The following is a 53,391-nucleotide window of genomic DNA, read 5'->3' as shown; positions in this document are numbered from 1 at the left end:
CAGCGTTCGCACATGCGGCGCGGCCTGGAATCCGGTGCGTACGAGGACCACAGACGGGCCGCGGCCGACCTGCGGCAACGCATGTTGGGCGGCCACACCCCGCCCGAGGGGCCCGTGGAGCGGGTGATCGCGGAGATCTACGCCGAGCTGTTCGGCGTCGACCCGGCCGCGATCAGCGCCACGGCGAGCTTCTTCGACCTGGGCGGCACCTCGCTGGACATCCTGCGGCTGCGCGCCAAGGTGGCGCAGCGGCTGGGCGTCACCGGGCTGGCGGTGGTCACCGTCCTGACCGCGTCCACGGTCCGCGCCCTGGCCGCCCTTGTCACCGGCCGCATCCGGACCGGCACCGGTTCGGACACCGGCCGGCACCCGTACGACCCGGTCGTGCCGTTGCAGACCTCCGGCGCCAAGACCCCCCTGTTCTGCGTCCACCCGGGTGTCGGCGAGGTGCTGGTCTTCGTCGGGCTGGCCACCTACTTCGCGGGCGACCGCCCCTTCTACGCCCTGCGCGCCCGTGGCTTCAACGACGGCGAGAAGCCCTTCGCGTCCTACCCGCAGATGGTCGACGCCTACGTGGACGCCATCCGGGCGCGGCAGCCGCACGGACCGTACGCCCTCGCCGGCTACTCGTACGGCGCCTCGGTGGCCTTCGAGATCGCCAAGGTCCTGGAGTCCGAGGGGGAACGGGTGGACTTCGTCGGCAGCTTCAACCTTCCGCCGCACATCAAGTACCGGATGGAGGAACTGGACTTCACCGAGACCGCCACCCATCTGGCGTCCTTCCTGGACCTCATCGACAAGGAACAGGCCGCCCTGCTCCCGGCCACCTTGCGCGGACTGCCCAAGGAGACCCAGGTGGCCCGCCTGATCGCGCTCGCCCCCGCCGCGCGCCTCGCCGAACTCGACCTGGACGAGGGCAGGTTCGCAGCCTGGGCGGAGGTCGCCGACGCCCTGACCGATCTGGGGCGCGGCTACGAGCCGGCCGGGACCGTGCGCGCGATGAGCGTCTTCCACGCGGAACCGCTGCGGGGCACCCGGGAGGACTGGCTGGAGCACCAGTTGCGCCGCTGGGACGAGCACACCACCGGGCCCAACCGGTACCTGGAGGTGCCGGGCGAGCACCACACCCTGATGGGCGCGCGCCATGTGGCGGCCTTCCAGGCGATCCTGCGCCGGGAACTGGACCGCTGCATGGCCGGAGCCGACGCCGCGCGGGCCGCCGGCGGGCGCGTACGTACGAGCCTTGCCGGGGGGAACGAGAAGTGATGAGGGGCAAGAAGATCCTGATCACCGGCGGCACCGGGCAGGTGGCGCGGCCGGTCGCCCGGGCTCTGGCAGCGGACAACGAGGTCTGGTGCGTCGGCAGGTTCGGCGACCCGGGGGCCGAGCGCGAGCTGGCCGACGCCGGGGTCACCACCTGGCGCTGGGACATGGCCGACACCTCGGACAGCGCGTTCAAGGGTCTGCCCGAGGACTTCACCCATGTGCTGCACTCGGCCGTGGACCGCGGCGAGGACGGCGATTTCAACCGCTCCACCGAGGTCAACACGGTGGCGACCGGCCGCCTGATGACCCACTGCCGGACCGCTGAATCGTTCCTGTACGTCTCCACGGGCGCCCTGTACGCCCGCCGGACGCTGGACCACGCCTACGCCGAGGACGACCCGGTGAGCGCGTCCGCCGACTGGCTGCCCGCCTACCCGGTGGGCAAGCTCGCCACCGAGGGCGTGGTCCGCGCGTTCGCCCGAGTGCTGGGCGTGCCCACGACCATCGCCCGCCTCAACATCGCGTACGGGCCCGGCGGCAGCTACGGCGGCGTCCCGATGCTGTACTTCCGCCAGATGCTGGCCGGGACCGCGATCCCGGTCCCCCTGGCGGGCCAGAACTGGTGCTCGCTCCTGTACACGGACGACCTCGTCGCCCAGGTCCCTCACCTGTGGCGAGCCGCCTCGGTCCCCTCGACGCTGGTCAACTGGGGCGGCGACGAGGCGGTCGGCGTCACCGATCTGCTCCGGCACATCGAGGCGCTGACGGGCGTCGAGGCGCGGCTCGCGCCCAGCGAGGTCACCCGGGAGACGTACCGGTTCGACCCCACGCTGCGCCGGCGGCTCACCGGCCCCTGCCTGGTCGACTGGCAGGACGGCATCGAGCGCACCCTGCGCGCCCTGCACCCGCGGCAGTTCCAGCGCTGACTCTCTCGCTCCAACCAACGGGGACACGAAGACATGACGACGATGACCTGCGCGCCCGACCCAACCGACGTGGCCGAGCCGACCGACGCGCCCGACCCAACCGATGCGGCCCACCCGGCCGACGCCCCCGACCCGACCGAGGCGAACCTCGCCCTCGTCCGGCGCGCCTACCGCGCCTTCCACGAGCGCGACGTGGCGGCCCTGCTGGAGACGCTGGACCCGCAGGTGGAGTGGGTGCACCCGCACGGGATGGCCGAGTACGGCCTCGGCGGCACCAAGCACGGCCACGCGGGCGTCCGCGAGTTCCTCTCGCGCGTGCCGGCCGTCCTGGGCGGGATGCGCCTGGAACCGGAGGAGTTCCTGGCCTCCGGAAACCGGATCGTGGTCTTCGGCGTCCGCCAGGTCACCTCGGTCCGCGGCACGACGCGGACCCTGCCCTTCATCCACTCCTGGACCCTGCGGGGCGGGACCGCGGTACGGATGGAGGACGTCTTCGACACCGTCGTCTTCCAGTGCCTGATCGAGAGCTGAGCCGGACCACCGGGACGTGCCGACCCGGACCGCCGGTAACCAGGGGTACGCCCCGCCGCCGCCCGTCCGGGGACGGCGCGCCGGTGCGGACCTTCCGGCCCGCCGGGCGTGCGGTGGGCCGGAAGGGCGTCCTGGTGCGGGTGATCAGGCGTTGACGCAGGTGTTGCCGAAGGCCGGGTTCAGCAGGCCGATGACGCTGACCGAGTTGCCGCAGGCGTTGATCGGGATGTGGATCGGGACCTGGATCAGGTTCCCGGAGAGCACGCCGGGCGAGCCGATGGCCGCGCCCTGCGCGCCGGCGTCCGCGGAGGCCATGGAGGCACCGCCGAACACGACGGCTCCGGCGGCGAGGACGAGACCGGCGCTCTTCAGAACACGCGACATGAGGGTTCTCCTTCAGGAATGCGGACCGACCCGCCCCGAGGAGCGCGCCGCGCCGACCCGTCCGGGCCGGCAGCTGCGATTCGGCGTCCTCACGGGTCCGGCTTGGTGCCTTCCGCGTTCTTCCCCCGCCTGGGTGAAGCGTGCGTTCCGCCGCGCCGCCGTCCTGCCGGAGAGTCGGCCCGCCCTTCTCCGCGGCGGAAGCGGAATACCAGGACGGGGATCAGTACCGCCCCGCCCGGATCTGCCGGATCGCCGCCGCTCCCGAAGCCGGGTGGACATCTGCGTTCGACCGCCGCGGCCGGTGGGATCCGTACGTTCTGGCGAACCCGTCACTCGATCGCGAGTTCCTCCGCGTCCGGGCCGCCGTGACGCGATGCTCGCAAGGGCGACGCGTGACCGGGGTCGCCGGGGCGCGGGTCGAACAGGGGGACGCGATGACGCAGGACGCGGGGCCGGAGGGCAGGGCGGTGCTGCTGGCGGCCGGCCTGGCCGATCTGGCGGTGACGACGGTGGGTTCGGCGTTGGGCACCGTCCTCGACACGGTCGGGGGGCTGCTGCGCCGCTCGGACGCCACGGAGTTGGCGGCGGAGGCCGAGCACGACCTGTTGGCGCGCGGACGCCTGGTCGTGGACCGGTACGCGGCCGTACCCCCGGCCCACCTGGAGCTCCTCGCCCGGCACGTGATGGCCCGCGGGAACCATGACGGGTGAGGGGTGGGCGCAGGCCGCCTTCAAGGTCCGGGTCGACGAGGTGCTGCACCGGGTCGTCGGCGAGGAGGCCGACCGGTTCGCGGCGATCGACGCGAGCCTGGCGGGGGTGGCCGAGCAGCTGGAGGCTTCCGTCGCGCGCGGCAAGCGGCTGCGGGCGGCGTTCTGCTACTGGGGCTGGCGGGCGGTGGGGCAGCCGGACAGTGACGCCCTGGTGCGGGCGGCGGCCTCCATGGAGCTGGTGCACGCCGCCGCCGTCGTTCACGACGACCTCATCGACGACAGCCCGCTGCGGCACGGGCGACCCACCGCGCACGTCGCCCTGCGCCGCGCCGTGAGCGCCTCGGATGCCGATGCCGCCGCGCGGTCGCTGGCGATGCTCGTCGGGGACCTGCTCATGGCTCTGGCCGGTCAGCTGTTCGCCGGCTGCGGTCTGCCCTCCGCGTACCTGGCCCGGGCCCGTCCGCTGTGGTCCGTGATGGCGCGGGAACTGATCGCGGGCGAGTGCCTGGAGATCCTGCGCACCGGAGCCGGTCCGGACACCGCCGCGGCGCTGAAGGTGATCCGGTACAAGACCGCCAAGTACACCGTCGAGCACCCCCTGCTCATCGGCGGGGCGCTGGCCGGCGCCGGGGCGCGGCTGCGCGAGGGCTACTCCGCGTACGGGCTGCCGCTGGGGGAGGCGTTCCAGCTGCGGGACGACCTGCTCGGCCTGTTCGGTGATCCGGAGGACACCGGCAAGGCCAACGCCGACGACCTGCGCGGCCACCGGCCGACGGCCCTGTTGGCCGAGACCTGGCGGCTGGCCGGTGACGAGGACCGGGAGCTGCTGCGCGGTCTGCTGGGCCGGCCCGACCTGGACGCGGAGGGCCTGGACGTGGTCCGCGCGACGATGCGCCGGCTCGGGGCTCCCGACCGCGTCGAGGACATGATCACCGCCCGGGTAGCGGAAGCCCTCGCCGCCCTCCACGACCTGGCCGTACCCGAGCGGGCCGGCACCGCCCTGACCGTCCTGGCGCATTCGGCGTCGGCCCGGCTGTCCTGACCCCGCGCGACAAGGAGCCCTGCCATGACCTACACCGAGGCGTCGATGGACGCACTGCGGCGGACCGGTGACGAACTCGCCGACGCGACCGTGGCCACGCTCTTCGCGCGCGGGGAGGTGGGCAAGTTCAACAGCTTGATGCGCCACGTCTCCACCGCGGGGGCTCCCCTGCCGGACGGTCTGCCCGACGTCGCCCGGGAGTACCTAGACGTCACGAGCTTCCCGCCGGCCTGGGTGGACTGGGGGGAGATGGAGAAGGCGCGGCTGTTCTTCATCGACAACAACGTGCACATCTCCACGGCCCTCTCCTTCGCCTCCATGCCCGCCTGCTACCTCGTTCCGCACGTGGCGAAGTTGCTGTCCGCCACCCACGGGTTGAAGTACCCGTCGAAGCGGATGGCGGAGACGGGCCAGTTCACCGTCCTGTTGATGCAGCCCGACGCCTTCGAGGCCGGCAGCCGTTTCCTGCCCGCCGTGCAGAAGGTCCGGCTCCTGCACGCGGCGATCCGTCACCACCTCGCGCGCGAGGACAAGTGGGACGTCGCGGCGCTCGGGACGCCGATCTGTCAGGAGGACATGATCGGCGGGCAGATGTTCTTCTCGCTGCTCGTGCTGGACAGCCTGCACCGGCTGAACATCCACATGTCCACGGAGGGCGCGGAGGCCTACTTCTACGCCTGGCGGGTGGTCGGGGCCATGCTCGGCGTCGACCAGGAGGCCGTCCCGAAGTCCCTGGACGAGGCACGTCGCTTCCTCGACCTGTACATGATCCGGCACATGGGGCCGTCCGAGGAGGGCGCGCGGCTGACCCGGCAGCTGATCGACCTGTACGAGGAGATCGTGCCCGGGACCTTCTTCGACCCGATCGTCTCCGCGCTCATCCGTCACCTCGTCGGCGACACGAGCGCGGACTGGCTCCGGGTGCCGCGCACCCCGTGGGACACCGTGGTCAAGGCCGCGCCCCACCTGCTCGGCATCCTGGAGACCATCGAGGACCGCTCCCCGCTCGGCGCCTGGGCCCTGGACCGGCTCGGCCACCTCACGACGGTCTTCGAGCTGTCCTCGCTGACCCGGGGGCGCGTCATGCACTACGCCATCCCCGAGCAGCTCAAGAAGGAGTACGGGGTCCCGAGCGGCGTGCCCCGGTCCCACCGGTGGAGTCCCCCGGCCGCCTCGGTCTCGTGACGAGGCCGCGTCGGGGGACCCGGGTCCGGGCGGGCCGACGTCCGCGCGGCGCGTGCTCGCACCGCCCGGACGGGATCCGGTCAGGCGCGGCAGCGCAGCATGGTCAGCGGCATGTTGCCGTCGAGGTCCTGCCAGAACTCCTCGCCGTGCTCGCGCACGCCGGCGGCGGAGATCTCCAGGGGAACCCAGGTGATGTCGCTGAAGCCGGCCGCTTCCAGGCTCTTCTCGTAGACCTCGCGGCTGGGCGGGTTCGCGACGAACGAGATCGGCGGGTCGAGGAGCGCGGTGATCCGTACGCGCGGCCCGATCTCGGTGTCCTCGCCTAGGGATTCGCACAGGAAGCCGTACTTGGCCAGGGACGGGCCGTCGAACCGGTAGTCCGGGTTCTGCCCGAACGCGAAGAACTCTGCTCCCTCCGCGAGACTGCGGTGGATGGTGCGACACATCCGCTCGATGGTGGCGACGTCCTCGGCGTAGTTGAACAGTTGGACCGCCACCGCGATGTCGAAGGGCTGCTCGAAGGCGCGCAGTTCGGCGACGTCGCCCACCTCGTAGCGCACGCCCAGCGGGTCGCGGTCCTCCAGCGCCCGGGCCGCGTCGACCATCGCGGAGGAGATGTCCACGCCGAGTACGTGGGACGCGCCGCGCCGCTTGAACTCCCGGCTGTAGAAGCCGGTTCCCGAGGCCAGGTCGAGGACGGACCTGCCGTTCACGTCGCCGACGAGGGCGAGGAAGCCGGGCACCTCTCCGTACCGTGCGAGAGGGAGGGTCTTGAAGCCCTCGAACGCTTCGCCGATCTCGTCGTACAGCTGACCGCTCATGACGCATTTCCCCCGTTGTATCCAGTACGTCCGATGCATCCGATGCATCCGGCTTCGCCCCTCATGTCGAGTCGAAGCCCCTGGCCGGAAGTCTGCTCCTCATCGGCCGGAGCGTCGTACTGGCGGATCCCACGAATATGGCGGGGGTGTTTGGTGCGCAGATCGCATGAGAGGTACGGGAGTTGACCTTCCAGCCCTACCCAGGTTCGTGGGCGACCGGGGTTCGTGGGTCACCGGGGTTCCTGGGTCACCGGGGTTCCTGGGTCACCGGGGTTCATGGGCCGCCGCGCGGCAGGCGCCGTTCGCGGCGCCGCCCGGCACCCCGGCTTCGGTGAGCCCGCTGACGCATCCCTGGAGGTCGTTGCCGACACCCCGTTGGCACGCGGCCGTGACGGCGTCGGTGACGGCGACGCCCGTCCGGCTCGCCATGAGGGTGCAGGCGGGAATGTCCGCCGGGGCGGTGGGGACGGCGAGGGCCGTGCCGCCGAACAGGAGGGTGAGGCCGGTCAGGACACCGGCGGCGATGCGGGTCGACGTGCGCATGGGACGCACCTGCTTTCCGAGCCGACTACCGTCTCTCCCCTCCACCGTACGACCGGCCGCACCCCACCACGAGCGCGGACCTCAGGCGGGCAGCGAGGCGAGCCAGTCGGTCAGGAGCTGGTTGGTCTCGGCGGGGCGCTCCTGCTGGATCCAGTGGCCGCAGCCGTCGAGGATCCGGGAGGTGACCAGGCCGGGCAGGGTGAAGGGGAACGCCTTGATCGCGTCGGCCAGCCAGGTGGTCGGGGCGTCCAGGCCGCCGCCGATGAACAGGGACGGCTGGGTGATGGGGGCGCCGTCGTACTCGGCGAGGTCCTCCCAGTCCCTGTCCACGTTCCGGTAGCGGTTGAGGCCGCCGGTCAGGCCGCTCCGCTCGAACTCCGCGCTGTAGGCGTCCAGGTCGTCCTCGTCGAGCCAGCCGGGCAGCCGACCCGCGGGGAAGCGGTCGCGCAGCTTCCCGCCCGGGCTGACGAAGTACGGGACGGGCGCGTCGGGCCCGGGCATGGTGTCGGCGGACAGGGCGCCGTAGAACCCGGCGAGCCAGCCGCGCACGTCCGGCTCGATCTCGGCTTCGGCCCGGCCGGGCTCCTGGAAGTAGGAGATGTAGAACTCCTCGTCCCCGCCGAACGCCGCGAAGGCCTCGCTGGGCCGCGGCCCGCCGCGCGGGGCGTAGGGGACGCTGAGCATTCCCACCGCGCTGAAGACGTCCGGCCGGACCAGCGCGGAGTTGGCGGCGATGGTCGACCCCCAGTCGTGGCCGATGATCACGGCGGACTGTTCGCCGAGGGCCTCGACGACGGCGACGTTGTCCTCGATCAGGTCCAGCACCCGGTACGCGGCGACGTCGTCGGGCTTGGAGGAACGGCCGTAGCCGCGTACGTCGATCGCGGCCACCCGGTATCCGGCGGCGGCCAGCACCGGCAGCTGGTGGCGCCAGGAGTACCAGGATTCCGGGAAACCGTGCACGAGCAGCACCAGCGGCCCTTCGCCCTGCTCCACCAGGTGGATCCGCCCCGCCGGGGAGGGAACCAACCGGTGTGTGACGTCCAGGGCCTGCTTCGACATGAATCCTCCAGGTTGCTCGGCCTGCCGTACGCCAGGACCGTTACCCGATCATGCACGCAACGGCACAGGAGTTCGAGCGTAGTTGCCGGTTCGGCAACCCGGTCGCACGGGTCGGATTCCATGATCACGAACCCGCCGCACCCCGCCGGGCGTCGCCGACCCGCACTCGTTCGAGGTCCCGCGCGCCGGCCCTTGAGCCGCGTGCGGAGGCGATGGCCGCGGGGTCGCGCAGGGCGGGCTCAGTGCGGGAGGGCCCAGTTCGGGGTCCAGGTTTCCGGGGCGGGACCGGCGGGGGTCGGGATGGTGGCGAGGTGGGTCCGGAGGGTGGTCAGGGCCGGGTGGGGGTTGTCGCGGTGCCACAGGAGGGAGTGCGGGTAGACGGGTGTCGGGTCGGTCACCGGGATGCGGCGCAGGCCGTGGCCGGCGGGCCAGACCAGGCGGGTCCGCTCGCCCATGAAGGTGGCCAGGGCCGGGGTGTCGGCGACGGTGTCGAGGAGGGCGTCGGAGCCGAAGTTGGGGCCGGTCGCCTCGATGGTGAGGTCGAACGCGGCGACGAGGTCCTCGTAGTAGGCGGCCCATTCGGTACCGGGGACGATGCCGGGCATCCAGATCCGGTGCCCCACGAGCCGCGCCATCGTCACCGAGCGGGCCGCCGCCAGCGCGTGGCCCGGGCCGGTCAGGAGCTGGAGCGGCTCGTCGAGCACGCGGACGGACTCGATGTCCTCGGGGAGCGGCCGGCCGGGCGCGGCGACCGCGCGGAACGACGCGTCGATCGCGCCGGAGCGCAGGGCCGCGACGGCCGTGTCGATGTCGAAGAGCATCACCACGTCCAGGTCGATCCCGGGGTGCGCGCGGTGGAACTCGCGCATCAGCCCCGACGCCGCGACGCGCGAGGCGATGACGTCGACGCGCAGCGGCCGGCGGCCGGTGCGCACGGACGCGACGGCGCGGTCGGCCACGCGCAGCAGCTCGCGCGCGTGGGGCAGGAACGCCTGGCCGTCGATGGTGAGTTCGGCACCGCGCGGGGTGCGGGTGAACAGCCGTACGCCGAGTTTGCGCTCCAGGACGGCGATGCGTTTGGAGACGGCCTGCTGGGTGACCGCCAGCTCGGCGGCGGCCTCCTGGAACCGGCCCGCGTCGGCGGCGGCGACGAACGTCCGGACGGTGTCGAGGTCCATGCCGACACCCTACTGTCACAACCCCTGGTTGTGGCGGAAGGTCCGGCGGTTGTTTGATCCCTGGTCGTGCCGCTCGCTTTGATGGTTCCGATCGCGGATCGGTTGTGGGTACGGAGCGGGAGGGGAGGTCGTACGTGAGGGGCGGGCGGCGGTTGGGGCGGCGGTTCGGATGGCTCTGGGCGGCGTACGGGACCGGTGCGCTGGGGACGTGGCTCGCCTTCGGCGCGTTTCCGCTGATCGCCATCCAGGTGCTGCACGCCGGGCCGGCGGAGGTCGCGCTGCTCGCCTCCGCGGGGGCGGCGGTGGGCGCGGCGGTGGCGGTTCCGCTCGGCCCGTGGGTCGAGTTCCGCCGGAAGCGTCCGGTGCTGATCGCGATGGACCTGGCGCGGTGCGCGGCCCTGCTGACGGTTCCCGTCGCGTTCGCGCTCGGCGTGCTCGGGTTCCTCCACCTCCTGCTGGTCTCGGTGGTCGTCGCGGCGGCCGACATCACGTTCCGCGCCGCCTCGGGCGCGTACCTGAAGACGCTGCTGCCGGCCGGGGACCTGCTCGTCGCCAACGCCCGGTTGGAGTCCACGGCTTGGGCGACCACGATCGTCGGACCGCCGCTGGGCGGCGCGGCGATCGGCCTGCTCGGTCCGGTGGCGACGGTGGTGGCCGACGCGGTCAGCTACCTGCTCTCGGCACTGGGCCTGCGCGCGATGGGCGGGGACGAGCCGCGCCCCGAACGCGCGCAGGCCGGCCACCGGGTGGACGGCAAGGGCATGCGGGGAGGGGACCTGCTCGACGGCTGGCGGTACGTCCTCGCCGATCCGACGCTGCGACCGCTGTTCTTCAACACGGTCCTGTTCAACGGCCTGGTGATGGCCGCTTCCCCGCTGCTGGCCCTCCTGATGCTCGGCCCGCTCGGGTTCGCGCCGTGGCAGTACGGCCTCGCGTTCGCCCTGCCCTCGATCGGCGGTCTGCTGGGCTCACGGCTGGCCCGGCCGCTCGTCGGCCGGTTCGGGCAGCACCGGGTCCTGGTCGGATCCGGGGCGCTGCGCGCGATCTGGCCCGTCGGCCTGGCCTTCGTGGGTCCGGGCGGCGGGGGGTTGCTGCTGGTGATGGGCGTCGAGTTCGGGCTCATCCTGTGCTGCGGGGTCTTCAACCCCGTCCAGGCCACCCAGCGTCTGGAGCGCACCCCGCCCGACCGGGTCGCCCGTACGCTGTCCGCCTGGGCGGTGACGTCCAAGGCGTCGACCGCCCTGCTGACGGCCCTCTGGGGGGTACTGGGCGTCCTGCTCGGCCCGCGCACGGCCCTCGGCCTGGCCGGCGTACTCGTCCTCGCGACCCCGTTCCTGCTCCCCCGCCGCGCGCCGACTCCTCCTCCCGGGCCCGGGACGACCCCGGCCGTCGGCTGACGGGCGGGGCGGGGCGCCGGCGGGTGCCGCGGCAACAGGAGCGGGGTCGGCTCGGGGTCGGGTCGGGGTCGGGTCGGATGGACCGGCCGCGGCTGGGCAGCAGCGTGGCATGGCCGTCCTTCGAAAGCTCGCCCGTCCGTTGCTCGCCGCCCCCTTCATCGCCGGGGGACTGCGCAATTTGCGCCGTCCCGAGACCATCGCGGAAGCCGCCCAACCCGTCGCCCGGGAGATCGGCAAGCGCGTCCCGGCGCTCGGTGGGGACGCGGTCCAGTTCGTACGCGTCACCAGCGCGGTCCAGACGGCAGCGGGTCTGCTGTTCGCGACGGGGCGCGCCCCGCGCCTGGCCGCGCTCACGCTCGCCGCCTCGGTGGTGCCGACCTCCCTCGCCACGCACGCCTTCTGGAAGGAGGAGGACCCGCAGGAGCGGGCCCGTCGGCGCGCCCACTTCCTGACGGACCTCGCCACGCTGGGTGGGCTGCTGATAGCCGCCGCGGACACCCACGGCAAGCCCTCCCTCGCCTACCGGTCCCTGCACGCGCTCGATCACCGGCACCCGGTGAAGGCCGTGCGCCGGCCCGCCGAGGCGGCCGCGGCGAGTACGGTCAACCGTGCCAAGGCGGTCGTGGCCTCCCTGCCCGGCTCCCGCTGAGCCGGGCCGGGCCCGCGCCCGCCGGCCGTACGCACCGCACGACATCCGGGTCCCGGCCCCCCGCGGGTCAGGACCCGGCCGGACCGACGAGGAGCACTCCATGGCCGACGCCCGTCGCACCGCCCGCCACATATCCGTGGCCTCGCTGCTCCGGCCCGCCCCGCTCGGACCGGGTCGACTGGCGGAGACCCTGACCGCCGCCGCCCGCAACGCCCGGCGCCGGCGCGCCGCGGGGACGGCGGCCGTCTGCGCGACGGCGGCCGAACACCGCTCGGGCCCGGGCCGGGGCGGCGCGTCCGTACCGGACGTCGCCGGCGGGTCGCGCTGCCTGGAGTCCACCGGTTCGGGGGACCGCCGCGAGCGGGCCCACGAGGCGGTCGAGTCCCGCACCACGGGCCCCGACGACCTGGCCTCGCTCCTGGCCATGCTGGACCTGCGGCGCCGGGCGGATGGTGAGTAGGGGGTCCGCTCCCCCTTGATCCCGGCCCGCCGGACGGCTCGGCGTTCCCCCGATCGCCGGGTCGCCACCCGAGTCGACGGTCCCGGAGTGCCGGATCGGTCGCCGACGCGCACAGTGGGGCCTTGAGGACGTACGGCCGCCGCGCCGGAGCGGTGCGCGGGCACGGCGTCGGCCCGTGCCGTCGGACGAGTGAGGATGCCCCGTGGTCCAGCCCGCCCAGCCCGCCCCCTCCACCACGACCGCGACTTCGACCCCGACCGAGCCACTTCCGGCGGACCACGTCATCGTCCTGTTCGGCGCGACGGGTGACCTGGCCCGGCGCAAGCTGCTGCCGGGGCTGTTCCACCTGGCCCGGGCGGGGCTGATGCCGGGCCGCTACCGCATCGTCGGTACCGCGCCGGCGGCCGAGGCGCTGACCGACGAGGAGTTCCGGGCCCACGCCCGGCAGGCCGTGGCGGAATTCGGCCGTTCGCAGCCGCAGGGCCCGGCCTGGGAGGCGTTCGTGGCTGGCCTGTCCTTCGGCGCGGCCGACACCGGCGCGGCGGAACCGCTGGTCGCGGCGGTACGGGCGGCGGAGGAGGCCGTCGGGGGCAGCCCGCACCGGCTCTTCCACCTCGCGGTGCCGCCCGTCGCGTTCGCCTCGGTCATCGACCTGCTCGGTGCCACGGGGCTCGCCGAGGGCGGCCGTGTCATCGTCGAGAAGCCCTTCGGGACGGACCTGGAGTCCGCCCGCGCGCTCAACGCCACCATCCACGCCGTCTTCGACGAGTCCCGCGTCTTTCGCATCGACCACTTCCTCGGGAAGGAGGCCGTCGACAACATCCTGGCGCTGCGGTTCGCCAACGGTCTCTTCGAGCCGTTGTGGAACCGCGAGCACATCAGCCACGTGCAGATCGACGTGCCCGAGCACATCGACATCCAGGGCCGCGCGCACTTCTTCGAGGGCACCGGGACCTTCCGGGACATGGTCGTCACGCACCTGTTCCAGCTGCTGGGCTTCGTCGCCATGGAGCCGCCGGTCACCCTGGCGGCGGACGCGCTGAGGGACGAGCAGGTCAAGGTCTTCCACAGCATGCGGGCGGTGGACCCGGCCCACGTCGTCCGCGGCCAGTACGCCGGCTACCGCGCCGGGCCCGGTGTCGATCCGGAGTCGGACACGGAGACGTTCGTGGCGCTGCGGGTCGAGATCGACAACTGGCGGTGGGCGGGGGTGCCGTTCCACCTGCGTACGGGCAAGGCCCTCGCGGAGGGGCGGCACGTGGTGACGATCGGGCTGCGCGAGCCGGTGCTGCGGATGTTCCCGCTGGACGCGCGGGAGTCGGCGGACGGCCGGGGCAACGAGCTCGTCATCGACTTCGCCGATCCCGGTTCCCTCACCGCCCGGTTCCTGGTCAAGGAGCCGGGGCCGTCGATGCGGCTGGCGGAGGCCGACATGGTGTTCGCGTACCGCACCTCCTTCGCCACCGACAACTCCCTGGAGGGGTACGAGCACCTCCTGCTGGAGGCGATGCGCGGCAACCAGGCCCTGTTCACCCGCTCCGACGGCGTCGAACGGCTGTGGGAGGTGGCGACGCCGCTGCTGGACGCCCCGCCGCCGGTGGAGCCGTACGCGCCGGGGAGTTGGGGACCCGAGAGCATCGCCGCCCTCGTCGAGCCGTACCGCTGGTACCTGCCGGACCGGCGGGACCGGCAGGCATAGGCCCGGCGCGCGGAGCGGCGCGCGCCGGTCCGCGGCGGCGGGGATCGCGGGGGGACGGAGAAGCGGACAGCAGGCGGGGGCGGAGAAATGGTGGAATGCCGGTGGGGCGGCCGGTTTCTTCGGCGCGGTGTGGGTAGTCGGTGGCCATGGACTCGCTGACGCACGCCACCCCCGCCCCGCGCGCCGTCCGACAGTTGCGTCGCATCCGCGCCGCGTACGCCTCCGGATTCGCCCTGTGGGCGGCTGCTGCCGTCTGGGAAGGGTGGCATCGTCCCGGGAGCCGCGAGATGTGGGTGCTCGTGCTGCTGGTCGCGCTGTTCACCGGCCTGCTGTGCGTGGCCGCCGCCTCGCTGTACCGGCTGCGCAGGTCCGTTCGTGGCGCGCCGGCGGCCGCCTCGGCCCTGGCCGTGGGACGGTCGGGTCGCCGGGGACCTGCCGGCGCCTGACGGCGCGTCCAGGGCGCCGGAACGTGTGGGATGCCCGAGGCTGGGCAGTCGACAGTCACATCCACACGTACCGGACATGAAGGACATCTGTTGGCTGCGAGCGGAACACCTCCCCCGGAGAACGACGGCCTGCGGTCCCGCGTCACGCTGCGGGTCAACGGCGCGGAACGCGTGCTCGACCTGGACCACCGGGTCACCCTCCTCGACGCCCTGCGCGAGTCGCTGGGGCTGACCGGCAGCAAGAAGGGCTGCGACCACGGCCAGTGCGGCGCCTGCACCGTCCTCGTGGACGGCCGGCGCGCCAACAGCTGCCTGCTGCTGGCGGTGGCCCAGGACGGGGCCGAGGTCACCACCGTCGAGGGGCTCGCCGACGCCGACGGATCGTTGCACCCCCTCCAGGAGGCGTTCCTCGAACACGACGCCTTCCAGTGCGGCTACTGCACCCCGGGTCAGCTGTGCTCCGCCGTCGGCGCCCTCGCGGAAGCCGCCGCCGGCCAGCCCTCGCACGTCACGGACGCGGCGCGGCCGTCGGGCCCCGTCGCGCTGACCGGCGAGGAGATCCGCGAACGGCTCAGCGGGAACCTCTGCCGCTGCGGTGCCTACAACGGGATCGTGGAAGCGGTAGCCGCCGTCGCCGGAACCGGCGCCGAAGCCGGCGCCCCGGCCGTCACCCGGTCGGGCGTGATCGCGTGAAGCCCTTCGCCTACGTACGGGCCACCAGTCTCCAGGAGGCGGTGGACGCGCACGCCGGTCGTCCGGACGCCCGCTACCTCGGCGGCGGCACCAACCTCGTCGACCTGATGAAGCACGGGGTCGAGACGCCGACCACCCTCATCGACATCACCCGCCTGCCCCTGCGCGGGATCGAGGAACTGCCCGAGGGGGGCCTGCGCGTCGGGGCCGGCGTGCCCAACAGCGACCTGGCCGCGCACCCCCTCGTACGGACCCGGTACCCGGCGCTGTCCGAGGCCCTGCTCGCGGGCGCGTCCGGGCAGCTGCGCAACGTGGCCACCACCGGCGGGAACCTGCTCCAGCGCACCCGCTGCCCGTACTTCCAGGACGTGTCCAAGCCGTGCAACAAGCGCGAGCCCGGTACCGGCTGCGGCGCCCGCGACGGCGTGCACCGCGATCTCGCCGTGCTCGGCCACTCCGAGCACTGCGTCGCCACGCACCCGTCCGACATGGCCGTGGCCCTCGCCGCGCTGGACGCGAACATCGAGCTGTACGGGGGCGAGGACGGGCCCCGCAGCGTTGCCGCGACCGCGTTCCACCGGCTGCCCGGCGACCGCCCCGAGCGGGACACCGTGATCCGCCCCGGGGAACTCGTCACCGGCGTGGTGCTGCCGCCGCCCGGCGCCGGCGCCGTCTCCCTGTACCGCAAGGCCCGCGACCGGGCCTCGTACGCCTTCGCCCTCGCCTCGGTCGCCGCCGTGCTGGAACTAGCCGACGACGGCCGCGTACGGCGTCTCGGGCTCGCCTTCGGCGGGCTCGCCCACCGGCCCTGGCGCGCCGGCCGCGCCGAGGAGCTGCTGGTGGGCGCCCGGCCGACCGGGGAGGCCGTACGCCGGGCCGTGGACGCCGAGCTGGCGGGGGCCCGGCCGCTGCGCGACAACGCGTTCAAGGTCGACCTGGCGCGCAACCTCGCCCGGGACGCGCTCACGCGGCTGGTGCGCGCCGCCGGCGGGCCGCCGGTGGCGCCCACGGAACGGCCCGCCGTGTAGCACTCCCGCGCCCCCACCCGGCCGACGCAGCCGTCCGCACCGATCAGAGAGGGAGCCGTCATGCGCTCCACCAACGCCCTCGGCAGCCCCGCGCCCCGGCGGGAGGGCCGCGAGAAGGTCACCGGAGCCGCCCGTTATGCCGCCGAGCACACCCCGCCCGGCTGCGCCTACGCCTGGCCGGTCCCGGCGACGGTCGCGCGCGGGCACGTCACCGCCGTCGACGACACGGCCGCCGCCGCGCTGCCCGGCGTCATCGGCGTACTGACGCCGTTCAACGCACCGCGCCTGAGCCCCTCCGACGACCCCACGCTGCAACTGCTCCAGGACTCCCGGGTCCCCCATCGCGGCTGGTACGTGGCCCTCGCCGTCGCGGACACCCTGGAGGGCGCGCGGGCCGCCGCCTCGCGGGTGCGGGTCGACTACGCGAGCGAGCCGCACGACACCGTCCTCAGCGTCGACCACCCGGGGGCCTACACCCCGCAGGAGGCCAACGGCGGCCATCCCGCCCACCGGGAGCAGGGCGACCCCGACGCGGCGCTGTCCGCCGCCGACGTACGGGTCGACTGCGCCTACGCGGTGGCGCCGCTGCACAACCACCCCATGGAGCCGCACGCGGCGACCGCCGTCTGGGACGCCGCCGGGCACCACCTGACCGTGCACGACTCCAGCCAGGGTGCGGGCCCGGTCCGCGCGGCGCTGGCCTCGCTGTTGAAGCTCGCCGAGGACGAGGTCACCGTCGTCTCCGAGCACGTGGGCGGCGGTTTCGGCTCCAAGGGGACACCGCGCCCGCACGTGGTGCTGGCCGCGATGGCCGCCCGCCACTACGACCGGCCCGTGAAGCTGTCCCTCCCCCGCGCCCACCTGCCAGCGACGGTGGGGCACCGAGCGCCCACCCTGCACCGGATCGGGTTGGGCGCCCGCGCGGACGGGACCCTCACCGCCCTCACCCACGAGATCACCACGCACACCTCCCGCGTCCGGGAGTTCGTCGAGCAGGCGGCCGTGCCGGCCCGGGTCATGTACGCCGTACCGGACGTGCGGACCACGCACCGGGCCGTCGCCCTGGACGTGCCCACGCCGTCGTGGATGCGCGCGCCCGGGGAGGCTCCCGGCATGTACGCGTTGGAATCGGCGATGGACGAACTGGCCGACGCGCTCGGCATGGACCCGATCGAGTTGCGCGTGCGCAACGAGCCGTCGACCGAGCCCGACAGCGGCCGTCCCTTCAGCAGCCGGCACTTGGTGGAGTGCCTGCGCGAGGGCGCCGAGCTGTTCGGTTGGGCGGACCGGCGCACCCCGCTGCGGGAGGGCCCGTACCTCGTGGGCACCGGGGTGGCCGCCGCCACCTACCCGGTGCTGATCGCCCCGTCCACCGCCCGCGCGCACGCCCGCCCGGACGGGAGCCACCTCGTCGAGATCAACGCGACGGACATCGGGACCGGGGCCCGTACCGTCCTGGCACAGGTGGCCGCCGACGCGCTGCGGGTCCCGCTGGACAGCGTCTCCGTCGCCATCGGGCACACCGGCCTGCCCGCCGCGTCACTGGCCGGCGGGTCCTCCGGTACGGGGTCCTGGGGCTGGGCCGTGCACGACGCCTGCGCCGCCCTGACCGCGCGCCTGGAGCGCCATGCCGGGCCGTTGCCGGCCGAGGGGCTGTCGGCGTCGGCCGACACCACGCAGTCGGCCAAGCAGAAGTCCCCGTACGCCCGGCACGCGTTCGGCGCGCACTTCGCCGAGGTCCGGGTCGACACGGTGACCGGGGAGGTACGCGTCCGGCGCCTGCTCGGCGTCTTCGCCGCCGGCCACATCCTCAACCCGCGGACGGCGCGCTCGCAGTTCAAGGGGGCGATGATCATGGGCATCGGCATGGCGCTCACCGAACACAGCACCATGGACGCGGAGTTCGGCGACTTCACGGAGAGCGACCTGGCCGCGTACCACGTGCCCGCGCACGCCGACGTGCCGGACCTCGAAGCGCACTGGATCGACGAACACGACAAGCACCTCAACCCGATGGGCAGCAAGGGGATCGGTGAGATCGGCATCGTCGGAACGGCCGCCGCCCTGGGCAACGCCGTCGCCCACGCGACGGGCCGCCGGCTGCGCGAACTGCCCCTGACACCGGACCGCGTCCTGACGGTGCTGCACGCAAGCAGCTGACGGACGACGGGGCGGGCGCGGCGCACCGGGCCCGGCGCGGTGGACCGGCGCGGTGGACCGGCGCGCTCGGCGGCCCACCGCACGGTCACGTCAGCCCTGGTCCAGCGGCAGGGCCAGGTCGGTGACCTGCTGCTGCTTCGGGAACGCGCCCATGTCGCGGGCGGCGCCGGTCAGTACGTCGATGCCGTAGAGGCGGAAGGCTCCGCCGGTGTTGAGGGCCGCGAAGCCGTGGTTGGTGCCGTGCTTGGGCGAGAAGTAGATGTCGAAGCCGGCGTCGGGTCCGGCGGCGACGCCGAGGTTCCCGGTCGGGGCGAGGGTGCCGGCGTTGGCGGGCGACTGGAGGGAGACCCGGTCGGCCGTGGTGTCGATGTCGAAGAGGGTGGTCGCGGTCGCCGTGTTGAGGTCGTTGTTGGTGTACGCGGCGCCGGTCACGCCCATCGCCGTGGACGGCGGGGTGGTCGGGTTGGTGAGCGTCCCGTCGACGGTGGTGCCGAGAGGGGCCGCGGCGTCGTCGAGGTTGTGGCGCAGGTTCTGCCCGGTGTCGCTGATGACGCGGAGCCGGTTGGCCGCCGGGTTGAAGTCCACGCCGAACTGCCGGCCGGAGAGCGCGACGGTCAGCTGGGACACCTTCGTGGCCTTGGCGTTGCCGGTGTCGAGGGTGTAGACGCCGCCCCGGTCCCCGACGCCGTAGAGCTTCTCGTTCTGCACCCGGAAGTCGATCCCGACGAGCTTGGTGTCCCCGGCCAGGCCGGTCACCCTGCCGATGGACATGCTCCGGCCGGGCCGGTCGACGGTGAACTCGACCAGGCGCTGGTTCGCGGTCAGGCCCACGGCGGTCAGTGCCTCGCGGCCCGTCCGGTCCCTGTGGTCCATGGCTTTGCCGCCGCCGTCCGCGGACGCCAGTACGGGCGCGGACAGGGCCGCGGCCACGGCGATGGACAGGGCGGTGATGGTCTTGCGCGTACGCATGGTGCTCCCCGAGAAGTATGGGTTCGTGCCTGCGGCCCGCGGGAATCGCGGACTCGCCCGGGGTTTCGATGTCGGCCCCGCCCCGGATGGGTGGAACCCACGAACACCATCCCAATGGCCGCACGCCCGGGCACCCGCCCCGTCTCCTGGCCGTCGCGCGGCGGGCCCACGGTTCCAGTGCGTCACGGAACGGTCACAGGCCCCACGAACCGGCGCATCCCCGGCGATCATGGCGCGATGCGCACACATCACGTCACCCTGCTCGCCGGCGTCGGCCTTCTCGCACTCACCGCCTGCAACCCCCAGGCAGCGGACGGCAAGCCCGACACCTCCGCTCCGACCGCCTCCTCCTCGCCCGCCGGAACCTCACCGTCGAAGACCGCCGGCGGCGGCCCGAAGACCGCCACGCTCCCCGATTTCGTCGGCAAGGGCCTGCAAAGCGCTCAGGACGAGGCCCAAGCCGCCGGTTTCCTCCTCCTGAAGTCCCATGACAGCCTCGGCCAGGAGCGACTCCAGGCCCTCGACCGCAACTGGAAGGTCTGTAGTCAGACCCCGGCCCCCGGCGCGAACGTCGACACGTCGACCACCATCGACTTCGGCACGGTCAAGCTCGAAGAGAACTGTCCGACCGGCGACGCCCCCGCGCCGAAGCCGGCCGGCGGCACCATGCCCGACTTCGTCGGCAAGGGCATGAAGGCCGCCCGTACCGCGCTCCCGACGAACACGTCGATCACCGTCAAGGACGCCTCGTCGCAGAACCGCATGGTGCTCCAGGAGTCGAACTGGAAGGTGTGCACCCAGAACCCGGCCCCGGGCTCCGCGCTGAACGGGCAGCCGGTCGCGTTCACCGCCGTCAAGACCGCCGAGTCCTGCCCCTGAGGTGACCGCTCCCCGTTCGGCGACCCGTTCTCGACGCCGTCGGGATCCGAGGCGTGCGCCGAGCGCCGCCTGCCGGCGGGCCCACACCGAGTCGGCGGGGGCGCCGTCGTCGGCATCGCGACGGGACAACGGCCGGGCCCCAGTCGTCCGCTTCTGCGTCGACCCCCGGCGCCGATGCCCGGGCGGCCGTACGCCGCGGGCTGCTACGCGGCGCCGGTGAGGCGGTTGGCCAGGGTCGAGACGGTGTACGTACCGATGCCGAGGACGACCTCCAGGGCGTTGCGGCGGTCGTAGCCGTGGGCCCGGAAGGCCGCCAGCTCCTCCTCGCTCACCGCGCCCGAGGAGGCGAGCACCTGGAGGGTGAACCGGCGTACGGCAGCGAGCCGTTCGGGGTCCGGGGCGGGGCCGAGGGCGGCGAGTTTCGCCTCGTGCATGTCGACGCACAGGTGGCACTGGTTGCGCGCGGCGACGGTGAGGATCACGGTCTCGCGGGAATGCGCGTCCAGGGTGGTGGACTCGAAGATCTCGTTGAGCTTGAGGAAACCGTCCAGGGTCTGCGGGGACTCGCGGAGCAGCGCGACGGCGTTGGCGGTTCGGGTGGACAGCTCGGCGGGAGCGGGGGAATCGGTGGGTGCGGACAGCGCGGCGGTCATGACGGCTCCTGCGGGGTCGGTGCGGCGGATGATGAGGGACACGCGTAGTATCGACAACATGGTTGACGATGTCGATGAAGGAAACGTAAACCAGGTTGTCGATTCGGGCAAGGGGGTGACCCGCCCCGAGGCGTCCGACGGCACACCCGGCTTCGAGCTGCCCCTGCTCCTCCTCGGCGGCTTCCGCACCCTCATCGACCGGCTGCACGCCCGCCTGGCCGAGGAGGGCCACCCGGGCCTGCGCCCCGCGTACGGCTTCGCCCTCCAGGCCATCGGCGCCCACGGCGCGACCGCGAGCGACATCGGACGGCGCCTCGGGGTCTCCAAACAGGCCGCCGGCAAGACGGTCGACCGGCTGCTGGCCCTGGGCTACGCGGAGCGCACCGACGACCCCGGGGACGCGCGCCGCAAACTCGTCCGGCTCACCCCCCACGGCCGCGCCGCCCTCGGCCGCTCGGCCGCCGTGTTCGACGAACTCCGCGCCGAGTGGGCCCGGGCGCTGGGCGCGGACCGCGTACGGGACATCGAGACCGCCCTGCGGACCGTCGTCCCGGCCGAAACCGCGTTCCGCCTGGACGCCACCAGTTGGCTCGGCGGCACCTGAGGCCGGCCGGACGGGGAGGGGCCACCGCCGGCCCGGTCAGTCGGAGCGGGGGCGGCGGCGGATGCGGATCGGGCCGCGGGTCTTCGTCGGGTCGACGGGGTGGCCGCCCTGGGTGATCTCGACCTCGCCGGCCGTGACCAGGCGGCGGGCCGCGCGGCGGGCCGGTTCCATCAGTGCGCGCCAGCCGTCGCCGTCGCCCTCGTACACCGCCCGCGCGGCGTCGGAGGGACAGATGGTGGAGGTCGGGCTTCGACGCTCCAGCAACTCCAGGATGGCTCGCTCCAGGCGCCGGTCCGGGTGCCGTTCGCCGTCCGGGTGCCGTTCGGCGTCCCTCTGTCCTTCGCCGTCCGTCTGTCCTTCGCTGTCCGTCACCCCTCCAGTGTGCGGCCGGGGCCCGTGTCACGGGGACGTCGGCGGCGTCCAGCCCGGGTCGCGCCCGCTCAGCCCGACGGCCCGGTCCAGCAGCGGGGCCCCGTCCGGTACGGGCACGACGGGGCCGAAGATGCCGCCGCCGCGGTCCCCTTCCTGGGCGGCCGCCAGCAGGAACGCGTGCGCGGCGCGCAGCGCGGCCTGATCGGGGGCGTACTCCTGGCCGGTGGCCCGGGCCAGGTCCCAGCCGTGCACGACGAGTTCGTCCGCGGCCACCGCGGCCGCGACCTCGCCGGGCAGGTCGACGCCGCCCGCCCGGGTCATGCCGGTCCAGGCCGCCGGGTCCTGCCAGGCCGCGGCCAGCTCGTCGAGCACCCGGGGCAGCTCCTCGCGCCAGTCGGCGGGCAGAGCGGGGACGCCCGACTCGGGGTCGGTGTCCGTCGTCGGGCCCAGGTCCTTGCGGGCGGCGTCGCGAAAGGCGACGCAGAGTCCGGCCAGGTGACCCAGCAGGTCACCGACCGCGTACGCGGGGCAGGGCGTCGGCTCGCCGAGCCGCGCGTCGGGCACGCCCGCCGCGAGCCGCGCCACGATCCGGGCCTGCGGTCCGAGGTCGAGAGTCGTCGTACCGGTCATCTGCCGCTCCTCCCACACGATGGGTCCGAAGGGTAGACCGGCGGCAAAGCCCGTACTCATCGCAACCCGCCCCGAAAGTTCCCCGGCGATGGGCGATGGGGCGACGAGGCGGGCCATGGGGCGGCGAGGCGGGCCGGCCGGCCCCCAGCCCCCGCCCCGAGCCCCCGCCCCCGCCCCCGCCCCCGCCCTCAGGACAGGAAGCGTTCCGCGGCCTCGCGGGCCCGGGCGTTCGCGGTCGCGGCTTCGGACAGGGAACGGGCCAGGGCGTCGATCCACTCGTCCAGGCCCACCGGGCGCCGGGAGAGCACGATGCCCCGTACCTCGTGGCGGACCTCGCCGCTCGCGCGGCCCTCCCGGTCCATCCGCAGCAGGAGGCGCCGCTCCCCCAGCGCGACGTCCAGTGTGGTGACGCGGCCCTCGCGCCCCGCCATCCGTTCCACCACGGAACGCCGGCGCTCGACCCGTACCGTGCCGGACGGCAGCGCGTCCGCCAGGTGCGCCGCCAGCACGGCGACGTAGAGGTTCAGGTCCGCGCTGTCCCGGCGCAGCGCCGCGGCCAACGCGTCGACGTCCGGCGGCTCAGCCATCGAGGCTCAGCACCATGTTCGGTCGGTCGATGGTGTGGTCGTCGCGCAGCGGGCGGACCGCCGTCCCGATCGCGAAGAACTCGGTGGTGTGCGGTCCCCAGGAGTGCGAGTGCTGCCGCAGTTGGACCGCCACGATGCCCTCGGCGTCCAGGGACTCCGCCTCCGCCCGCATGCGGCCCATCGCCAGTTCTCGTGCTCCGTAGAGCGCCTGGGTGAACGGTTCGATCTCGACGTTGCGGCCCGCGGTGCTCAGTACCTGCGCGAAGCGCTGGTGCGCGACGTGGTGGACGCAGGAGCCCATGACCATGTCGAGGGGTGCGTAACCGGCCCTGATCAGCGTCCAGAAGTCCTGGCCCGACAGGTCCGAGGTGAACGGCTTGCCCTTGTTGTTGAGCCAGGTCCCCGCCGGTCCCGGGTCCGCGCCGGCCGCCTTGACCGCCGTGCCGACGGCGATGAACTCGGCCACGTCCGAACCGAACTCCTTGAACTCGATGTCCAGCCGCACCGCCACGATCCCGTCCGCGCCCAGAGCGCTCGCCTCCGCCTCCATGCGGCTCATGGCGAGTTCACGGGCGTGGTACATCGCCTGCGACAGTTTGGTCAGCTCCTGGTTCTTCGACCACCGGCCGAACTGGATGCCGACGTGGTAGACGGAGGAGCCGAGGACCAGACCGAGCGGGCGGAAGCCGACCTCGCGCACCAACAGGAACTCGTTCACCGACAGGTTCGAGGTGAACGGCGCCGCCCCCTCCCCCGGCCGGAGTTGCGCGAGCCGCCGCATCGCGTCCTCGGGCATGCCGTCCGCGGCCGGTCGGGCGGCTGCGCCGGCCGGTTCCTGTCCCGTTCGCTCGGTCATATCAGCGCTCGCGCTCCAGTCTCATGATGGCCAGTGGTGTGGGCCCGGCGGACCGCTCGGAGCGGGCGAAGCGGACGAGGGAGGTGCCGACGAGGACCGCCTCCGCGACGTGGTCGCGCGTGTATCCGTACGCGGGGCATTCGCTCTCGCTCACCGTCAGCTCCACGTCGTCCACCACCATCCCGTCGCCGCCGTGCTTCGCCGCGTCGAGGGTCAGTCGCACACGGGCTTCCCGGCGGACGTGGCTCAGCAGTTCCGTGTAGCCGTCGACTTCCTGGGCGTCGGCGGTCCACGCGGTGCGGCGCGAGGTGCGCCAGTCGTCGTGCCGGGTTTCGAGGGCCACGCCGAAGGCGAGTCCGGTGGGAACCCATCCCGCGTACAGCAGCTTCGCGAAGTCCTGGCCCGTCAGGTGCGACGTGAAGGGCCGCTGCGGCCGGATCCGCGAGCGGGCCCTGACCGCCGTTCCCCGGACGGTGCACTCCACGAGCCCCTCCGCGAACCGGTCGACGCACAGCTCGACCCCGACGATGCCGTCGCCGCCGAGCGCGCCGCATTCGGCGACCGCCCGCGCGAGCGCGAGCCTGCGCGCCCCCTGCATCGCCTTCGCCGTTGCCGACAGCGACGGCACCCATCGGGAGGACGGCACCCGCTTGCCGTTCACGGCCTTCCACGCTCCCGGGCAGCCGCCGAGACCCTCGTACCCGACGGCGGAGACGGTCGTACCGAGCACCTGGCCGACCGGCTCGAACCCGGCGCCCTTGACGGCGGCGTACTCCTCGGAGGTCAGGGCCGAGTCCCAGACGCCGCCGGCCCGGGAGCGCGTCGCCCCACCGGGAACGGCGTGCGGCGGACCGGTGTTCCGTCGGTCTGTCATCGCCCTTGCCATCGGCCCTTCGGCTCGCCTCGCGGATCGCGTCGCCCGTCGACAGCCTAGGCCATCGAACAGAACAGCGAACGACTGATCGACGGGTCCAACGGAGCCTCCCGTCACAGGCCTTGAGCACGAGCCTTGAGCACCGACCTTGAGCACGAGTGGCCGGGCGCCGGTCGGAGGGCGGATGGTGATCCCGTCATGGGGTAGGCGCGGCGGAGAGCGGTGGCGCGTCCGGGACGGTGAAGTTCCGGTGGGTCGCCGTGCTGGTGCGGTGACCCGGTGTCGCTCCGCTGGTTGGATGCAGGCGTCCGCACTCACTCCCCCGAGGGAAGGAACTGGCCATGAACAACGACAGTCAGCCGAGCAAGCGGACGCGGGAGATGCGCGAGAAGGCCGAGGAACTCGAACAGGCGGCCCAGCACGCCGGCGACCCGGCGGAGAAGCAGCGGCTGACGGAGAAGGCCCTGCACATCCGCCAGTTGAGCGAAGAGGTCAACGGCAAGGGCAGCGGGACCATGGACCCGATGTAGGCCCCCTGCTGTGGGAGGAATCGCCGCAGGACGGGGCGCGCGCAGCGTCGGGGTGGGGGCGCACCCCCTCGCGGTACGCCCCCCGCCGCCCGTCCCGTCACCCCTCGGCGGCCGTCAGCAGCGTTCGGACGGCCTCGCACAGGGCGTCGTCCTCGACCATGCTGCCCCACTGGTCCGACGACACCGGCCGAGCGTCGGCGGCGAGGATCGGGTGCAGGACGGGTGCCGGTGGCCCGGTGAGCGGCCCCGGCGCAGCCAGGTGCTCCAGAGCCCGGATGCCGTGGGCGCCGATGGCGCGTGCGTTCTTCTCGAATCGGGCCGTACGAGCGGCCGATGATGTGATGGGTGTGGAGGGTACGGGCCCCGGAGCCGATCGCCCGAACGGGACTGCGGGGATCGGCTCGTGGCGTACGGCCCCCGGCCGGCGCGGCGTCGTCGCGTGCGCCGGGCGATCAGGCGGGCTGGACGGTGACGGTGACGGTGCAGAGGCGTTTGGTGGCCCGGGTGAGGGCCACGTACAGGTCCCTTTCCCCACTGGGGCGGGCCGTGATGATTTCCTCGGGGTGCAGGACGACGACCCCGTCGAATTCCAGGCCGCGGGCTTCGGACGCCGGCACGATGCGTGCGTGGTGCGCGATGCCCCGGGCAGTCAGCTCGTTCACCCTGCTGTCCGCGCAGATCACTCCCAGCAGCTCGCCCGGGTGCGCGGCGCTCTGGGCGCGCAGTTCCTGAGCGACGACGGTGACCAGCCCGTCCGCGGTCGTGGTGACGGTGCGGGGGCGCGCCCCGGTTCGAAGTGACCGTGTGGGCTTCTGGTCCGGAGCGATCCGTGCGAGCAGGTCCCGGACGCTCTCCAGGATCTCCTGCGTGGTGCGGTAGCTGACGGTCAGGTCGTGCTGTGCGAACCGCCGTCCGACGTGGGGGCCCAGTGCTTCCTTCCAGTCGCGTGCTGTCGCGTGGGGGCCCGCCTGGGCGAAGTCACCCACCAGCGTCATCGCTCTTGCCGGGCAGCGGCGGACGATCATCCGCCACTGCATGGCGGTCAGTTCCTGCGCCTCGTCGACGACGACGTGCCCGTACGTCCGCTCGGGCGGGCCGTCGACCAGGCTCGCCGCCTCGTCCAGCAACGACACGTCGGCGTCGGTCCACGGGTCGTCCGGACCGCGCAACAGGAGGGACCGCTCCTGCGCGGTCAGGCGGGGCAGGTGCTCGGCGAGAGCGCCGGCGTTCGTCAGGAGCGCCTTCACGAGGTCACCGGCCGTCAAACGCGGCCACAACACCTCGATGGCCCGGTCGACGCCGGTTGCGGCGGCGTTGTTGTCGCCATCGCCGTCGCCATCGTCACCGCCGGCACCGTCGTCACCATCGAGGAGGTCGGCTCGGAGGGCGTCCAGGTCCAGCTCGTGGACAGGCCCGGTGTCGGCCGCGCCTTCGGCACGCCGCCGGTCGGCTCCCGTGAACCGGTCCAGGTTGAGGCCCGTCATCGCTTCGGCGTCGGCGTCGATCCGCTCCAGGAGATCGCCCATGTCCCGTCGTACCGCGTCGGTGACGGCGTCGACCAAGAGCTCCTTGAACACCTGGCGCGCGGGGTTGTGCCCCGGTACGGCCGCCACGGCGGCGTCGCGTGCCGTGGCGACCTCTTCGCCGGACAGCTGGACCAGTTCCCGTCCTACCCGCACGGTGAAGTCACCGGCGGGGGCTTGGTGGGCCCGCAACAGGCCGGCCAGGGCGTCGGCGAGGTCGGCGCCGCCCTTGAGGCGCGCCGTATCGTACGGGTCCACCGTGGCCGGGGACACGCCGGCCAGCTCCCGGCAGGTCGCCAGGACGACGTCGTTCTCCCCGAGCGAGGGCAGGACCCGGGAGATGTAGTCGAGGAACCGGGCGTTCGGGCCCACCACCAGGACCCCCTCCTGCGCGGCGCGCGGGAACGCGTACAGGACGTAGGCGGCCCGGTGCAGGGCGACCACCGTCTTGCCGGTGCCGGGGCCGCCCTGCACCACGGTCACCCCGCGGTGGGCGGAGCGGACGACCGCGTCCTGCTCGGCCTGCAGCGTCGCGACGGCGGTGTGCATCCTGCCCGTACGCCGTGCCGACAGGGCCTCGGTCAGCGGGCCGTCCCCCACGACGTCCTCGTCGGTCGGGGCGCTCCCGTCCAGGAGTTCGTCGCTCACCGAGATGACCGTGCGCTCCTGGAGGCGCAGGTGCCGGCGCCGTCGCAGTTCCATGGGGTGGACCGGCGTCGCCTCGTAGAAGGGCCGCGCCGCGTTGGCGCGCCAGTCCACGAGCAGCGGCAGGTCGTCCTCCTCCGCGTGCAGGCCGATCCGTCCGATGTGCAGGGTGGTGCCGTCCGTCCGGTCGATGCGCCCGAAGACCAGCCCCTTTTCGGCGCCCTCCAGCCGGCCGATTTCCTTGGTGAGGCGCTCGGCGGCGATTTCCCTCTCGAATGCCTCACCGGAATTTTCCGGCGGGGCCTTCAGTACATTCGCCCGCTGCGCTCGCGCTTCGCAAAGCCGCTCGGTGAGCACTTCGTACAGGGAGGACACATGATCCTGCTCCGCCGCAACCGCGTGCACAGCGGGTTCCATCACCTTCGACAACGGGGGCTCCTTCGATTCGAGCCACACCATACGGTCGAAGTTCCCCGAGGATAAGTCTTGAATTGCTCAGGCCGTCATGTCCTTGTGACCCACGCACGACGTGCCGCACCGCGTATCGCGCATTCCGCTGTTCCGTACATCTCCCATTGCGCTTTCAATATCCGTATGCCTTATGGGCGGCGCGCCCCGGAAATGTCGACGTCCCTTCCGGGGTGGCCCGGCGCTCATTCCGGCGTCGGGTGGTGGCCCGGGCCGGTGGGCAGGCCGGTGAGCGGGGTGGGGGACAGCGTGGTGGGTTCCTCGCCCTCTTCGAGGAGGGTGTCGGCGGCGCCGACGATCAGGGGGTCGGGCTTGCCTATCGCTTCCGGGTCCTTGTTGTCGTAGTCGACGCGCCACAGCAGGCTGCGCATCGCCTCCAGCCGTGCGCGCCGCTTGTCGTTGCTCTTGACGACCGCCCACGGCGCCGCCTCGGTGTCGGTGGCACGGAACATCGCAACCTTGGCCCGCGTGTAGGCGTCCCACAGTTCGAGGGAGGCGAGGTCGGTGGGCGACAGTTTCCACTGGCGGACGGGGTCCACCTGCCGGATCGCGAACCGGGTGCGCTGCTCGGCCTGGGAGACCGAGAACCAGAACTTGACCAGCAGGATCCCGTCGTCCACCAGCATCGTCTCGAAGGTCGGGCACTGCCGCAGGAAGAGCTCGTACTCGCGCTCCGTGCAGAACCCCATCACCTTCTCGACGCCGGCGCGGTTGTACCAGGACCGGTCGAAGAAGACGATCTCACCGGGGCCCGGCAGGTGGGCGACGTAGCGTTGGAAGTACCACTGCCCCGCTTCCCGTTCCGTCGGCTTGTCCAGGGCGACGATGCGGGCCCCTCGGGGGTTGAGCCGTTCGGTGAAGCGTTGGATGGTGCCGCCCTTGCCCGCCGCGTCCCGGCCCTCGCAGAGCACCAGCACCCGGGCGCCCGTCTCGCGCACCCAGCGCTGCAACTTCAGCAGTTCGATCTGCAGGATCCGCTTGTTCCGCTCGTACTCGGCGCGCCGCACCTTCTGTTGGTACGGGTAGTTCTCCTGCCACGTCCGGATGGGAGCCCCTACGGCGTCCAACAGGACGGGTTGCTCCGGCCTGCTCGCGTCGATGCTCAACCCGGACAGCAGGTCCTCGCCGGTTTCCACCGCTTCGTCTTCCATTTCGTGCGCCTACCCGGCGACCGCGGGACCAAGCGCGGAGGGCGGGGCGGCAACCGCATGGTCGCCGCCCCGCCCTCCGGGTGCTGCCGGTCATCCGCCCCGCGTCCCCGCCTCACGAAGACGTGCGCGTCGGATCCGGCGGACTCGCTCAGACGCCGCGCGGGCCGTCGTAGTAGCCGCCGACCTGCTGGTGGTATTCCGCGTTGCCGAGGTGCTTGTCCTTGTCGAACTCGGGAGCGTTCTTGATCTGCTCCTTCGTGCGGTCCACGTAGATCTTCTCCTCGCCCGGGTCGATACGGGTGACCGTACCGGCCGGCAGGAGTACTTCCTTGCCGAAGATCCACGGGCCGGTGTCGACCACGATGTAGGCGGAGCCGACCTCGTCCGAGTGCTTGTCGACCTTGCCGATGGAGCCGTCGGCGGCCTCGACCTTGTAGCCCGTCAGGTCCGTCAGGTCCGCGCCGGTCAGTCGGCCGGACGTCTCGCGGTAGCCCCACACGTTCTCGGTCATAAGAAACCTCCCATTGGCTTGGAACTCGACGCCCGCCCCCGGGAATTCCCGAGCGACGGGCGGCCTCACGATCACAAAAACTCGCCTGCCCCGGCGCATTCGCCTCACACCCGGGAAAGCGATGAATCTTTCCGATGCTCCCGGACGCTCCCCGACGGGCCGGGACCTGGGCGGCCGACGGGTTCGGAGGCGTCGGTTCCCGACTGCTCCCGTCGACCGCCCGGGCCACCCGCGCGCCTACCCGGGAACAGCCGTCCGTAACGAGCACGCACACATGGGTGTGGGGCCCGCCCCCTCGACCGGGGCGGGCCCCACACCACAACGCCGCAGATCAGCGGCGGGTCTACCAGCGGTACCACCGACCGCTACCGCCCTTGGGACGGGCGACGAAGCCGACCAGCCACAGCACCAGAACGGCGATGGCGACCCACCAAAGGATCTTCACCGCGAAACCGGCGCCGAAGAGGATCAGAGCGAGCAGAAGAACAAGAAGCAGGGGAACCATAGTTATTACCTCCGAGACTCCGAGTGCCCCCACCGCCCCCGATCATGCACGTGGTATTTTCCTGTTTTTCATCGCCAGGAACGGGAATGCGCGCGGGTTTTGTTCGTTCACACTCCTACCCGACGGGTGGATCGCGCAGCCGAGTGGCCGGGCGGCCGCTGGCGCCTTCTTCGCCGGTTGGACGGTCGGAATCCTCGTGGTGGCGACCGCGAGCACCGCCCTCGCCTCTGTCATCGAGCACACGGGGGAGACACCCACCTGGGCGTCGTGGACCAAGGCCGTGCTCGGCCTGGTGCTCGTCCTGCTGGCGGTCCGGCAGTGGCGTTCCGGCGCCGCGAAGGACACCCCGGCGTGGATGCGGGCCCTCACCACCGCCACCCCGACCAAGGGGCTGCGGTTGGGCCTGCTGCTCTCGCTCGCCAACCCCAAGGCCCTCTTGCTGACCGCGGCGGCCGGGCTGACCGTCGGCGCGACCGAACTGGGTACCGCGCGCGCCGGCATCGCCGTGGCGGTGTTCACCGCGATCGCCGTGTCCACCGTCGCGCTGCCCCTGCTGTCGCACGTCGTCCTGGGCGAGCGCGTCCTCACCCCGCTGGGGCGGGCGAGGACGTGGCTGGAGACGCACAGCGCCGCGGTGACGGCGGTGGTCCTGGCCGTGATCGGTGTACTCCTGACCGTGGCGGGCGTCACCGGCCTCTGACCGGGCGGTGGCGGCGCGACGGGTGCCGGATGCCGGATGCCGGGCGACGGGTGCCGGGGGGTTGCTTCCTGGGCGCAACTCGGTGGCGTTCGGCGCGGAGATCGGGAAGGGTCGCACGCATGGTGTCAGTAGTGCAGAACGTGGCGATCGATTGTGCGGATGCTTACGAGTTGGCCCGGTTCTGGAGCAGTGCGACGGGCTGTCCCCTGCATCCGGAGGACAAACCGGGGGACCGCGAGACGCAGGTGGTGCCGGCCGAGGGCCCGGTGCTGTACTTCAACCAGGTGCCCGAGGCCAAGGCGGGCAAGAACCGCATCCATCTGTGCCTGCGCCCCGAGACCTCACGCGATGAGGAGGTGGAACGGTTGACGGGCCTCGGTGCCCGCTTCGTCCGCGACCACCGGAATCCCGACGGCTCGGGCTGGGCCGTCCTGGCGGATCCCGAGGGCAACGAGTTCTGCGTTCTGCGCGGCGACTCCGACCGGGCCGCGACGGAGGAGTGACGTTTCCGCCCCGGCCCGGCCCGGAAGGTGGGTCGGGGGCTCGGGACGGGGGCTCCAGTCGGGGGCTCGGTCGGGGGTGCCTGCCTGCCGCCCGCCGAAGTTACCCGGGGGTAGCCAGGTGGGGCGTCCGAGGGTAGCGTCGGCAGCCGAGAAGGGGAGTCCCATGCCTCGTACGTTCACGGTGTCCGACAGCATCGTCGTCCTTGCCCAGCCCGCCGATGTCTACCGGAAGGTCTCCGATCCCGCCCGGATGGGCGACTGGAGCCCGGAGAACCTCGGTGCCACCGTGCACGGCGGCGCCGGGGAGGCGCGCGTGGGCATGGTGTTCGACGGGCGCAACAAGCGCGGCGCCTTCCGGTGGACCACCCGGTGCACCGTGACGGCGGTCGAGGAGGGGCGCCTGTTCCGGTTCCGGGTGCACGCGATCGGCGTCCGGCAGCCGCGCGTGCGCGGCCCCATCGCCACCTGGGAGTACCGGTTCGAGTCCGTCCCGGAAGGTACCCGGGTGACCGAGACGTGGACCGACGACCGTCGCGCGTGGCCCGACTTCGTGGCCCACGCCTTCGACCGGATCGCCACGCGGGGCCACACCTTCGCCGACTTCCAGCAGCGCAACATCCGCACCACCCTGCGCAACCTCAAGCGCGTCCTGGAGGAACCGGCCGCCGCCGACCGGTGATCCGTACCGGCGCCGGGGCCCGGTAGGTCGCGGGCGCGGCGCCGGGGCGCGGCGGCGGGCGGGACGTGCGGGAGCCCGGGCGCCCCGGGCCCGGTTCAGCGTCCGGGCTGGACCGGTCGCAGCCGGGAGACGGCGTGCTCCTGGCCGGCCGTGCCCTCGCGCATGACCTGCGCCCGGTCCATCACCGCCCACCCGGCGTCGCCCTCCGCGTTGACCTCGTCGCGTGCGGAACGCACCCCGTAGTGCCCGTACAACTGCTCCTCCTCCGACACGGAGAGCACGCTCCCGCAGTCCAGCGCGGCGCAGGGGGCCTGCTCGATCAGCGTCACCGGATACGGCACCACCAGGCGCCCGTCCTTCCACTCCGCCGTCCGGAGCGGGACGAACACCCCACCCAGCCCCGAGGCCCGGTCGGTGATCCGCACCCACTCGGGCCTGCCGGTGGTGTCGTCGACCAGGACGTACTCCACCTGTCCCAGGCGCTGCCCCTGGTCCGTGTGCGCCGTGCATCCTGCCATGGCCGTGAGCTGGTCCTGAGTGATCACTACTGCTCCTTACCCGACTGCCGTGTGCTGTCGTCCGTGGTTCGTCGTCCGTGGTCCGTCGCCTGTCGGCTACCCGCGCAGGCCGATGGGAAGCACGACGCCGACGTCGCACGCGTACTGACCGGTACGGGGGCACCCGGGGTGCCCCGGTCCGGGCGGCCCGACCCCGGCTGCTCAGCCGGTTCCGTCCGGGGGCGTTGCGGGCCAAGTGTGTCGGGCGGCGCGGGCCTGGTCCGCGGCGCGGGCGAGGCTCTCGGCGACGAAGTCGACGAACCGGGCGACGGTTTCGAGGCGGGCCCCGGCCGGGGTCCCGGGGCCGAGGACGCGGACGCCCTGTCGTGCGGTGACACCGAGGTGCTCGGTGCCGCGGGCGGCGGCGATCGTCGCTCGGTACAGGGCGTCGTCGTCGATGAGGTAGCGCTCGCGGCGGCGTCCGTCGCGTTCCCTGCGGACGAGCCCCCGGCCTTCGAGGAACGCGATCGCCTTGGAGACCGAGGCGGGGCTGACCCGTAGGCGCCCGACGAGTTCGGACGCGGTGAGGGCGCCCTCGTCGGTGGTGCAGAGGCCGGCCAGCGCGCGGGCCGCCATCCTGGGCAGGCCCGATCGCATGAGCACGGCCGCGCACTGGTCCTCGTACGCGCGCACCGCCCCGTACGCGCGCACCGCCCCGGTGTCGCGCCCGTACGCCCGCGCGGGGGCGCGGTGTTCGGCGGCGCGGGGGGCGCGGTCGGATCGGGGGGCGCGGTCGGCGCGAGAGGCGAGGTCGGGTCGGGAGGCGCGGTCGGTTCGGGAGGCGCGGTCGGTTCGGTAGGCCGTGGGGCCGCCGTTGCGCCGTACCTCGCGGCTGACGGTCGAGGTCGGCCGGCCGAGGCCGCGTGCGATCTCCGCGTAGGCGAGGCCGTCGGCCACTCCCCGCGCGATCCGTCGGCGTTCCCGTGGGGTGAGTCGGCCTGCCGGCATCGCGGGCTCCTTCGGAGTCGGTGGTGTCGCCAGTAAAGCGTTCACCCTCAGCCCATTGCAACAGACGCTCAACTGACCGTTGCGTTAAACACATCCACGATGCAACGAAATTGGCCCTTTGACCTGCAATATCAGCGACTTGATGCAACGAATCTGTTGCCCAATACGTGAACGCAACTTACTGTTTCCCTCATCGGAAACAACCGGGCCGACCGAGTGCCCGCCGCAGACGAAGGAGCCCACCATGCTGAAGTTCGCCACCCCCGCCCCGGTCGCCGCCGTCCTCGACGTCCCCGCGGGACGCATCCAGGTCATCGCCGCCGACCGCTCCGACACCACCGTCGAGATCCTGCCCGCCGACCCCGCCAAGGCCCGCGACGTCAAGGCGGCCGAGCAGACCACCGCCGACTTCCACGACGGCACCCTGCGGATCGCCGCCGCTCCCGTCAGGAACCGCGTCCTCGGCCACCCCGGATCCGTCGAGATCACCGTCCAACTCCCCGCCGGCTCCCGTGTCGAGGCCACGACCGCCGCAGTCGCGTTCCGCGGCGTCGGACGCCTCGGCGACGTCACCCTCGAAGCCGCGCAGGCCACCGTCAAGATCGACGAGGCCGACCACGCCCGCCTCACCGTCCACACCGGCGACATCACCATCGGCCGACTCGGCGGTCCCGCCGACATCCACACCCAGAAGGGTGACCTCCACATCACCGAGGCCACCCGCGGCACCGTCAACCTGCGCACCGAGCACGGCGACATCACCATCGGCGCCGCCCGTCACACCTCCGCCACCCTGGACGCCGGCACCCACTACGGCCGCGTCCACAACACCCTCAACAACGCCGACGGCCCCGCCGCCGCCCTCACCATCCGCGCCACCACCGCGTACGGCGACATCACCGCGCGCAGCCACTGAACGCGCCCCGCCCCCCGACACCCCGTAGCCGGTACCGACCCCTCAGGACGTCGACGAGGATGAGCACCACCCAGGATTACCAGGCCGCCGAGCAACTCCTGCGCCGGCCCGCCCGCCCGCCCCGGCGAACTCGTCGTCGGTGACAAGGTCCGGCGGCAGTGGATCGACGGCGGCACCCGCTTCCGGTACGCGGTGAGCAACGGCCTCGGCAGCCGGTTCACGCTGGTGGACCCCGCGGCGGGTACCCGTGAGCCGGCGTTCGACCACGCCCTGCTCGCCACCGCGCCGGCCGCCGCGTCCGGTGAGGACGTCGACCCGGAGGCCCTGCCGTTCACCGGCGTCGAAGTGACCGGGGACGCCGTGGAGTTCGTCGCGTTCGGCGCGTACTGGCGCTACCGGCCGGACGACCGGGTCTGCGAGCGGGCCGAGTTCCCGCCGGCGGGCAACCCGTTGGAGGTGCCGTCACCCGACGGGGAGCTCGCGGTGTCCCTGCGGGGGCACGACCTGTGGGCGCGCTCCCTGTCCGACGGCCGGAAGTGGGAACTGACCACCGACGGCGAGCCCGACCACGGGTACGGCCGCGGACCGCGGTCCACCGGCGACAGCACCCTGTTGCGCAAGACGGGTCTGCCGCACCTGCCGCCCGCGGTCCTCTGGTAACCCGACTCGACCAAGGTCCTGGCCCACCGCTCCGACGAGCGCGACGTCCGCCGCACCCACCTCGTGGAGGCCGCGCCCAGCGACGGCTCCGCGCCGCTCCTGCACACCCAGCGGTACGCCTACGCCGGGGACGAGAACCTGCCGCGGGCCGAGCTCGTCGTCCTGGACGTCGCCACGGGCACGGTGGTCCGCGCACGGGCCGAGCCGCCGCTCATGCCGAACGTGTCGCCGATCCTGACCCAGTGGGCGTGGTGGGCTCCGGACGGCTCGGCGGTCCACTTCCTCGACCGCCCCCGCGACCTGCGCACGCTCACCCTCCACCGGCTGGACCCGGTCACCGGCGAGGTCTCCGCGGTGCTCGGCGAGAGCGGGGACACCCGGGTGGACCCCAACCAGTGGCTGTACGAGCCGCCGATCGTACGGGCGTTGGCCGACGAGGTGCTCTGGTACTCGTAGCGGGACGGCTGGGGCCACCTGTACCGGTACGACGTGCGCACCGGCGCGCTGCTCGGGCGGGTCACCGCCGGGGCGTGGGGGGTGCGGGAGATCCTGCGCGTCGACGAGGTGGAGCGGGTGGTGTACTTCACCGCCGCCGCGCTCGTCGAGGAGGACCCGTACCGGCGCACGGTGTGCCGGGTCGGTCTGGACGGTTCCGGGTTCGCGCGGGTCACCGACGACGCCCACCTGGTCCGCACCCTGATGGGTACGCAGCCCCCCGCGTAACGCCCGTCCCGCATCCCGATCGGCCCCGAACTCCTCGCCGAACTGTTCGCCTGAGCGGATGGGCCGGGACGGGGCGGGGGCGGGGCGCCGGCGGCGTCGGTGGTCGGTGTTACGCGGCCGCCGCGCCGCGGAAGTCCTGGGCGGCGCGGCACACCGCCTCCGACACCGGGGCGGCGTTCTCGGCCAGGGTCATCAGGCGGTCCGTCAGGACGCGGCGCCGGTCGGACGACAGGGCCGAGGACAGTTGGCCTCCCGCGTGCGCGAGGCCGGCCAGCAGCGCGGCGCGGCCACCGGGTCCGGCGTCACCGTCGGGGTCGGCCGTACCGGTGGCGGGCCGGGCGGCGTCCGCGGCGGCCACCGCCGCCCGCACCTCCGCCCGTACCTCGCCGGCCGCGCTGAGGCCGTGCGGGGTGAGGTCGGCGCGGTTCAGGGCGAAGACGCCGAAGACGCGGCTGATGCTCTGTTCCAGCAGGCCGTCCTGCTCCATGCTCCTCAGCACGTAGTGGATCGATTCTCGACCGTCCTTCCGGACCCAGTAGAGCCATTTCCTACCGGGCTCGTCGACTATCCCCTGCCACACCTGCCGGAGCGCGGCATCCTGCGGAGCGTCACCCACCGCTTTTGCCGTACCCGCCTCGTCCGTCAGGGCGCCGCGGTCGAGCAGTTCGGCCAGCATCGCGCCGCGCACGGCCGGTGCCAGGTACTGCCGGACCGGAAGTTCCCCGCGCTTCGCGTCGAAGGCGAGCAGGATCATGTCGCCTGCCAGGCTCATCTCAGGTGTTCCTCTCGTACGGGCACCGCGCCGGCAACGACCGCCGGGTTCCAGGCAGTCTGCCCTGCTCGGGCGGGGTCCACCGCACTTCCGCCCCGGCTTCGAACCGCTCACCCGACCCGGTCGGGCCGCGGACACCTCGGCCGGGACGCCGGGGGAACCCGCTCGCCCTCGCGCGTCGGTCCTGGCAGGCTGACCGGCATGAACGCGCCCCACGTGGCACAGGCCCGCCGTCTCGTCCGTGACCGCTTTCCCGACGCGCTCTCGGTGGTCCTCGCCGGGTCGACGGCCTCCGGACGGGCCACCGCTAGCAGCGACCTGGACATCCCGGTGCTGGTCGGGGACGACGGGGTGACCCACCGGGAGACCGTCCGGTTCGAGGGGCGGGTCGTGGAGCTCTTCGTCCACACCCGGGCCGGTCTCGCCGAACTCTTCGCCGCGGACGTCGCCAACCGGCGGGCGGCCATGCAGTACATGTACGCCGGTGGCCTCGTCCTGGTCGACGTGGACGGTGCGGCCGGCCGGGCCCGCGCCCTGGCCGCGGCGGATCTGCGCGGCGGGCCGCCGGCGTTGGGTGCGCGGGCCGTCGGGTCGAGGCGGTACGGGTTGACGGACGCGCTCGACGACCTCGCCGACGCGGGCGATCCCGTCGAGACCCTGGCCGTGGCCGGGTACGTCCTCACCGCGGCGGCCGACCTCCTCTGCGATCACCGTCGGGCGTGGATCGGCGGTGGGAAGTGGCTGCCGCGACGTCTGCTGGAGGCGGACCCGGCCCTGGGAGCGGCCCTGTTGGAAGGACACCTGCGGCTGTGCCGGGCGGCTGACCCGACGGCCCTGATCGATGCGGCGTCAGCGGTCCTCGACCTCGTCGGAGGTCCGCTGCGCGAGGGCTACCGCAGGACGTGGCAGGGCACGGAGCCGTCGGCTCCGTAGCCGGCCGTCGGTTCCTTCGCCGGTCGGCGGTTCCTTCGCCGGTCGGCGGCTCCGTGAGCAACCGTCGACCGGCCGCGATGTCGCCCTCGCCCACGACCGGGTGGACCTCTACCTCGCCTGCGCCATGAGCGAGGGCTGAACCGGCCGGAACCCCTGGCGGGTGCACGGGGTGTGGTGGGCGGGTGACGCTGGGACCCCGGGCGGTGGCGTCGGCGGGCGCCGGGCGGGTCCGCCCCGCAGGATGGGCGGGTATCCCCGCCTCCCCCCGTCTGGAGCCCGTCGTGCTGGAACGCACCCTGCGCAAGGACCGCACCAAGATCACCTTCGTTCTCCCCGCGGACACCCCGCCCGGCCCGGTCAGCGTGGTGGGCGACTTCAACGACTGGCAGCCCGGCGTCCACACCCTGCAGCCCCGCAAGGACGGCAACCGCGCCGTCTCCGTCGAGCTGCCCAGCAAGAGCAGCCACTCGTTCCGCTACCTGGCCGCCGGGGACTACTGGTTCAACGACGAGGCCGCGGGCGACCAGGACGGCCCCAACAGCCGCCTCCACACCTGAGACCCGCTCCGGACCGCGGGGCGGAAGGCCTCCGGTCCCGGGTAGGCCGGTCCGCCGCCGCCCCCACCTCCGGTGGCGGTGGCGGCGGACCGCTGCCGGCGGGCCGGCGCGCGGCTGGTGGGCCTTGAACATGTAGCTCTTGACCGCCTCGGGGTCGAGGTTCCAGAACGTGACCATGGGGTTGGAGTCGACGTTCACGAACCCCCTGGGCAACGTGACGGAAATCGGCCCGCCCACCTCGTCGTTCGCGGTGCGGTCGTGGAAGAACACCTTCACCGAGGCCCGGGCCTCGGTCGGTGACCCGCCTTCCCGGAAGAGGCGCACGGCCGAGTACGCCTTCTCCCCCGGCCGGATCGTGGCGGCCGCCCGCGCCGGGGACTCCATCGGGGGCGGCTGGACCTCGGCGTCCGCGGCGAAGCGGACGATCGGGTAGTAGTACAGAGCTCCCCGACCCCCCGGGCTTCGCGGGCGCGCTCGGCTTGGCCGGGGCGGTGGACTTGGCCGGGGCGGTGGGCTTGACGGACCCGCTCGGCTTGGCGGACCCACTCGGCTTCGCGGACGTACCGGACTCGGCGGAACCGCCGGAGCCCGCGGAAGGACCCGGCGTGCCGGACGCGGAAGCGGAACCGGACGGTGCCCCGGACGGGGTACCGGACGCGCCCGCGCTGCGGGAGGCGGTACCCCCGGCGCGGTTCCCCCCGTCCGCCTCGCAGGCCATGGTCGACAGGAGCGCGACGACCGTCGCGGTCCCGAACACGTAGTACTTCAACCCTCCGGTGAAGTGTGGGGCGTCCTGCCAGGAGGACACGGCCGGGATGCGCACTTCGGACTCCTCGGCCTTGCGGAGGAAGCCGGTGTTCAGGACGGTCAGGTAGGTGTTCCCGACGATCTGGCCGGCCCGCAGGTGGACCAGGCTCATCGTGGCGCGCGGGACCGACCGGTTGCCCGTGGCCCGGAACAGGGCAGCGCTGATGTCGTTCAGCTCCGGTACGAACTCGGCCGGGTTCGCCATCCGCGAGAGGGGGCGCGGGGGGGGGCGTCGGTGTTCGTCATGGCGGTCTCCGAGGGTTGGTGCCGCTGCTCGCTGCGTCGGCTGCACCGCACTGACGGACGGGACGCCGGGAGTGTGACGACTCCGGAGAAGAATTACTCACGTACCCCACCACCGGCCGCCGTCCCCCGCCCCGGGACACCCGTACGGCCCGGCGAGTGAGCAGCGTCGCGGGGCAGTGGCCGGGGTGGGTCGGCGGGTCGGTGGGTTGGGGTCAGGGGCGGGGGAGGAGGCCTCGTTCCAGGGCCACGACCACCGCGTGGGTGCGGTCGCTGACGTCGAGTTTGGCGAAGACGCGGAGCAGGTGGGTCTTCACCGTGGCCTCGGCGATGACCAGGCGGCGTCCGATCTCCACGTTGGAGAGGCCGTCGGCGACCGCGTTCAGTACGTCGACCTCGCGTGCGGTCAGCGGTACGACGGCCGGCCTGCGCATCCGGGCGACCAGGCGGGCCGCGACGCGGGGGGCCAGGACGGTTTCGCCGCGGGCCGCGGAGTGGATGGCGTCGACGAGTTGCTCGCGGGTGGTGTCCTTCAGCAGGTAGCCGATGGCTCCGGCCTCGACGGCGCGCTCGATCTCCTCGTCGGTTTCGTAGGTGGTGAGGATCAGCACCCGGGTGCGGGCCGGGCCGGCGACGATCTGGGCCGTGGCGCTCGCCCCGTCGAGCACGGGCATCCGCAGGTCCACCAGGGCCACGTCGGGCTCCAGCCGCTCGACGAGTTCGACGCCGGCGCGACCGTCACCGGCCTCGCCGACGATCTCGACGGTGGGCTCCTGCGCCAGCAGGGCCACGACGCCCGCCCGCATCACCGTGTGGTCGTCGACGACGATCACGCGCAGGGGCTGCGGGCCGTCTCCGCCCCGCGCCGCGTGTGCGGACCGGTCGGGCCGGTCGGGCTGGTCGCGCTCATCACGCTGTACGGGCATGTCAGTCCTCGGTGATCGGGTCGGAGCTCGGCTCTGGGTTCGGCTCCGGGCTCGTGGGGATGAGGGCGAGGACGCGGGTGCCGTCGCCGAGCGAGCTCGTGAGCGTCAGGTCGCCGCCCAGCTCGGCGAGGCGCTTGCGCATCCCGTTGAGGCCGAAGCCGCGGGAGTCCGCCACGACGAAGCCGCGCCCGTCGTCGGTGATCTCCAGTTCCACCCCGTACGGGCGTTGCGCGAGGACCACGTCGACGGTGGAGGCGGCCGCGTGCTTGCGGACGTTGGCGAGGGACTCCTGGGTGCAGCGGAGCAGGGCGATCCGGGTGGGTTGGTCGCAGTCCACCTCCTCCAGTTCCGCGGTGACGGGGAGCCCGGTGTCCTCGGTGAAGCGGTCCAGGGTGCGGCGCAGGGTCGCGGCGACGGATCCGGGGGCGAGGCCGCTCTGCGGGGCGGAGCCGACGAGGATCCGGGCCTCGGCGAAGTTCTCGCGCGCCGTCTGCTCGATCGAGAGCAGTTGCTGCGCGCTGCGGTCCGGATCGGCCGCCAGGCCGGAGCGGGCCGCCTCGGCCAGCACGATGATGGAGGCGAAGCCCTGCGCGAGGGTGTCGTGGATCTCCCGGGCGAGCCGTTCGCGTTCCTCGGCCGCGCCCTGGAGCCGGTGGGCCTCGGCGAGGCTCAGTTGGGTGCTGGTCAACTGGGCCCGCAGCCGCTCCCGTTCGTCGCGCTGTTCCAGCGCCCGGGGGGTCAGGACGGCAAGCAGGACGCTCACGGCGTACACCGCGACGGAGGAGAGGGTGTTGGTGCTGAGGTTCTCCGCGTTCCAGCCCGCGCGCAGGGTGCCGCCGACGGTGATGGCGACCGCGCCGAGGCCGCTGAGGACGATCGCGGCGCGCAGACCGTCGACGAAGATCACGAACTGCGGCAGCGCGAGGGTGTAGAGCACTCCGTAGCCGTCGCGCAGGTAGGAGAGGCCGGCCAGTGCGACGAGGAGCACGCCGAGGTGGACGTACCCTCCCCGGACGGGGTTGCCGGGCAGTCGCCGGACGGTCCCGTAGCTTGCGCCGAGGGCGGCCAGCAGCGCGAGCGACCCGTACTTCGTGGTGCTCGGGAGGTCCGTGAAGACCGTGGTCAGGATCAGGATTCCGATGACCGCCCAGGACAGGACGTCCCACCAGTGGAGCATCCATATCCAGAACGGGTCGCCGCGCCGGGGCCGTTGAAGCATGATCGTCAGCCTACGTTCTCCACCGCGCGGCCCGCCGGGCCGGCGGCCGGGTCCACGGCCGGGCCGGCCGCCGGAGCCGTCCGGGGGCGGCGCAGCGGGTTCCATGCCCGCTCGCCCAGGAGGAGCAGCACCGCGGGCAGGACCATGAGGCGGACGACGACGGCGTCCAGCAGGACGGCGAGGGCCAGGCAGAAGCCCATCTGCTTCATCTCGGTGAGGTGGAGGGCGACGAAGGCGCCGAACACCGTCACCATCACCACGGCGGCGCTGGTGACCACCTTCGCGGAGCGTTCGATGCCGTCGAGCACGGCCCGGCGGGCGCTCATGCCCCCGTCCATGGCCTCCTTGATGCGGCTGACGACGAACACCTGGTAGTCCATGGACAGTCCGAACAGGATGACGAAGAGGAACAGCGGGACCCGGGAGGCGATCGCGCCGAGGGAGTCGAAGCCGAGGAGTTCTTCCGCCCAGGTGCCCTGGAAGACCGCGACGAGGGCGCCGAGCGCCGCGCCGGCGGACAGCAGGTTGAGGACGACGCCGAGCAGGGCGATGACCACCGAGCGGAAGGCCCACAGGGTCATCAGGAACGTCACCAGCAGCAGGAAACCGAGCACCAGCGGCAGCTTCGCGTTCTCGTGGTCGACGTAGTCGCGACCGCGCGCCACGTCGCCGGAGACGGCGCTCTCGACGCCGGTCAGCTGCCCGAGCGCGGCTGGCAGGTGGACCTGCCGGAGGCGGGTCAGGGACTCCCCCGCCCGCTGCGAGGTGGCGGTGTACGGGACCGCCACCTCCAGTACGCTGATCCGCCCGTCGGCGGAGGTGAGGACCCGCGGCTCGGCGTGCGCGGCGAACAGGGGGTCGCCCTGGGTCCGCCGGCCGAGGTCCGTCAGGGCCCGGTGGACGTCGGCCGTGCGGTCGGGGCCGGTGGCCCGGACGGTGACGCGGTGCTGGGACGACAGCTCGGGGAACGCCGCGTTGAGCCGGTCGTAGACCTGGACGGCGGGGATGTCGCGGGAGAAGGTGTCGCGGCCCGGGTCTACCAGCTTGAGGCCGAAGGCGGGTGCGGTGAGGCCCAGCAGGAGCAGGACGGACAGGCACAGGGTGAGTACGGGGCGGATACGGGCGGGCTTCAGCAGGGCGCCGGTCAACCGTCCGGGGCGGTCCTCGGCGTGAGCGCCGTCCGCACCGTGCGCACCGTCCGCGCCACCGTCGCGGCGGCGGGCGGCGCGGGCCGGCTTGCCGCTGCGGGCGCGGCGCTCCGCGCGGGCTTCGACGCGGCGGGTGCGGCGTTCGGCGGTGCGGGCCGCGCGGCGCTCCGACCGCTGTCCGATCTTCACCAGCAGGGCGGGCAGCACGGTCAGGGAGCTGACCACGGCGACCGCCACGACCAGGATGGTGCCCGTCGCGAGGGAGGAGAAGATGACGTCGGTGGCGAGGTACAGGGTGGCGGTGGAGACGATCACGGCGAGGCCGGAGACGACGATGGCGCGGCCCGCGGTCGCGGCGGCCAGTTCCACGAGGGCCTCGGAGCTGAGGGTGCCCCGGGCGCGGGCCCGTTCCTCGCGTTCGCGCTTGAGGTAGAAGAGCGTGTAGTCGACGCCGACCGCGAGACCGACGAGCAGGATCATGTTGGTGCCGACGCCCGCGTCCGGGAGGAGGTGGGAGGCCGCCATGGACAGGCCGAGGGCCGCCGCGATCGAGGACAGGGCGAGCAGCAGTGGCACGGCGGCCATCACCACGGACCCGAAGACGAGCAGCAGGGTGATGAGGGTGACCGGGAGGGTGATGCGCTCGGAGAGCGCGAGGTCCTCGTCGCGCTGGTCGTTGACGCCCTTGCTGATGGCCGGTGACCCGGTCTCCTCCACGATCAGGCCGGGGTGGGCGGCGCCCACCGCCGCGCTCTGTTCGAGCAGCGGGACGACGTTCTTCCTGCCCTCCAACTCGGGGCCGTGCATGACCACCTGGACCATCAGGACGCGTCCGTCGCGCGAGCGGACCGGCTCGGCCACCGTGTCGACCTCGGGCAGGGCGCGCATCCGCGCGGTGAGGTCCCGGGCGGCGGCGCCGGCCCGGTCGGTGTCGAGTGGGAGGCCCTTGTCGCGGGAGCGGATCAGGATCTGCTCGGTGGGCCGGCGCTCCAGGCCTCCCTCGGCGGCCATCGCCTCGGCGCGGCCCGCCTCGCCGACGCGGAAGTCGGCGGAGGTGGCCTGGTGGGTGCCGACGGTGATGCCGACGCCGAGGCAGAGGACGACGAAGACGAACCATCCGGCGATGGCGGCCCACGCGTGCCGGGCGCTCCAACGGGCCGTGCGTACGGGAAATGAGGTCATGTCAGGAGCATGCGGCGCGGGGTGGGGCGGCCATGACGTCCTGCGGACTGAACTTGCCGTCCACCGGTCGGTGGACAACGCTCCCCCCGGCCGGGGTCCCGACCTGCCCCGTCGCGGCCCGTTCTCCGCGTCGGAGTTGATGGATCGCGGTGCCAAAGTCCGTACCCTGCCGACGAGATGACAGGATGATGACAGACAGATGGTGATACCACGCATTCGAAAGGTCATCGGCAATGGAGCATTCCGCGAACCGCGTGTACGACCTGGTCATCCTCGGCGGCGGTAGCGGCGGCTACTCCTGCGCCCTGCGTGCGACCCAGCTCGGACTGGACGTCGTCCTGATCGAGAAGGGCAAGTGGGGCGGCACCTGCCTGCACAACGGCTGCATCCCGACGAAGGCCCTGCTGCACGCGGGCGAGGTCGCCGACGAGCTGCGGCGCAGCGAGTCGTACGGGGTGAAGTCCACCTTCGAGGGCGTGGACATGGCGGCCGTGCACGCCTACAAGGACGGCGTGATCGCCGGCCTGTACAAGGGCCTCCAGGGCACGTTGAAGGCCCGCAAGACCCTCACCCTGGTGGAGGGCGAGGGCCGCCTGGTGTCCCCGACCGAGGTCGAGGCGGGCGGGGTGCGCTACCGGGGCCGGCACGTGGTCCTCGCCACCGGCGCCCAGCCCCGCTCGCTGCCGGGCCTGACCATCGACGGTGACCGGGTCATCTCCTCCGACCACGCCCTCTTCCTCGACCGGATCCCCGAGTCGGCGATCGTCCTGGGCGGCGGCGTCATCGGCGTCGAGTTCGCCTCGGCCTGGAAGTCCTTCGGCGTGGACGTCACCGTCGTCGAGGGCCTGCCCCACCTGGTGCCCGCCGAGGACGTCGACATCTCCAAGTCCCTGGAACGCGCCTTCCGCAAGCGGAAGATCAAATTCGAGCTCGGATCGCGTTTCTCCGGCGTCGAGTACACCGATTCCGGCGTCCGCGTCTCCCTGGAGAACGGCAAGCAGATCGAGGCCGAGCTGCTCCTCGTCGCCGTCGGCCGCGGTCCCGTCTCCGCCGGCCTCGGCTACGAGGAGGCCGGCGTCACCGTCGAGCGCGGCCACGTCGTCGTCGACGAACTGCTGCGCACCAACCTGCCGACCGTCTCGGCCGTGGGCGACCTGGTGCCGACCCTCCAGCTGGCCCACGTCGGTTTCGCCGAGGGCATCCTGGTCGCCGAGCGGGTGGCGGGCCTGCCCGTCACCCCGATCGACTACGACGGCGTCGCGCGGGTCACGTACTGCGAGCCGGAGATCGCCTCCGTCGGGCTGACCGAGGCCAGGGCGAAGGAGCTCCACGGTGAGGACAAGGTCGTCATCAGCAGGTTCAACGCGGGCAGCACCGGCAAGAGCAAGATCCTGAAGTCGGCCGGTGACGTGAAGCTCGTCCAGCTCGTGGACGGACCCGTCATCGGCCTGCACCTGATCGGCTCCCGGGTCAGCGAGCAGGTGGGCGAAGCCCAGCTGATCTTCAACTGGCAGGCCCTGCCCTCCGACGTGGCCTCCCTCGTCCACGCCCACCCGACACAGACCGAAGCCCTCGGCGAAGCCCACCTGGCCCTGGCGGGCAAGCCGCTGCACGTCCACGGCTGACCCCTGCCCGTTCGTCGGCGCGGCGGGCGGCCCCGCGCCCGCCGGGGGCCGGGGACCGGGGACCGGGGCCGGCGTCAAGGATCGACGTGCTCCGGGTCCCGGGACGTGCCCCGGGCGAAGGCCGCTTCGGACGCCGCCGGGCCGCCACCAGGCAGGCCGACCACACCCGGTCGACGTCGTACCGTTCCGCTTCGGGCAGCGGGGCACCGGCCGAGAGGCGGGCCGCGTGCGCGACGCCGAGCAGCTCCGCCGCCCGTTCCGCGGCGCCGCCGGCCGCCGCCGCGCCGGCCAGCCCCTCCCAACCAGGGCCTGCGCCCGTACGTCCCCCAGCTCGAGCGCCACCTCCAACCCCTCGGCGTGCAGCGCGTGCGCCCGGGAGGGCTCGCCCCGCAGCTCGGCCGTGAAGCCGAGTTCGGCGACGGAACTCCCATTCGGGGCTCAGGACGGCGTCGAGCACCGTCGGCGCCGGCGCGGGGTCGGCATCCGTGCGAGCACACCGTGACCCGTCGTCGGGCCGTCCCGGCGGACGCCCCCCGACACCGAGGCACGGGAAGGGCGGTCGCCGCCCCCGGTGGTGGAGGTCGCCGCACCGGCCGCTGCTCGCAAGGGCGTTGGGATTCCGCTCAGGGGCGGCGAGGTTCCCGCTTTCATGTCAGAAGTACCCGGATTCCGTACCGCCGGGGGTGGTCCACTGGTGGCCGTCCCCCTCCGTACGGCACGGGAGAGCTTCATGCGGTCCTGGCAGTCCCTCACCTCCGCCCTCGCGGCGCTCCACGATCCGAGGCTGCGCCGGCCCTCGGTCTACGAGATCTCACGGCGCAACACGACCGCGATGGGCCGCGCCACCTCCGCGCTCCGGTTCCTGGCCGCCCTGGTCTTCGCGGCGGCCCTGGGGCGGGTCGTCCTCGGGACCGGCGGCTCGCCCTGGTGGTGGGTCGTCACCGTGCCCGCGTTCGCCGGTTCGGCGCTGGCGATCGTGCACACCCACCAGGACCTCATCGAGGCCATGATGCGCTCCCGGCTGGCGCCGCTGCGCGTGATCGGACGCGAACTCGACCTGCACGGCTGGCAGAAGGTCAACGTGCCCGCGATCCTGGAGACGTTCGGGCCGCTCGTCCTGGCCTGGACCGTGGGGGCGCCGTCGGGGCCGTTCACCGGGCATCCCGGGGCCCAGCTCATCGCGGCCGCCGCCACCCTGCTCTACAGCGGCCTCGGGACGCTGCACTGGATCGTCGAATCGGTCTTCTACCAGTTCGAGCCGACGAAGGCCTGGTCGGTGGCGTTCGCCCGGCTGGCCCGCGCGGTCGTCCCCGCCCTGCTCGCCGCCGTCTACGGCCTGTTGCTCGCCCGCAACGCCGACGCGACCGGCGCCAACGCCGGCCTCCCCTGGCTCGCGGCCGTGTTCCTGCTGCTCTACCCGGCCACCGTGGTCTACGAAAGGATCCTGACCAGCGCGCTGAACGAGATGCGGCCCGCGATCGTGGCCCAACGGCTCCAGGACGCCACCATCGTGCACTCCAGCATCAGCAACCCCCTGCACTACGTGCTGCTGGCCGCCCGCGAGCGGCCCGCCGCCGACGCCGAACCGCTGATGATCTACCTGCGGGGCGAGCTCCGGCGGTGCCTGGACGAACTCGACCACCAGCACCCGCCCGCCACGATCGGCGAGATCGTCGACGCGGTCCGCGCCGGCCTGCTGCCCGACGACCGTCCCCGACTCACCTTCGACTCCCCCGTCTCCCCCGGTCCTTCCGGTCCTTCCGGTCCTTCCGGTCCTTCCGGTCCTTCCGGTCCTTCCGGCTCCTCGCGCCGGCTGGGCCCCATGGACGCCTCGCTGGCCCGCAGCATCCTCGCCGACCTGTGCTGCAACGCCCTGAAGGAGGTCCGCGGCGGCCACCGCCCGCAGGCCGTGGTGACGGCGGCGTACGAGGAGGACGTGCTCACCCTGGTCGTCAGCGACGACGGCCCCGGCTTCGCCGGCGGTGCGGATGCCGCCGGGGGCGCCGGGGGCGCGCCGGGCACCTCCCTGGTGCGGCTGCGCCAGCTCCTCGGCCAGCTGCGGGGCAGTCTCACGTTCCGACCCGGCGAGGTCACCGGCACCGTGGTCACCGCGAGTTGGTCGCTCACCCCGCAGGACGGCACGTCATGAACCGTCGCCTGAACGTCCTCGTCCTGGACGACAACCCGACCACCGCGCTCGGTGCGCTCAACTACCACCTGGCGGCCACGGCCGGATCCCCGGACCGCTTCGCGATGCGGCACCTCTCCGACCCCGCGCGGCTGGACAACTACCTCGACGCCTACGGCGACGAGATCGACGTCGTCGTCATCGACGTGGAGTTCGAGCTGACCAGTACCCGGACCTGCCTGACCGCCTTCGACACCGTCCTGCGCCGGGGCGGGCCCGTCGCGATCGGCCTGTCCACCTCGCAGTACGGACGCACCCTCTTCCCGTTCGCCGTCTGCCAACTGCTGCCGCCACCGACCGGACGGACCATCGTCGGCTGGACGTACAAGGACGACCGGCCCGGGCGCGGTTTCCCCGAGCTGGTCCGGATCCTGGACACGATCGCCGCCGGCTCCCCGCCGGCCAGGCCCCGGACCCTGGAGCCGTGCACGCCGGACGCGGCACCGGCGACGGGGGCCTTCATGCAGGAGATCCTGGCGGGCCGGACCGACGTACGCCTGTGGTCGATGCTGTCGCGGACCACCTACGAGGCGGCCGACCTGGCTGCGGGAACATCCGCGTCGGTCTCCACGGTCCGCAAGCGCTTCAAGAAGTACGTGGCCGCGATCACGGCGTTCGAGAAGGCCATGCGGGGCAACGTCGTCCACCCGCTGGGTGCGCAGGCCGTACTGGGGCGCCCGGGGGCGGAGGAAGGGCGGCCCGGCAAGTCCGATCCGACGCAGCGGATCGTCGAGACCTTCGCGCACGCGCACCGCACGTTCTTCCAGGCCCCCGAGCTGGAGGAGATCGTCGTGGCGCGGGACAACCGGCTCAGCAGGCTGCGCGGCCGACGCCGCAAGCCCGAACCCTGGTGGACGCCGCAGCCCTGACGCACGCCGTCCGGGCCATCTCCACCCCCCTTCGCTCCCCTGCCCAACTCGGGCAGGGGCCGACCGACCCGACACCCGCACCCGACACCCGCACCTGACACCCGCACCCGACACCCGCACCTGAAGGAGACAGTCATGCGACTGAGGCTCGTATCGGCAACCCTCGTCGGCGCCCTGTGCGTCGGCGGTCTGTCCGCGCCGGCCTTCGCCGGTGAACCGGCCGCGCCGGACCGGACGGTGACCACGCAGGAGGTGGCCGCCGCGCTCGGCGAGGTACCCGGCCTGCTCGCCGCATCCGATGGGGTGGCGGTCTCCGCCGACCGCGACTCCGCGGCGTCCGCCACCGCCGGCGGCGCCACCGTGGACGTCCCCAAGGCGGCCTCCGGCGAGGTCACCCTGGCGCCGGACACGGGCACCGGGTTCGCGGTGTCCCTGCCGGCCGGCGCGTCCGACGGACCGGGCACGCTCGTCGCGCCCGGCACCGTCGCCTACCCGTCGGGCGACGGCAGCGCCAACGCGGTCCAGGCCCTGGAGGGCGGCGGGGCGCGCATGTTGACCGTCATCTCGGTGCCCACGGCGGCCACCGAGTACCGGTACGACGTGACCGTCCCCGGCGGCGGCTCCATCGCCCTCACCGAGGACGGCGGGGCCGTCGTGCGCGACGGGTCGGGCGCGACCGTCTCGCAGGTCGCGGCGCCCTGGGCGGCCGACGCGAACGGCGCTCCCGTCCCGACCCGCTTCACCACCGACGGGGCGTCCCTGACCCAGGTCGTCGACCACCGGGGCGGCGGCCACGCCTACCCGATCGTCGCCGACCCGGTGTGGTTGGTCGGCGCGGCGCTCGCCGCGTACGTCGTGCTGCGCTGGGCCCTCGGCGCCTGCGGACTCGGCTACCTGTCCGGAGCCGCCCAGGAGGCGTTCTTCCACGGCTGGGTCTGGCAGAACGTACGCCGTGCCGGACGCGAGGGCTGCGTGTGGGGCCTGCTCACCGGTGGCGCCGGCGGCCTGGCCCGAGTCCTGATCAGGCGCTGACACCATTCCCGCTCCATCCGCCTGCCGACGCCCGCCCGCTGTCACAACAGCGGGCGGGCGTGGGGCTGTCCGGTGCGGGCCGGGGCTCGCGCACCGGTGCGGCTCCGCTCCTCGCGGGGCGTTGTCAGTGGTGCCCAGCGTCTCGAACATGCTGCGGACCGCACATATTTTCGCCTATGCACGCCCCCGCTCCGTGCGCCGCATATCCCTCCTGAGGTTCGTCTCGATCACCCGCGGGAGCGAGTCGATTTCCTCCCTCACGAAGGGGATGTCGTCAGTCCAACTCCTGTTTGGTCGGGCATGGTTGGCTGCGCAGTAGAATTCGAACAAAGGAAGCCGGCCGCATGGCGGACAACAGCGTTCCCGTCCCTCCGAAGGGCCGCATCGGAGTCACCTACACCGAGATAGCCGCGCACTACGGCATGAGCGCCCGCTACATCTCCGAGAACCCCCGATGGGGCCGGCACGAGCGCTGGCCGGAGAGCATCGGCAAGCGCGGGCGGAACAAGGAGTTCGACCCGGCCGCCGTCGCCGCCTTCTTCAACGAGCACCACATCCGCGAGACCGCGCCGCTCGACCCCGACCGCCTGTACACCGTCGTCGAGATCGCCGAAGCGGCGAACCTGCAGCCGGACACCGTCCGCTCCGACATCAGTCGCGGCCGGTGGCCCGCTCCCGACCAGTGGTCGCAGGGCGAGACGAAGTTGTGGCGGGGCGACACCGTCCGCGCCCACCTGTCCGCCCGCCGCACCTACCGCAGGGCCGGGTAGCGCGGACCTCCCGCGCCCCCTGGATCACCCGCCGACGATCGACCCGAGTGTCACCGCGAGCTACGCCGGGCACACGCGAGGTGACCGTCCCGCCGCGCCAACCCCGTCCGACCCCGTCCGCTGATGCGGGTCCGGCGCATCTGGGGGAGGCTGGGTGTGATCGGTCGCCGGGCGAGGAGGGTGTCGTGGACGTTTCGGTGGACGGCCGCGGGTCGGCCCGCGCGGGCGGGAACCGGGCAGGACGCGGAGCACGCCACGGTGTGCGGTCCGTGATGCGGACGGCCGGCGTCGCGTGCGCCGCCGCGGCCCTCGTCGCGGGAGTCGTACCGGCCGCCTCCGCGCAGACCACGCCGGCCCCGGACCCCGTCGTGGTCGTCGACTGCTTCGCGCAGGCCCAGGTGCGGCCCGAGGAGTACCTGCTGGCCTGCGGCGACGGGAACAACCGCCTCGTCGACCTGCACTGGGACACCTGGGGCTCGCGCACCGCGACGGCCACCGGCACGGACATGGTCAACGACTGCCGCCCGTACTGCGCGGCGGGCCGCTTCCGCGCGTACCCGGTGACGGTGACCCTGGCCAACCCGGAGCGCTGGCCCGACCATCCCGACCTGGACCGTTTCACGACGCTCCGGATCCTTTACACCGACAAGGCCCCGCACCCGGTGCCGAAGGACTCGACCTACCGACTGACGTACTGATCCGCCGTGGCGGCCCGGTGCCGCTCGGGAGGGACGGTCAGGGGTCGGGCCAGTGCGCGGTGACGAAGCCCATCTTGCGGTTCATCGCGATGGCGTGCGTGTGGGCCGGGTGGTGGACGGTGCGGATCTGGTGCACCCCGTACAGACCGGCGAAGCGCGTGCCGATCGTCTTCATGGCGATGGACAGGCCGCGCCCCCGGTGGCCGGCCAGTACGCCGGTCATCTCGTTGAAGAGGTGGCCGTCGTGGTGGGTCGTCGCGGCCATCCCCACCCAGGTGTCGCCGTCCAGCGCGATGACGATGCCGCGCGGGTCGTAGGCGGGGGTGTCGAAGCGGCGCCCGAGGTACGCGTCGAAGGTGGGGAACACGCCCTGTTCCGGGATGTCGGCGGCGCAGGTCCGGTGCAGTTCGTACAGCGTCCTGCGGTGCGCGGGAGTGTCCGTCAGCTCGTCGAACGTGGTGAGCCGGATGCCTTCGCGGCGGGTCCGCGCCACGTAGGCGCCGAAGCGGCGGGGGTCGAAGGTGGTCAGGTCGAGTGCGAGTTTCACCCACTGGGGGTCGGCCGGTATCGACATGCGTCCATCCAACCGCGCCGGCTCAGCGATGGGGAGGGGCGGGCGGGCGGTGGCCGTCCGGTCGGGACCGGGCGCGCGCCTCCTATCCTGCGTCGATGGATTCCGTCATGACTCTCCGGGTGGACGCGACGTCGTCCGCTCCCGCTCTCGTCCTTCGTCCCTGGACCGTGGAGGACGTCGGCGCGCTGGTCGAGGTGGTGCGCGATCCTGCGTTCGGCCACTGGACCGGCTCCCCGGTCGGGAACGGGGCCGACGGGTCGGCGTGGGTGGCGGAGCAGCGCCGGGGCTGGGCGACCGGCACCCGGTTCGGGTTCGCCGTACGGGAGGTCCCGCCGACGGCGGGGTCGGGGCGGCTCGTCGGCGGCATCGTGCTGAAGGAGGTCGCGCCGGGCAGGGCGTCCGCCGAGGTCGGCTATTGGACGGCTCCGCACGCGCGGGGCCGGGGCGTGGCGTCGCGGGCGCTGGACGCGCTCACCGGCTGGGCGTTCGACGCCTTCGGCGCCGACGGCCCGGCGGTGTTGGAGCTCCTGCACCAGGAGGACAACCTGGCGTCGTGCGGGGTCGCGCGCAGGAGCGGGTACGCCTTCGAGCGGATCCTGCCGGCGGCGCCGCCCGAGTTCCCGCTCGACGGACACCTGCACGTGCGCCGCCGCCGGGCGCTCTGACCCGGCGCGACGCCTCGTACGGCGGTCACGGTCCCGGTACCGGGACCCGGTATCGGCTGCGGTCCCGGTACCGACGACCTGGCGGCTACGGCTGCTCGTTGGGGAAGCGCGCGAGGGGCGCCTCGCCCTCGAAGAAGGTCTTGGCGCGGATCATCGCCCGCTCGTCGTCCCGTACCTGCCCGGGGCGCGAGCCGTTGCCGAGCAGGACGCCGCCGAAGCGCATCCGCAGGTACGCCGCCGTGTTGGTGAGGGTGGTGGTCAGGCCGTCGGCGACGGTCTCGTCGTGGTCCGCCATGGCCGTGACGCCCCACAGGGTGCGGCCCGCCATGCGCTGCTTGAAGTCCAGTTCCGGGACGGCCAGCCAGCCGGACCAGTAGTCGAGGTAGCGCTTGGTCTGCGCGGAGAGGGTGTACCAGTACAGGGGTGAGGCGAGGACGATGTCCGTGGCCCCCAGGGTGGCCCGCCGCAGGGTCTCCTCGTTCTCGCCCACCGTCCAGGCGTCGCTCTCGTGACGGCCGTCCTGGAAGTCCGGGAGCGGAAGCCGGGACAGGTCGATCCACTGCTGCGGGACGTGGGAGGGCAGTTGGCCGGCGGCCGTACGGGCGAGGATCTCGCTGTTGCCGTCGGGGCGGGAACTACCGAGGACGAAGAGGAACGAGCGGGCGGCGTCGCTGGTCATGTCTGCTCCGGTGAGGGCCGATCGGGTGTGGTCGACGCCTCCAACCCCGGTGCCCGACGGGGATATTCCGGTGCGCGGGCCGATCCGTCAGGTCCGCCCGGGTCTCGGGCCGCCGGGCCACCGGGTCGACACGCGCCCGGCCGCCGCGCGCCCTCTCGGGCTGCGCGTCGGGTCCGCCGCCCGGCGGACCCGACACGTGCGGCTCAGATCGGGCGGACCTGGTCGGCCTGCGGACCCTTGGGGCCCTGCGAGGTGGTGAAGTCGACCCGCTGGTTCTCATCCAACGAGCGGTAACCGGAGGAGTCGATCGCGGAGTAGTGCACGAAGACGTCGGCGGTGCCGTCGTCCGGGGCGATGAACCCGAAGCCCTTCTCCGCGTTGAACCACTTCACAGTTCCCTGAGCCATGCCGTGCCTTCCGTTCGTCGGGCCTCGCGCTGTCGTCGCGTCCGGCTCCCGCGCTCAATACTCCCCAACCGTCGGCCGGTGAAACGGCGCCTTTTCCGGCAGGCCGGGAGCGCTTGCCGGCGTGGCGGGAACACGCTGTTCGCCCGGCCGGGGCGGGCGGTCGGGGGGCCACGCGGACAGGGGGCGGGCCGGCCGGTGAGCACGGTGCGGGGGTGGGCTTCGGGTTCGGTTCGGAGGGGGTTGCGGTCCGGTTCCGACGCCCGGCCCCCGCCGCGTGCCCCCGGCGCTACCGCCCGGTGACCGTCCAGGCGTCCCGGCCGGTCAGGAGCGCGTTCAGGTCCCCCTTCCCGTACTGGTCGACGGCGGTGTCGAGTTGCTGGGCCATGAGGGTGTCGTAGACGGGGCGTTCGACGCTGCGCAGGACGCCGATGGGGGTGTGGTGGAGGGTGTCGGGGTCGGCGAGGCGGGAGAGGG

Annotated in this window: 58 protein-coding genes and 3 pseudogenes (1 of these 61 only partly in view); 34 read left to right on the top strand and 27 right to left on the bottom strand. The window is 73.1% G+C overall.

Annotated elements, in window-relative coordinates:
- The 3 genes in view from AB0D46_RS26495 to AB0D46_RS26485 are tightly spaced (at most 33 nt apart) and all read left to right on the top strand, a layout consistent with a single transcriptional unit that may run on beyond the window.
- Positions 1 to 1,266, top strand: partial view of a non-ribosomal peptide synthetase gene (locus tag AB0D46_RS26495; RefSeq protein ID WP_362880953.1) — the final stretch only. Its footprint begins 1,614 nt before the window's first position; the window shows 1,266 of its 2,880 coding nt (coding positions 1,615–2,880); its start codon lies beyond the left edge, outside the window; its stop codon occupies positions 1,264 to 1,266.
- On the top strand, positions 1,266 to 2,192 hold the full coding sequence (locus AB0D46_RS26490; RefSeq protein ID WP_362880951.1) for an NAD(P)-dependent oxidoreductase: 927 nt from the start codon (positions 1,266 to 1,268) through the stop codon (positions 2,190 to 2,192). The genes AB0D46_RS26495 and AB0D46_RS26490 overlap by 1 nt, the downstream gene beginning before the upstream one ends.
- A gap of 33 nt (positions 2,193 to 2,225) precedes the next feature.
- The gene (locus AB0D46_RS26485; RefSeq protein ID WP_362880949.1) at positions 2,226 to 2,723 is read left to right on the top strand and encodes a nuclear transport factor 2 family protein; all 498 of its coding nucleotides are present in this window, start codon (positions 2,226 to 2,228) and stop codon (positions 2,721 to 2,723) included.
- A gap of 144 nt (positions 2,724 to 2,867) precedes the next feature.
- Here the strand turns inward: AB0D46_RS26485 and AB0D46_RS26480 are convergent, their stop codons facing one another.
- Entirely contained in the window at positions 2,868 to 3,107 is a 240-nt protein-coding gene (locus AB0D46_RS26480; RefSeq protein ID WP_281207891.1) for a chaplin, read from the bottom strand.
- 434 nt (positions 3,108 to 3,541) lie between these two features.
- On the opposite strand from AB0D46_RS26480, the gene AB0D46_RS26475 reads away from it, so the two are divergent.
- From AB0D46_RS26475 to AB0D46_RS26465, 3 genes are read left to right on the top strand one after another with little or no spacing between them, the layout of a single operon-like run.
- A complete protein-coding gene (locus tag AB0D46_RS26475; RefSeq protein ID WP_362881002.1) occupies positions 3,542 to 3,817 on the top strand; it encodes a polyprenyl synthetase in 276 nt (91 codons plus the stop codon).
- On the top strand, positions 3,807 to 4,859 hold the full coding sequence (locus tag AB0D46_RS26470; RefSeq protein WP_362880947.1) for a polyprenyl synthetase family protein: 1,053 nt from the start codon (positions 3,807 to 3,809) through the stop codon (positions 4,857 to 4,859). The genes AB0D46_RS26475 and AB0D46_RS26470 overlap by 11 nt, the downstream gene beginning before the upstream one ends.
- Before the next feature lie 24 nt (positions 4,860 to 4,883).
- On the top strand, positions 4,884 to 6,044 hold the full coding sequence (locus AB0D46_RS26465) for an oxygenase MpaB family protein (RefSeq protein WP_362880946.1): 1,161 nt from the start codon (positions 4,884 to 4,886) through the stop codon (positions 6,042 to 6,044).
- An 80-nt stretch (positions 6,045 to 6,124) separates the two neighbouring features.
- Here the strand turns inward: AB0D46_RS26465 and AB0D46_RS26460 are convergent, their stop codons facing one another.
- The 4 genes from AB0D46_RS26460 to AB0D46_RS26445 all read right to left on the bottom strand — a co-directional run bounded on the left by AB0D46_RS26460 (position 6,125) and on the right by AB0D46_RS26445 (position 9,648).
- Positions 6,125 to 6,865, bottom strand: coding sequence for a class I SAM-dependent methyltransferase (locus AB0D46_RS26460; protein WP_362880944.1), 741 nt, complete (start codon positions 6,863 to 6,865; stop codon positions 6,125 to 6,127).
- 264 nt (positions 6,866 to 7,129) lie between these two features.
- Positions 7,130 to 7,408 carry a hypothetical protein gene (locus AB0D46_RS26455; protein ID WP_362880942.1) on the bottom strand — a complete coding sequence of 93 codons (279 nt, stop codon included), beginning with the start codon at positions 7,406 to 7,408 and terminating at the stop codon, positions 7,130 to 7,132.
- Positions 7,409 to 7,489: 81 nt separating this feature from the next.
- On the bottom strand, positions 7,490 to 8,470 hold the full coding sequence (locus tag AB0D46_RS26450) for an alpha/beta hydrolase (RefSeq protein ID WP_362880940.1): 981 nt from the start codon (positions 8,468 to 8,470) through the stop codon (positions 7,490 to 7,492).
- 239 nt (positions 8,471 to 8,709) lie between these two features.
- The gene (locus AB0D46_RS26445) at positions 8,710 to 9,648 is read right to left on the bottom strand and encodes a LysR family transcriptional regulator (protein WP_362880938.1); all 939 of its coding nucleotides are present in this window, start codon (positions 9,646 to 9,648) and stop codon (positions 8,710 to 8,712) included.
- A gap of 134 nt (positions 9,649 to 9,782) precedes the next feature.
- On the opposite strand from AB0D46_RS26445, the gene AB0D46_RS26440 reads away from it, so the two are divergent.
- The 8 genes from AB0D46_RS26440 (at position 9,783) to AB0D46_RS26405 (ending at position 18,180) form a co-directional block, all read left to right on the top strand.
- The gene (locus tag AB0D46_RS26440; RefSeq protein ID WP_362880936.1) at positions 9,783 to 11,045 is read left to right on the top strand and encodes an MFS transporter; all 1,263 of its coding nucleotides are present in this window, start codon (positions 9,783 to 9,785) and stop codon (positions 11,043 to 11,045) included.
- Positions 11,046 to 11,154: 109 nt separating this feature from the next.
- Positions 11,155 to 11,694 carry a DoxX family protein gene (locus AB0D46_RS26435; RefSeq protein ID WP_362880934.1) on the top strand — a complete coding sequence of 180 codons (540 nt, stop codon included), beginning with the start codon at positions 11,155 to 11,157 and terminating at the stop codon, positions 11,692 to 11,694.
- 100 nt (positions 11,695 to 11,794) lie between these two features.
- Positions 11,795 to 12,154, top strand: a complete 360-nt coding sequence (locus AB0D46_RS26430; protein WP_362880932.1) for a hypothetical protein — start codon at positions 11,795 to 11,797, stop codon at positions 12,152 to 12,154.
- 283 nt (positions 12,155 to 12,437) lie between these two features.
- On the top strand, positions 12,438 to 13,853 hold the full coding sequence (zwf, locus tag AB0D46_RS26425; protein WP_362881001.1) for a glucose-6-phosphate dehydrogenase: 1,416 nt from the start codon (positions 12,438 to 12,440) through the stop codon (positions 13,851 to 13,853).
- 146 nt (positions 13,854 to 13,999) lie between these two features.
- Positions 14,000 to 14,299 carry a hypothetical protein gene (locus AB0D46_RS26420; protein ID WP_362880930.1) on the top strand — a complete coding sequence of 100 codons (300 nt, stop codon included), beginning with the start codon at positions 14,000 to 14,002 and terminating at the stop codon, positions 14,297 to 14,299.
- Positions 14,300 to 14,389: 90 nt separating this feature from the next.
- Positions 14,390 to 14,992 (top strand): 2Fe-2S iron-sulfur cluster-binding protein, encoded by a 603-nt coding sequence (locus tag AB0D46_RS26415; RefSeq protein ID WP_362880928.1) that lies wholly within the window; start codon positions 14,390 to 14,392, stop codon positions 14,990 to 14,992.
- A complete protein-coding gene (locus AB0D46_RS26410) occupies positions 14,989 to 16,020 on the top strand; it encodes a xanthine dehydrogenase family protein subunit M (RefSeq protein WP_362880926.1) in 1,032 nt (343 codons plus the stop codon). The genes AB0D46_RS26415 and AB0D46_RS26410 overlap by 4 nt, the downstream gene beginning before the upstream one ends.
- Before the next feature lie 60 nt (positions 16,021 to 16,080).
- On the top strand, positions 16,081 to 18,180 hold the full coding sequence (locus tag AB0D46_RS26405; RefSeq protein ID WP_362880924.1) for a xanthine dehydrogenase family protein molybdopterin-binding subunit: 2,100 nt from the start codon (positions 16,081 to 16,083) through the stop codon (positions 18,178 to 18,180).
- Between the two features lie 90 nt (positions 18,181 to 18,270).
- Here AB0D46_RS26405 and AB0D46_RS26400 read toward each other — a convergent pair whose 3' ends face one another.
- Positions 18,271 to 19,149: a DUF4394 domain-containing protein gene (locus AB0D46_RS26400; protein ID WP_362880922.1), complete on the bottom strand. Its 879-nt coding sequence runs from the start codon at positions 19,147 to 19,149 to the stop codon at positions 18,271 to 18,273.
- 237 nt (positions 19,150 to 19,386) lie between these two features.
- On the opposite strand from AB0D46_RS26400, the gene AB0D46_RS26395 reads away from it, so the two are divergent.
- On the top strand, positions 19,387 to 20,028 hold the full coding sequence (locus tag AB0D46_RS26395) for a PASTA domain-containing protein (RefSeq protein WP_362880921.1): 642 nt from the start codon (positions 19,387 to 19,389) through the stop codon (positions 20,026 to 20,028).
- A 203-nt stretch (positions 20,029 to 20,231) separates the two neighbouring features.
- On the opposite strand, the gene AB0D46_RS26390 is transcribed toward AB0D46_RS26395, so the two are convergent.
- Positions 20,232 to 20,681, bottom strand: a complete 450-nt coding sequence (locus AB0D46_RS26390) for a carboxymuconolactone decarboxylase family protein (protein WP_362880999.1) — start codon at positions 20,679 to 20,681, stop codon at positions 20,232 to 20,234.
- Between the two features lie 58 nt (positions 20,682 to 20,739).
- On the opposite strand from AB0D46_RS26390, the gene AB0D46_RS26385 reads away from it, so the two are divergent.
- Positions 20,740 to 21,285: a MarR family winged helix-turn-helix transcriptional regulator gene (locus AB0D46_RS26385; RefSeq protein ID WP_362880919.1), complete on the top strand. Its 546-nt coding sequence runs from the start codon at positions 20,740 to 20,742 to the stop codon at positions 21,283 to 21,285.
- A gap of 36 nt (positions 21,286 to 21,321) precedes the next feature.
- Here AB0D46_RS26385 and AB0D46_RS26380 read toward each other — a convergent pair whose 3' ends face one another.
- From AB0D46_RS26380 to AB0D46_RS26360, 5 genes are all read right to left on the bottom strand, one after another.
- On the bottom strand, positions 21,322 to 21,570 hold the full coding sequence (locus AB0D46_RS26380; protein ID WP_362880998.1) for a DUF3253 domain-containing protein: 249 nt from the start codon (positions 21,568 to 21,570) through the stop codon (positions 21,322 to 21,324).
- 114 nt (positions 21,571 to 21,684) lie between these two features.
- On the bottom strand, positions 21,685 to 22,287 hold the full coding sequence (locus AB0D46_RS26375; RefSeq protein ID WP_362880918.1) for a TIGR03086 family metal-binding protein: 603 nt from the start codon (positions 22,285 to 22,287) through the stop codon (positions 21,685 to 21,687).
- A gap of 188 nt (positions 22,288 to 22,475) precedes the next feature.
- Complete coding sequence (locus tag AB0D46_RS26370; RefSeq protein WP_362880916.1) at positions 22,476 to 22,874, bottom strand: hypothetical protein; 399 nt, start codon at positions 22,872 to 22,874, stop codon at positions 22,476 to 22,478.
- Positions 22,867 to 23,730 carry a heavy metal-binding domain-containing protein gene (locus tag AB0D46_RS26365; protein ID WP_362880914.1) on the bottom strand — a complete coding sequence of 288 codons (864 nt, stop codon included), beginning with the start codon at positions 23,728 to 23,730 and terminating at the stop codon, positions 22,867 to 22,869. The genes AB0D46_RS26370 and AB0D46_RS26365 overlap by 8 nt, the downstream gene beginning before the upstream one ends.
- A 1-nt stretch (position 23,731) precedes the next feature.
- Positions 23,732 to 24,604: a heavy metal-binding domain-containing protein gene (locus AB0D46_RS26360; protein ID WP_362880912.1), complete on the bottom strand. Its 873-nt coding sequence runs from the start codon at positions 24,602 to 24,604 to the stop codon at positions 23,732 to 23,734.
- A gap of 341 nt (positions 24,605 to 24,945) precedes the next feature.
- On the opposite strand from AB0D46_RS26360, the gene AB0D46_RS26355 reads away from it, so the two are divergent.
- Positions 24,946 to 25,134 (top strand): DUF6381 family protein, encoded by a 189-nt coding sequence (locus tag AB0D46_RS26355; RefSeq protein WP_362880911.1) that lies wholly within the window; start codon positions 24,946 to 24,948, stop codon positions 25,132 to 25,134.
- Positions 25,135 to 25,586: 452 nt separating this feature from the next.
- Here AB0D46_RS26355 and AB0D46_RS26350 read toward each other — a convergent pair whose 3' ends face one another.
- The 4 genes from AB0D46_RS26350 to AB0D46_RS26335 form a co-directional block, all read right to left on the bottom strand.
- Entirely contained in the window at positions 25,587 to 27,677 is a 2,091-nt protein-coding gene (locus AB0D46_RS26350; protein WP_362880996.1) for an AAA family ATPase, read from the bottom strand.
- Between the two features lie 278 nt (positions 27,678 to 27,955).
- Positions 27,956 to 28,921, bottom strand: a complete 966-nt coding sequence (gene ppk2 / locus AB0D46_RS26345; protein WP_362880909.1) for a polyphosphate kinase 2 — start codon at positions 28,919 to 28,921, stop codon at positions 27,956 to 27,958.
- A 148-nt stretch (positions 28,922 to 29,069) separates the two neighbouring features.
- On the bottom strand, positions 29,070 to 29,432 hold the full coding sequence (locus tag AB0D46_RS26340) for a PRC-barrel domain-containing protein (RefSeq protein WP_362880907.1): 363 nt from the start codon (positions 29,430 to 29,432) through the stop codon (positions 29,070 to 29,072).
- A gap of 343 nt (positions 29,433 to 29,775) precedes the next feature.
- Positions 29,776 to 29,937, bottom strand: a complete 162-nt coding sequence (locus tag AB0D46_RS26335; protein ID WP_053676175.1) for a hypothetical protein — start codon at positions 29,935 to 29,937, stop codon at positions 29,776 to 29,778.
- On the opposite strand from AB0D46_RS26335, the gene AB0D46_RS26330 reads away from it, so the two are divergent.
- From AB0D46_RS26330 to AB0D46_RS26320, 3 genes are all read left to right on the top strand, one after another.
- Positions 29,870 to 30,637 (top strand): GAP family protein, encoded by a 768-nt coding sequence (locus tag AB0D46_RS26330; RefSeq protein ID WP_362880994.1) that lies wholly within the window; start codon positions 29,870 to 29,872, stop codon positions 30,635 to 30,637. The two genes, AB0D46_RS26335 and AB0D46_RS26330, sit on opposite strands and share 68 nt — an antisense overlap.
- Positions 30,638 to 30,756: 119 nt before the next feature.
- Positions 30,757 to 31,140, top strand: coding sequence for a VOC family protein (locus AB0D46_RS26325; protein WP_362880905.1), 384 nt, complete (start codon positions 30,757 to 30,759; stop codon positions 31,138 to 31,140).
- A 163-nt stretch (positions 31,141 to 31,303) separates the two neighbouring features.
- Complete coding sequence (locus tag AB0D46_RS26320; protein WP_362880903.1) at positions 31,304 to 31,819, top strand: SRPBCC family protein; 516 nt, start codon at positions 31,304 to 31,306, stop codon at positions 31,817 to 31,819.
- A gap of 95 nt (positions 31,820 to 31,914) precedes the next feature.
- On the opposite strand, the gene AB0D46_RS26315 is transcribed toward AB0D46_RS26320, so the two are convergent.
- Together AB0D46_RS26315 and AB0D46_RS26310 are read right to left on the bottom strand one after the other, a co-directional pair.
- Positions 31,915 to 32,364, bottom strand: a complete 450-nt coding sequence (locus AB0D46_RS26315) for a PRC-barrel domain-containing protein (RefSeq protein ID WP_362880902.1) — start codon at positions 32,362 to 32,364, stop codon at positions 31,915 to 31,917.
- 174 nt (positions 32,365 to 32,538) lie between these two features.
- Complete coding sequence (locus tag AB0D46_RS26310; RefSeq protein WP_362880900.1) at positions 32,539 to 33,324, bottom strand: helix-turn-helix domain-containing protein; 786 nt, start codon at positions 33,322 to 33,324, stop codon at positions 32,539 to 32,541.
- 244 nt (positions 33,325 to 33,568) lie between these two features.
- Here AB0D46_RS26310 and AB0D46_RS26305 point away from each other — a divergent pair, with 244 nt between their 5' ends.
- The 3 genes and pseudogenes from AB0D46_RS26305 (at position 33,569) to AB0D46_RS26295 (ending at position 35,623) form a co-directional block, all read left to right on the top strand.
- A complete protein-coding gene (locus tag AB0D46_RS26305; protein ID WP_362880898.1) occupies positions 33,569 to 34,240 on the top strand; it encodes a DUF4097 family beta strand repeat-containing protein in 672 nt (223 codons plus the stop codon).
- A gap of 192 nt (positions 34,241 to 34,432) precedes the next feature.
- The gene (locus AB0D46_RS26300; protein WP_362880896.1) at positions 34,433 to 34,900 is read left to right on the top strand and encodes a hypothetical protein; all 468 of its coding nucleotides are present in this window, start codon (positions 34,433 to 34,435) and stop codon (positions 34,898 to 34,900) included.
- 18 nt (positions 34,901 to 34,918) lie between these two features.
- Positions 34,919 to 35,623 (top strand): annotated as a pseudogene (locus AB0D46_RS26295) (DPP IV N-terminal domain-containing protein).
- Positions 35,624 to 35,732: 109 nt separating this feature from the next.
- Here the strand turns inward: AB0D46_RS26295 and AB0D46_RS26290 are convergent.
- Positions 35,733 to 36,395, bottom strand: a complete 663-nt coding sequence (locus AB0D46_RS26290; RefSeq protein WP_362880894.1) for a GPP34 family phosphoprotein — start codon at positions 36,393 to 36,395, stop codon at positions 35,733 to 35,735.
- A 201-nt stretch (positions 36,396 to 36,596) separates the two neighbouring features.
- Here AB0D46_RS26290 and AB0D46_RS26285 point away from each other — a divergent pair, with 201 nt between their 5' ends.
- The 4 genes from AB0D46_RS26285 (at position 36,597) to AB0D46_RS26270 (ending at position 38,646) form a co-directional block, all read left to right on the top strand.
- A complete protein-coding gene (locus tag AB0D46_RS26285; RefSeq protein ID WP_362880892.1) occupies positions 36,597 to 37,328 on the top strand; it encodes a nucleotidyltransferase domain-containing protein in 732 nt (243 codons plus the stop codon).
- Positions 37,329 to 37,609: 281 nt separating this feature from the next.
- A complete protein-coding gene (locus AB0D46_RS26280) occupies positions 37,610 to 37,885 on the top strand; it encodes an isoamylase early set domain-containing protein (protein WP_362880992.1) in 276 nt (91 codons plus the stop codon).
- 169 nt (positions 37,886 to 38,054) lie between these two features.
- Complete coding sequence (locus AB0D46_RS26275) at positions 38,055 to 38,318, top strand: hypothetical protein (RefSeq protein WP_362881005.1); 264 nt, start codon at positions 38,055 to 38,057, stop codon at positions 38,316 to 38,318.
- Positions 38,319 to 38,418: 100 nt separating this feature from the next.
- Entirely contained in the window at positions 38,419 to 38,646 is a 228-nt protein-coding gene (locus AB0D46_RS26270; protein ID WP_362881004.1) for a hypothetical protein, read from the top strand.
- A 14-nt stretch (positions 38,647 to 38,660) separates the two neighbouring features.
- Here AB0D46_RS26270 and AB0D46_RS26265 read toward each other — a convergent pair.
- The 4 genes and pseudogenes from AB0D46_RS26265 to AB0D46_RS26250 form a co-directional block, all read right to left on the bottom strand.
- Positions 38,661 to 38,897: pseudogene (locus AB0D46_RS26265) on the bottom strand (carboxymuconolactone decarboxylase family protein); the annotation flags it as partial.
- 253 nt (positions 38,898 to 39,150) lie between these two features.
- On the bottom strand, positions 39,151 to 39,861 hold the full coding sequence (locus AB0D46_RS26260) for a response regulator transcription factor (protein WP_362880890.1): 711 nt from the start codon (positions 39,859 to 39,861) through the stop codon (positions 39,151 to 39,153).
- 1 nt (position 39,862) lies between these two features.
- Positions 39,863 to 41,080: a sensor histidine kinase gene (locus tag AB0D46_RS26255; protein WP_362880888.1), complete on the bottom strand. Its 1,218-nt coding sequence runs from the start codon at positions 41,078 to 41,080 to the stop codon at positions 39,863 to 39,865.
- A gap of 5 nt (positions 41,081 to 41,085) precedes the next feature.
- Positions 41,086 to 43,410 carry an MMPL family transporter gene (locus AB0D46_RS26250; RefSeq protein WP_362880886.1) on the bottom strand — a complete coding sequence of 775 codons (2,325 nt, stop codon included), beginning with the start codon at positions 43,408 to 43,410 and terminating at the stop codon, positions 41,086 to 41,088.
- A gap of 233 nt (positions 43,411 to 43,643) precedes the next feature.
- Between AB0D46_RS26250 and lpdA the strand changes: the two genes are divergently transcribed.
- The 6 genes from lpdA to AB0D46_RS26220 all read left to right on the top strand — a co-directional run bounded on the left by lpdA (position 43,644) and on the right by AB0D46_RS26220 (position 50,592).
- Entirely contained in the window at positions 43,644 to 45,035 is a 1,392-nt protein-coding gene (gene lpdA, locus AB0D46_RS26245) for a dihydrolipoyl dehydrogenase (RefSeq protein WP_362880885.1), read from the top strand.
- A gap of 649 nt (positions 45,036 to 45,684) precedes the next feature.
- The gene (locus AB0D46_RS26240; protein ID WP_362880883.1) at positions 45,685 to 47,184 is read left to right on the top strand and encodes a hypothetical protein; all 1,500 of its coding nucleotides are present in this window, start codon (positions 45,685 to 45,687) and stop codon (positions 47,182 to 47,184) included.
- Positions 47,181 to 48,092, top strand: coding sequence for a hypothetical protein (locus tag AB0D46_RS26235; protein ID WP_362880882.1), 912 nt, complete (start codon positions 47,181 to 47,183; stop codon positions 48,090 to 48,092). Before AB0D46_RS26240 ends, AB0D46_RS26235 begins: the two co-directional genes overlap by 4 nt.
- 135 nt (positions 48,093 to 48,227) lie before the next feature.
- Positions 48,228 to 49,124, top strand: a complete 897-nt coding sequence (locus AB0D46_RS26230) for a hypothetical protein (RefSeq protein ID WP_362880880.1) — start codon at positions 48,228 to 48,230, stop codon at positions 49,122 to 49,124.
- Positions 49,125 to 49,468: 344 nt separating this feature from the next.
- A complete protein-coding gene (locus AB0D46_RS26225) occupies positions 49,469 to 49,894 on the top strand; it encodes a hypothetical protein (RefSeq protein ID WP_362880878.1) in 426 nt (141 codons plus the stop codon).
- A 185-nt stretch (positions 49,895 to 50,079) separates the two neighbouring features.
- Entirely contained in the window at positions 50,080 to 50,592 is a 513-nt protein-coding gene (locus tag AB0D46_RS26220) for a hypothetical protein (protein ID WP_362880876.1), read from the top strand.
- A 37-nt stretch (positions 50,593 to 50,629) separates the two neighbouring features.
- Here AB0D46_RS26220 and AB0D46_RS26215 read toward each other — a convergent pair whose 3' ends face one another.
- Entirely contained in the window at positions 50,630 to 51,166 is a 537-nt protein-coding gene (locus AB0D46_RS26215) for a GNAT family N-acetyltransferase (RefSeq protein WP_362880874.1), read from the bottom strand.
- A gap of 107 nt (positions 51,167 to 51,273) precedes the next feature.
- Between AB0D46_RS26215 and AB0D46_RS26210 the strand changes: the two genes are divergently transcribed.
- Positions 51,274 to 51,831: a GNAT family N-acetyltransferase gene (locus AB0D46_RS26210; protein WP_362880872.1), complete on the top strand. Its 558-nt coding sequence runs from the start codon at positions 51,274 to 51,276 to the stop codon at positions 51,829 to 51,831.
- 85 nt (positions 51,832 to 51,916) lie between these two features.
- Here the strand turns inward: AB0D46_RS26210 and AB0D46_RS26205 are convergent, their stop codons facing one another.
- From AB0D46_RS26205 to AB0D46_RS26195, 3 genes and pseudogenes are all read right to left on the bottom strand, one after another.
- Complete coding sequence (locus tag AB0D46_RS26205) at positions 51,917 to 52,510, bottom strand: NAD(P)H-dependent oxidoreductase (RefSeq protein WP_362880871.1); 594 nt, start codon at positions 52,508 to 52,510, stop codon at positions 51,917 to 51,919.
- A gap of 203 nt (positions 52,511 to 52,713) precedes the next feature.
- On the bottom strand, positions 52,714 to 52,917 hold the full coding sequence (locus AB0D46_RS26200) for a cold-shock protein (RefSeq protein ID WP_362880869.1): 204 nt from the start codon (positions 52,915 to 52,917) through the stop codon (positions 52,714 to 52,716).
- Between the two features lie 286 nt (positions 52,918 to 53,203).
- Positions 53,204 to 53,391 (bottom strand): annotated as a pseudogene (locus tag AB0D46_RS26195) (2-oxoacid:ferredoxin oxidoreductase subunit beta); the annotation flags it as partial.

The sequence above is a fragment of the Streptomyces sp. NPDC048383 genome (assembly GCF_040651775.1).
In the GTDB taxonomy this organism is placed as follows: Bacteria; Actinomycetota; Actinomycetes; order Streptomycetales; family Streptomycetaceae; genus Streptomyces.
The sequence above is the reverse complement of the archived record's forward strand: the minus strand, read 5'-3'. Positions and strand labels throughout refer to the sequence as shown.

Excerpts from the sequence above, each read along its gene's own strand:
- AB0D46_RS26490 (WP_362880951.1), top strand. The coding sequence starts at position 1,266 with ATGAGGGGCAAGAAGATCCTGATCACCGGCGGCACCGGGCAGGTGGCG.
- AB0D46_RS26485 (WP_362880949.1), top strand. The coding sequence starts at position 2,226 with ATGACGACGATGACCTGCGCGCCCGACCCAACCGACGTGGCCGAGCCG.
- AB0D46_RS26480 (WP_281207891.1), bottom strand. The coding sequence starts at position 3,107 with ATGTCGCGTGTTCTGAAGAGCGCCGGTCTCGTCCTCGCCGCCGGAGCC.
- AB0D46_RS26475 (WP_362881002.1), top strand. The coding sequence starts at position 3,542 with ATGACGCAGGACGCGGGGCCGGAGGGCAGGGCGGTGCTGCTGGCGGCC.
- AB0D46_RS26470 (WP_362880947.1), top strand. The coding sequence starts at position 3,807 with ATGACGGGTGAGGGGTGGGCGCAGGCCGCCTTCAAGGTCCGGGTCGAC.
- AB0D46_RS26465 (WP_362880946.1), top strand. The coding sequence starts at position 4,884 with ATGACCTACACCGAGGCGTCGATGGACGCACTGCGGCGGACCGGTGAC.
- AB0D46_RS26460 (WP_362880944.1), bottom strand. The coding sequence starts at position 6,865 with ATGAGCGGTCAGCTGTACGACGAGATCGGCGAAGCGTTCGAGGGCTTC.
- AB0D46_RS26455 (WP_362880942.1), bottom strand. The coding sequence starts at position 7,408 with ATGCGCACGTCGACCCGCATCGCCGCCGGTGTCCTGACCGGCCTCACC.
- AB0D46_RS26450 (WP_362880940.1), bottom strand. The coding sequence starts at position 8,470 with ATGTCGAAGCAGGCCCTGGACGTCACACACCGGTTGGTTCCCTCCCCG.
- AB0D46_RS26445 (WP_362880938.1), bottom strand. The coding sequence starts at position 9,648 with ATGGACCTCGACACCGTCCGGACGTTCGTCGCCGCCGCCGACGCGGGC.
- AB0D46_RS26435 (WP_362880934.1), top strand. The coding sequence starts at position 11,155 with ATGGCCGTCCTTCGAAAGCTCGCCCGTCCGTTGCTCGCCGCCCCCTTC.
- AB0D46_RS26430 (WP_362880932.1), top strand. The coding sequence starts at position 11,795 with ATGGCCGACGCCCGTCGCACCGCCCGCCACATATCCGTGGCCTCGCTG.
- AB0D46_RS26420 (WP_362880930.1), top strand. The coding sequence starts at position 14,000 with ATGGACTCGCTGACGCACGCCACCCCCGCCCCGCGCGCCGTCCGACAG.
- AB0D46_RS26405 (WP_362880924.1), top strand. The coding sequence starts at position 16,081 with ATGCGCTCCACCAACGCCCTCGGCAGCCCCGCGCCCCGGCGGGAGGGC.
- AB0D46_RS26400 (WP_362880922.1), bottom strand. The coding sequence starts at position 19,149 with ATGCGTACGCGCAAGACCATCACCGCCCTGTCCATCGCCGTGGCCGCG.
- AB0D46_RS26395 (WP_362880921.1), top strand. The coding sequence starts at position 19,387 with ATGCGCACACATCACGTCACCCTGCTCGCCGGCGTCGGCCTTCTCGCA.
- AB0D46_RS26390 (WP_362880999.1), bottom strand. The coding sequence starts at position 20,681 with ATGACCGCCGCGCTGTCCGCACCCACCGATTCCCCCGCTCCCGCCGAG.
- AB0D46_RS26385 (WP_362880919.1), top strand. The coding sequence starts at position 20,740 with ATGGTTGACGATGTCGATGAAGGAAACGTAAACCAGGTTGTCGATTCG.
- AB0D46_RS26375 (WP_362880918.1), bottom strand. The coding sequence starts at position 22,287 with ATGACCGGTACGACGACTCTCGACCTCGGACCGCAGGCCCGGATCGTG.
- AB0D46_RS26370 (WP_362880916.1), bottom strand. The coding sequence starts at position 22,874 with ATGGCTGAGCCGCCGGACGTCGACGCGTTGGCCGCGGCGCTGCGCCGG.
- AB0D46_RS26365 (WP_362880914.1), bottom strand. The coding sequence starts at position 23,730 with ATGACCGAGCGAACGGGACAGGAACCGGCCGGCGCAGCCGCCCGACCG.
- AB0D46_RS26360 (WP_362880912.1), bottom strand. The coding sequence starts at position 24,604 with ATGACAGACCGACGGAACACCGGTCCGCCGCACGCCGTTCCCGGTGGG.
- AB0D46_RS26355 (WP_362880911.1), top strand. The coding sequence starts at position 24,946 with ATGAACAACGACAGTCAGCCGAGCAAGCGGACGCGGGAGATGCGCGAG.
- ppk2 (WP_362880909.1), bottom strand. The coding sequence starts at position 28,921 with ATGGAAGACGAAGCGGTGGAAACCGGCGAGGACCTGCTGTCCGGGTTG.
- AB0D46_RS26340 (WP_362880907.1), bottom strand. The coding sequence starts at position 29,432 with ATGACCGAGAACGTGTGGGGCTACCGCGAGACGTCCGGCCGACTGACC.
- AB0D46_RS26335 (WP_053676175.1), bottom strand. The coding sequence starts at position 29,937 with ATGGTTCCCCTGCTTCTTGTTCTTCTGCTCGCTCTGATCCTCTTCGGC.
- AB0D46_RS26325 (WP_362880905.1), top strand. The coding sequence starts at position 30,757 with ATGGTGTCAGTAGTGCAGAACGTGGCGATCGATTGTGCGGATGCTTAC.
- AB0D46_RS26320 (WP_362880903.1), top strand. The coding sequence starts at position 31,304 with ATGCCTCGTACGTTCACGGTGTCCGACAGCATCGTCGTCCTTGCCCAG.
- AB0D46_RS26310 (WP_362880900.1), bottom strand. The coding sequence starts at position 33,324 with ATGCCGGCAGGCCGACTCACCCCACGGGAACGCCGACGGATCGCGCGG.
- AB0D46_RS26305 (WP_362880898.1), top strand. The coding sequence starts at position 33,569 with ATGCTGAAGTTCGCCACCCCCGCCCCGGTCGCCGCCGTCCTCGACGTC.
- AB0D46_RS26290 (WP_362880894.1), bottom strand. The coding sequence starts at position 36,395 with ATGAGCCTGGCAGGCGACATGATCCTGCTCGCCTTCGACGCGAAGCGC.
- AB0D46_RS26285 (WP_362880892.1), top strand. The coding sequence starts at position 36,597 with ATGAACGCGCCCCACGTGGCACAGGCCCGCCGTCTCGTCCGTGACCGC.
- AB0D46_RS26260 (WP_362880890.1), bottom strand. The coding sequence starts at position 39,861 with ATGCCCGTACAGCGTGATGAGCGCGACCAGCCCGACCGGCCCGACCGG.
- AB0D46_RS26255 (WP_362880888.1), bottom strand. The coding sequence starts at position 41,080 with ATGCTTCAACGGCCCCGGCGCGGCGACCCGTTCTGGATATGGATGCTC.
- AB0D46_RS26250 (WP_362880886.1), bottom strand. The coding sequence starts at position 43,410 with ATGACCTCATTTCCCGTACGCACGGCCCGTTGGAGCGCCCGGCACGCG.
- lpdA (WP_362880885.1), top strand. The coding sequence starts at position 43,644 with ATGGAGCATTCCGCGAACCGCGTGTACGACCTGGTCATCCTCGGCGGC.
- AB0D46_RS26240 (WP_362880883.1), top strand. The coding sequence starts at position 45,685 with ATGTCAGAAGTACCCGGATTCCGTACCGCCGGGGGTGGTCCACTGGTG.
- AB0D46_RS26235 (WP_362880882.1), top strand. The coding sequence starts at position 47,181 with ATGAACCGTCGCCTGAACGTCCTCGTCCTGGACGACAACCCGACCACC.
- AB0D46_RS26230 (WP_362880880.1), top strand. The coding sequence starts at position 48,228 with ATGCGACTGAGGCTCGTATCGGCAACCCTCGTCGGCGCCCTGTGCGTC.
- AB0D46_RS26225 (WP_362880878.1), top strand. The coding sequence starts at position 49,469 with ATGGCGGACAACAGCGTTCCCGTCCCTCCGAAGGGCCGCATCGGAGTC.
- AB0D46_RS26215 (WP_362880874.1), bottom strand. The coding sequence starts at position 51,166 with ATGTCGATACCGGCCGACCCCCAGTGGGTGAAACTCGCACTCGACCTG.
- AB0D46_RS26210 (WP_362880872.1), top strand. The coding sequence starts at position 51,274 with ATGACTCTCCGGGTGGACGCGACGTCGTCCGCTCCCGCTCTCGTCCTT.
- AB0D46_RS26205 (WP_362880871.1), bottom strand. The coding sequence starts at position 52,510 with ATGACCAGCGACGCCGCCCGCTCGTTCCTCTTCGTCCTCGGTAGTTCC.
- AB0D46_RS26200 (WP_362880869.1), bottom strand. The coding sequence starts at position 52,917 with ATGGCTCAGGGAACTGTGAAGTGGTTCAACGCGGAGAAGGGCTTCGGG.